44 protein-coding genes (1 of these 44 cut by a window edge) are annotated in these 46,407 nt (G+C 64.9%); 21 read left to right on the top strand and 23 right to left on the bottom strand.

Going from position 1 to position 46,407, the window contains the following annotated elements; genetic code table 11:
* Nucleotides 1-554 precede the first annotated feature (554 nt).
* Both JAO75_RS15535 and JAO75_RS15530 read left to right on the top strand, forming a co-directional pair.
* Entirely contained in the window at nt 555-818 is a 264-nt protein-coding gene (locus tag JAO75_RS15535; RefSeq protein WP_199050049.1) for a glycine zipper domain-containing protein, read from the top strand.
* A gap of 388 nt (nt 819-1,206) precedes the next feature.
* Nucleotides 1,207-1,686, top strand: a complete 480-nt coding sequence (locus JAO75_RS15530) for a PRC-barrel domain-containing protein (protein ID WP_199050048.1) — start codon at nt 1,207-1,209, stop codon at nt 1,684-1,686.
* Between the two features lie 125 nt (nt 1,687-1,811).
* On the opposite strand, the gene JAO75_RS15525 is transcribed toward JAO75_RS15530, so the two are convergent.
* The 7 genes from JAO75_RS15525 to JAO75_RS15500 form a co-directional block, all read right to left on the bottom strand.
* The gene (locus JAO75_RS15525; RefSeq protein ID WP_199050047.1) at nt 1,812-2,519 is read right to left on the bottom strand and encodes a hypothetical protein; all 708 of its coding nucleotides are present in this window, start codon (nt 2,517-2,519) and stop codon (nt 1,812-1,814) included.
* A gap of 169 nt (nt 2,520-2,688) precedes the next feature.
* Nucleotides 2,689-3,981: a PRC-barrel domain-containing protein gene (locus JAO75_RS15520; protein ID WP_199050046.1), complete on the bottom strand. Its 1,293-nt coding sequence runs from the start codon at nt 3,979-3,981 to the stop codon at nt 2,689-2,691.
* Nucleotides 3,982-4,190: 209 nt separating this feature from the next.
* Complete coding sequence (locus JAO75_RS15515) at nt 4,191-5,117, bottom strand: endonuclease/exonuclease/phosphatase family protein (protein WP_199050045.1); 927 nt, start codon at nt 5,115-5,117, stop codon at nt 4,191-4,193.
* 86 nt (nt 5,118-5,203) lie between these two features.
* Complete coding sequence (locus JAO75_RS15510; protein WP_199050044.1) at nt 5,204-6,778, bottom strand: phospholipase D-like domain-containing protein; 1,575 nt, start codon at nt 6,776-6,778, stop codon at nt 5,204-5,206.
* Nucleotides 6,779-6,790: 12 nt separating this feature from the next.
* Nucleotides 6,791-6,925, bottom strand: coding sequence for a small membrane protein YohP (locus JAO75_RS25215; RefSeq protein WP_281433519.1), 135 nt, complete (start codon nt 6,923-6,925; stop codon nt 6,791-6,793).
* Nucleotides 6,925-7,497, bottom strand: coding sequence for a hypothetical protein (locus JAO75_RS15505; RefSeq protein ID WP_199050043.1), 573 nt, complete (start codon nt 7,495-7,497; stop codon nt 6,925-6,927). Before JAO75_RS15505 ends, JAO75_RS25215 begins: the two co-directional genes overlap by 1 nt.
* Nucleotides 7,498-7,623: 126 nt before the next feature.
* A complete protein-coding gene (locus JAO75_RS15500) occupies nt 7,624-8,208 on the bottom strand; it encodes a hypothetical protein (protein ID WP_199050042.1) in 585 nt (194 codons plus the stop codon).
* 419 nt (nt 8,209-8,627) lie between these two features.
* On the opposite strand from JAO75_RS15500, the gene JAO75_RS15495 reads away from it, so the two are divergent.
* The gene (locus JAO75_RS15495) at nt 8,628-10,109 is read left to right on the top strand and encodes a PRC-barrel domain-containing protein (protein WP_199050041.1); all 1,482 of its coding nucleotides are present in this window, start codon (nt 8,628-8,630) and stop codon (nt 10,107-10,109) included.
* A 571-nt stretch (nt 10,110-10,680) separates the two neighbouring features.
* On the opposite strand, the gene JAO75_RS15490 is transcribed toward JAO75_RS15495, so the two are convergent.
* Both JAO75_RS15490 and JAO75_RS15485 read right to left on the bottom strand, forming a co-directional pair.
* Entirely contained in the window at nt 10,681-12,222 is a 1,542-nt protein-coding gene (locus JAO75_RS15490) for a DUF4142 domain-containing protein (protein WP_199050040.1), read from the bottom strand.
* A gap of 270 nt (nt 12,223-12,492) precedes the next feature.
* Nucleotides 12,493-13,251, bottom strand: coding sequence for a LapA family protein (locus JAO75_RS15485; RefSeq protein ID WP_199050039.1), 759 nt, complete (start codon nt 13,249-13,251; stop codon nt 12,493-12,495).
* 242 nt (nt 13,252-13,493) lie between these two features.
* Here JAO75_RS15485 and JAO75_RS15480 point away from each other — a divergent pair, with 242 nt between their 5' ends.
* Complete coding sequence (locus JAO75_RS15480; protein WP_199050038.1) at nt 13,494-14,219, top strand: BON domain-containing protein; 726 nt, start codon at nt 13,494-13,496, stop codon at nt 14,217-14,219.
* A gap of 78 nt (nt 14,220-14,297) precedes the next feature.
* Here JAO75_RS15480 and JAO75_RS15475 read toward each other — a convergent pair whose 3' ends face one another.
* The 6 genes from JAO75_RS15475 to JAO75_RS15450 all read right to left on the bottom strand — a co-directional run bounded on the left by JAO75_RS15475 (nt 14,298) and on the right by JAO75_RS15450 (nt 20,422).
* Nucleotides 14,298-16,061 (bottom strand): ABC transporter substrate-binding protein, encoded by a 1,764-nt coding sequence (locus JAO75_RS15475; RefSeq protein WP_199050037.1) that lies wholly within the window; start codon nt 16,059-16,061, stop codon nt 14,298-14,300.
* A gap of 94 nt (nt 16,062-16,155) precedes the next feature.
* Entirely contained in the window at nt 16,156-16,437 is a 282-nt protein-coding gene (locus JAO75_RS15470) for a DUF2160 domain-containing protein (RefSeq protein WP_199050036.1), read from the bottom strand.
* Between the two features lie 11 nt (nt 16,438-16,448).
* On the bottom strand, nt 16,449-17,273 hold the full coding sequence (locus JAO75_RS15465; protein ID WP_246742527.1) for a carbohydrate ABC transporter permease: 825 nt from the start codon (nt 17,271-17,273) through the stop codon (nt 16,449-16,451).
* 56 nt (nt 17,274-17,329) lie between these two features.
* Nucleotides 17,330-18,226 (bottom strand): carbohydrate ABC transporter permease, encoded by an 897-nt coding sequence (locus JAO75_RS15460; protein WP_199050034.1) that lies wholly within the window; start codon nt 18,224-18,226, stop codon nt 17,330-17,332.
* Complete coding sequence (locus JAO75_RS15455) at nt 18,223-19,323, bottom strand: ABC transporter ATP-binding protein (protein WP_199050033.1); 1,101 nt, start codon at nt 19,321-19,323, stop codon at nt 18,223-18,225. The genes JAO75_RS15460 and JAO75_RS15455 overlap by 4 nt, the downstream gene beginning before the upstream one ends.
* 10 nt (nt 19,324-19,333) lie before the next feature.
* Complete coding sequence (locus JAO75_RS15450) at nt 19,334-20,422, bottom strand: ABC transporter ATP-binding protein (RefSeq protein ID WP_199050032.1); 1,089 nt, start codon at nt 20,420-20,422, stop codon at nt 19,334-19,336.
* Nucleotides 20,423-21,049: 627 nt separating this feature from the next.
* On the opposite strand from JAO75_RS15450, the gene JAO75_RS15445 reads away from it, so the two are divergent.
* The gene (locus tag JAO75_RS15445) at nt 21,050-22,438 is read left to right on the top strand and encodes an FAD-binding oxidoreductase (protein ID WP_199050031.1); all 1,389 of its coding nucleotides are present in this window, start codon (nt 21,050-21,052) and stop codon (nt 22,436-22,438) included.
* On the opposite strand, the gene JAO75_RS15440 is transcribed toward JAO75_RS15445, so the two are convergent.
* Nucleotides 22,435-23,019 (bottom strand): peroxidase-related enzyme, encoded by a 585-nt coding sequence (locus JAO75_RS15440; RefSeq protein WP_199050030.1) that lies wholly within the window; start codon nt 23,017-23,019, stop codon nt 22,435-22,437. The two genes, JAO75_RS15445 and JAO75_RS15440, sit on opposite strands and share 4 nt — an antisense overlap.
* 125 nt (nt 23,020-23,144) lie before the next feature.
* Between JAO75_RS15440 and JAO75_RS15435 the strand changes: the two genes are divergently transcribed.
* On the top strand, nt 23,145-23,945 hold the full coding sequence (locus JAO75_RS15435; protein ID WP_199050029.1) for an enoyl-CoA hydratase: 801 nt from the start codon (nt 23,145-23,147) through the stop codon (nt 23,943-23,945).
* A gap of 3 nt (nt 23,946-23,948) precedes the next feature.
* On the opposite strand, the gene JAO75_RS15430 is transcribed toward JAO75_RS15435, so the two are convergent.
* The 3 genes from JAO75_RS15430 to JAO75_RS15420 all read right to left on the bottom strand — a co-directional run bounded on the left by JAO75_RS15430 (nt 23,949) and on the right by JAO75_RS15420 (nt 27,272).
* Nucleotides 23,949-25,589: an acyl-CoA synthetase gene (locus JAO75_RS15430; RefSeq protein WP_199050028.1), complete on the bottom strand. Its 1,641-nt coding sequence runs from the start codon at nt 25,587-25,589 to the stop codon at nt 23,949-23,951.
* A 76-nt stretch (nt 25,590-25,665) separates the two neighbouring features.
* Complete coding sequence (eda, locus tag JAO75_RS15425) at nt 25,666-26,331, bottom strand: bifunctional 4-hydroxy-2-oxoglutarate aldolase/2-dehydro-3-deoxy-phosphogluconate aldolase (protein WP_199050027.1); 666 nt, start codon at nt 26,329-26,331, stop codon at nt 25,666-25,668.
* Nucleotides 26,332-26,369: 38 nt separating this feature from the next.
* Nucleotides 26,370-27,272, bottom strand: a complete 903-nt coding sequence (locus tag JAO75_RS15420; RefSeq protein WP_199050026.1) for a sugar kinase — start codon at nt 27,270-27,272, stop codon at nt 26,370-26,372.
* A 361-nt stretch (nt 27,273-27,633) separates the two neighbouring features.
* Between JAO75_RS15420 and JAO75_RS25210 the strand changes: the two genes are divergently transcribed.
* The gene (locus JAO75_RS25210; protein ID WP_199050025.1) at nt 27,634-28,110 is read left to right on the top strand and encodes an HU family DNA-binding protein; all 477 of its coding nucleotides are present in this window, start codon (nt 27,634-27,636) and stop codon (nt 28,108-28,110) included.
* 200 nt (nt 28,111-28,310) lie between these two features.
* Complete coding sequence (locus JAO75_RS15410) at nt 28,311-29,060, top strand: extensin family protein (RefSeq protein ID WP_199050024.1); 750 nt, start codon at nt 28,311-28,313, stop codon at nt 29,058-29,060.
* 30 nt (nt 29,061-29,090) lie between these two features.
* Here the strand turns inward: JAO75_RS15410 and JAO75_RS15405 are convergent, their stop codons facing one another.
* Complete coding sequence (locus JAO75_RS15405; protein ID WP_183447719.1) at nt 29,091-29,330, bottom strand: hypothetical protein; 240 nt, start codon at nt 29,328-29,330, stop codon at nt 29,091-29,093.
* 289 nt (nt 29,331-29,619) lie between these two features.
* Here JAO75_RS15405 and JAO75_RS15400 point away from each other — a divergent pair, with 289 nt between their 5' ends.
* A complete protein-coding gene (locus JAO75_RS15400; protein WP_199050023.1) occupies nt 29,620-30,435 on the top strand; it encodes a DUF1194 domain-containing protein in 816 nt (271 codons plus the stop codon).
* Nucleotides 30,436-30,501: 66 nt separating this feature from the next.
* Here JAO75_RS15400 and JAO75_RS15395 read toward each other — a convergent pair whose 3' ends face one another.
* The 3 genes from JAO75_RS15395 to JAO75_RS15385 form a co-directional block, all read right to left on the bottom strand.
* Nucleotides 30,502-31,713: an extracellular catalytic domain type 1 short-chain-length polyhydroxyalkanoate depolymerase gene (locus JAO75_RS15395; protein ID WP_199050022.1), complete on the bottom strand. Its 1,212-nt coding sequence runs from the start codon at nt 31,711-31,713 to the stop codon at nt 30,502-30,504.
* Between the two features lie 231 nt (nt 31,714-31,944).
* Complete coding sequence (locus tag JAO75_RS15390; protein WP_199050021.1) at nt 31,945-33,867, bottom strand: DEAD/DEAH box helicase; 1,923 nt, start codon at nt 33,865-33,867, stop codon at nt 31,945-31,947.
* A 54-nt stretch (nt 33,868-33,921) separates the two neighbouring features.
* Nucleotides 33,922-34,239, bottom strand: a complete 318-nt coding sequence (locus tag JAO75_RS15385) for a hypothetical protein (RefSeq protein WP_199050020.1) — start codon at nt 34,237-34,239, stop codon at nt 33,922-33,924.
* A 162-nt stretch (nt 34,240-34,401) separates the two neighbouring features.
* Here JAO75_RS15385 and JAO75_RS15380 point away from each other — a divergent pair, with 162 nt between their 5' ends.
* The 12 genes from JAO75_RS15380 to JAO75_RS15325 form a co-directional block, all read left to right on the top strand.
* A complete protein-coding gene (locus JAO75_RS15380) occupies nt 34,402-35,277 on the top strand; it encodes a protein phosphatase 2C domain-containing protein (protein ID WP_199050019.1) in 876 nt (291 codons plus the stop codon).
* A 77-nt stretch (nt 35,278-35,354) separates the two neighbouring features.
* Nucleotides 35,355-36,602 (top strand): extracellular solute-binding protein, encoded by a 1,248-nt coding sequence (locus JAO75_RS15375; RefSeq protein ID WP_199050018.1) that lies wholly within the window; start codon nt 35,355-35,357, stop codon nt 36,600-36,602.
* A gap of 62 nt (nt 36,603-36,664) precedes the next feature.
* A complete protein-coding gene (locus tag JAO75_RS15370) occupies nt 36,665-37,597 on the top strand; it encodes a carbohydrate ABC transporter permease (protein ID WP_199050017.1) in 933 nt (310 codons plus the stop codon).
* Nucleotides 37,594-38,448 (top strand): carbohydrate ABC transporter permease, encoded by an 855-nt coding sequence (locus JAO75_RS15365; RefSeq protein WP_199050016.1) that lies wholly within the window; start codon nt 37,594-37,596, stop codon nt 38,446-38,448. Before JAO75_RS15370 ends, JAO75_RS15365 begins: the two co-directional genes overlap by 4 nt.
* Before the next feature lies 1 nt (nt 38,449).
* Nucleotides 38,450-39,142 (top strand): N-acetylmannosamine-6-phosphate 2-epimerase, encoded by a 693-nt coding sequence (locus JAO75_RS15360; RefSeq protein ID WP_199050015.1) that lies wholly within the window; start codon nt 38,450-38,452, stop codon nt 39,140-39,142.
* Nucleotides 39,143-39,213: 71 nt separating this feature from the next.
* Complete coding sequence (msrP, locus tag JAO75_RS15355; RefSeq protein ID WP_199050014.1) at nt 39,214-40,161, top strand: protein-methionine-sulfoxide reductase catalytic subunit MsrP; 948 nt, start codon at nt 39,214-39,216, stop codon at nt 40,159-40,161.
* The gene (gene msrQ, locus JAO75_RS15350) at nt 40,161-40,805 is read left to right on the top strand and encodes a protein-methionine-sulfoxide reductase heme-binding subunit MsrQ (RefSeq protein WP_199050013.1); all 645 of its coding nucleotides are present in this window, start codon (nt 40,161-40,163) and stop codon (nt 40,803-40,805) included. The genes msrP and msrQ overlap by 1 nt, the downstream gene beginning before the upstream one ends.
* Before the next feature lie 117 nt (nt 40,806-40,922).
* Entirely contained in the window at nt 40,923-41,678 is a 756-nt protein-coding gene (gene modA / locus JAO75_RS15345; RefSeq protein ID WP_246742523.1) for a molybdate ABC transporter substrate-binding protein, read from the top strand.
* The gene (gene modB / locus JAO75_RS15340; RefSeq protein ID WP_199050012.1) at nt 41,675-42,370 is read left to right on the top strand and encodes a molybdate ABC transporter permease subunit; all 696 of its coding nucleotides are present in this window, start codon (nt 41,675-41,677) and stop codon (nt 42,368-42,370) included. The genes modA and modB overlap by 4 nt, the downstream gene beginning before the upstream one ends.
* Complete coding sequence (gene modC / locus JAO75_RS15335) at nt 42,370-43,476, top strand: molybdenum ABC transporter ATP-binding protein (RefSeq protein WP_199050011.1); 1,107 nt, start codon at nt 42,370-42,372, stop codon at nt 43,474-43,476. The genes modB and modC overlap by 1 nt, the downstream gene beginning before the upstream one ends.
* 83 nt (nt 43,477-43,559) lie before the next feature.
* Nucleotides 43,560-44,825: an aminopeptidase gene (locus JAO75_RS15330; protein WP_199050010.1), complete on the top strand. Its 1,266-nt coding sequence runs from the start codon at nt 43,560-43,562 to the stop codon at nt 44,823-44,825.
* 168 nt (nt 44,826-44,993) lie between these two features.
* On the top strand, nt 44,994-46,407 hold the 5' portion of the coding sequence (locus tag JAO75_RS15325) for an ABC transporter ATP-binding protein (RefSeq protein WP_199050009.1). It continues 461 nt past the right edge of the window; the window shows 1,414 of its 1,875 coding nt (coding positions 1-1,414); its start codon is at nt 44,994-44,996; the stop codon falls past the right edge of the window.

Below are 46,407 nucleotides of genomic sequence, written 5' to 3'. Positions count from 1 at the left end.
CCTTTTGGCGGCGACGAAAACATGCCTCGTTGGGCGCACTTATGAGCGGCCGGCTCTAACCATTGAGCTACAGGCCCTTCGGGGAGAAGGGTTGCCTTCTGTCCAAGAGGAAGAAACTTCCTGCTTGGCCGGTGCCGGAGCCGTCCGGCTCCTTTCCATGTTCCTGTAATACATCGTGTCCCCCGTCAAGCCGGTTCTGCCACGGTCGTTCGGTTCCGGCTGCTGCGATGGGGGCGAGCGACACGGGATCAGCCTCTAAGGCCCTGACCGGCTACGGCTCGATCCTCCCCCTCGTGCTCCGCAAGCCTAAGGGGCGTGCGGTCAGAATCCGACGGCCAAGCTCCCGACGCTATAGGGTAAACCTCGGCCATAACCTTAAGCAGGCGCATGCCAAGAAGCGCGATGTTGCTGCACCGAGGATTTATGTACGCTGGCAGACCATGCGCCTGCCCTGAGAGAAACCTCCCAACGGGCTGCCACTTAACCGTGAGACCTCTCGCACGATGATTATCCTACCGAGAGGTCGAAACACATCTCTCGGATAGGAGCAGCATATGTATAAGATTGCTTTCGGTCTTCTCGCCTGCGCCGCTGTTGCGGCGTGCTCACCGACGACAACCGGCACGGTCGCCGGCGCGACTACGGGTGCGATTGTCGGCGGCCCTGTGGGAGCTGTTGTCGGCGGAGGCATCGGTGCCGTCGCAGGGGCGACCACGTCGCAGCAGGTCCAGGCCCGGCCCGGATGGTGCTACGTTTACGATCAGAAGAATCGCCGCCTGAATAATGTCTACGGCGATCCCCAGCTGCAGCGCTGCTGATCATGACCTGCCACAGAAAGCCCGTACCTGAGGACAGGCCTTCTGTGGCAACTCTCCTGCAATGATCGATCCGCGTTGAGTGGATCGGTCGCAAGCTCCTCGCTTGCCACCGCAGTCGCCTCCGCTCAGCTCTTGAGGTCATTGATGCTCAAGGACTGTGCCGCGTTGCGCTCTATGAATGCGGCCACCGAGGCGTCGGGCCATCGCCGGCCGTCAATGTTCTCCAGCGTACGGACAGCGCTCATGCGCGACGCAAGCTCGGGAACGCGCGCCCCCGGGACCCGTTGCCTGCCATAGAGGCTGTTGCCACGGACGGGGCTGGTACGCCACGTCAGCATCGGCAGCAATGCTTATCAAAAAAAGAGTAGACCCTTAGGAGTTGCATACGATGAAGGGATTTCTTCTGGTGGCGCTGCTGGGAGCGGCTATGCCGGGTCTCGGTACCGCAGCGGCCCAAACTGCTCCGTCGCAAGATGCAGGCCAAATGAGATCGCCGGCACCCGGTGCTCCTGCTCGCGTCCCGCTGCCTCCGGCCGATGCGCCGCTCCCTTATCAGCCCATGCGCGTCGGCGAACTCGAGAACCGCGAGATATATTCAACGCGCGGTGAGATGCTCGGGAGCGTGAAACGTGTGGTGCTCGATGTCACCGACGGAATCACGTTCATCGTGCTCGAGCGCGGCGGCTTCGTCGGCATCGGCGAGAAGGAATTCCCGCTTCCGGCCGACAGGCTCTACACCCAGGGCGGGCGCCTTGTCGTGCCTGGCCTGACCGATGCCGAGCTCGACAATGCGGCCGACTGGGATGTCCGCGATCAGAAATACCGCGAGATGGCGGATTCCGAGATCATCAATGTAGCCCGCCGGTAGGAGGCGGGAGGACTCCTTGTTCCATTGGATCGACAGCAGATCGCCGCGGCCCCTTTGAGAAGGAGCCGCGGCGATCTCGTGCAGGAGTGAACGGAGAGAAGCGGAGAGCCTGCTCCCGCGACGCGTCAATTGTTCTGCAGGCCCTGCATCTGGCCTGGCGTAAGCGGGCGCGGCTCAAGGATCATGCCGGTGCGCCCGTCCACCCGGACATTCATCTCCTGGCCGCGCCAATCCGCAGTCGCGGTATAGGTGTAGCCGTCCCGGCTCAGGTTCGAGATGTTGGAGAACCCGCGCGACTGAAGGTCCAGCCGGACCTGGCGGGGGTCGAGCAGGGGAGCCGAGTTGCGGTTTTGCCCGGTGGCATTGCTCGAGTCGGACTGCTGGCTCTGCCGGCCGACCGAGGCGGTCGCTTCAGGCGCGGACGCGGACTGCGGGTCAACCACCATGATCACGCTTCTGCCGTCCGGCGTGCGGGCCTGGACCAGGTAGGTGGCGTTCAGGATGCGGATGTTCTGGAAGCCTGCCTGGCGCAGCTGTTGGCGCAGCATGACGCGCTGGTTGAAGCGGCTCTGCGCATTGCTGGCCTGCCCCCGGGCGGACGAGTTCCCGGCCGCCGAGATGTCGCCTGCAGGCCATGCGCGGTTGTACTGCATCGAGTCGCCCTGACGCTGCGCAGAAGGCGACAGCGCGCCGGGGATCCAGTCGCGATTGATACTCGGCCGGTTGGAGCCGAAGGTCTGGTCTGCCTCCATCTGCGACTGGGCAAATGCGGCGCTCGAACCGCAGCCCACCAGCAAGGCGGCTGCGAACATGGCAACTGACTTCCTCTGCATTTCTTTCTCTCCTGTCATGCCCCCGGATCGAGATAAAAGCCGCCGGCCACCGTCGGATCCGCGCAAGGCTGCGGATCAGTACGGCACTGGACAAAGATTCCTGCGGGCCGGTTCGTGAGCCTTGCCGCCGGCGCGACCGCCGGCGGCAAGGCGTCGGGTTCAAGCGACCCTAGAACCAGCTGCGGTTGGCCAGTTCGCCGAATTCGTTCTCAGCGAGGGCATTGTCGGAATCCGCATCCCACACGTCGAACATGCCGGTGTCGAACTCGTTCCGGGCAAGGTCGCCGTCCCGGTCGGCATCCCAGCGGTCGTAGTAACCGATGCGGTCGAATCCTGTCCGGAACTCGTTCTGATCGAGGATGCCGTCACTGTTCGCGTCGAACATCCCGTAGGAGATCTGCTGGTCGCTGATGCCCCAGTTGCGCCAGCCCCGGTTGAACTCGTTCTGCGTGACGCGCCGGTCACGGTTCTCGTCGAACACGCCGTAGAGCCCGGTGTAGAACTCATTCCCGGTCAGACGGCTGTCGCGGTTGGCGTCCCAGCCGGTGTAGATGTTGCCGCTGATCCGGGAGAATTCGCGATCGGTCAGCTCGAGGTTGCCGTCGGAATCAATGTTCCTGAAGGTCCATTGGGTCGCAACCGCCCCGGTCACGTTGGCGCGCTCGCCCACGGCCTGAGCGGAAGCATTGGTCCTTGCCCGGTTGCTCACCATCGCCGTGCCGCGCATGCGGTCGTAGTCGAAGCGCTCCAGTTCCGCGACATCCGCCTGGCCGTAGCCGAGATAGAGATCGGACGTTCCCGGATTCCAGTTGGCGCCATAGCCGGTGAAAGGCATTGCGCGATAGCCGCCGCCCCAGGCGCTGCCGACATTCACGATCACAGCCCGCAGATTGCCGTCGGCCGAAAAGATCAGGTCGTTGACATAGCCATAGGCGCGCCGGTCGTTGAGATAGGCATAGTCGTCGATCACGTCCGTGGCCTTCCAGATCGTCGCGCCGGTCTCGAGGTCGTCGTCCACCACCTGGGTGCGGTTCGCGCCGAAGCGTGTCAGGACGTCGTTGGCGGCATAGGCGTAGTCGTCGGCGTTATCCTCCGTGATCGGCACGGCGACCCGTTCGAGGTTGGCGCTGACACGAACCTGATCCCAGGGCACGAACACATGGGTGTCGCCGATGTCCCAGAACCCGCCGACCTCGGCAACGATGCCGAGAATGCGGCCCTGCTGGCCGACGATGATGTTCTCGATGCTGCCGATCTCCTCGCCGTTGGCACCGATCACGTCGGCGTTGTCCATGAGCCGCTCGGCGCTCCAGCCGCCCCGATAAAGCTCGTTGTTACTCCAGGGAGCGGCGTCGCTTGCGAGGTATGGACGCTGGGCGATCTGGGCCGATGCGGGCACGGCAAGGCCGGCTCCAAGGGCCAGCGCCAGAAGGGATGGTCGAACGAAGCGCTTGGAAAGCATGTCGATCCTCCTAAGGAATTTTCGAAAGGTCTTTTGTTCACCCAGTGCGGCGCAAAACCGGATCCGGCTCAATCGGCACGCACTCTGCGGGTAACAGGGAGGCGCCCGATGCGTTCGGATGCGGGTGCAGGACTCGGTACGGCATGGAACACAGCCAGAAACCGGGTTCACGATCGCCATGACTGCTTGGATCGATCCGCGACTCCGGCCTAAGGGCCTTCGAGAACGAGATCGGCGATAATCGGCAAGTGGTCCGAGCCCACGAACGGTCCTGTCTCGACCCGGACGGTCGCGATGCCCCTCGACACCAGGATGTGGTCGAGCAGGACAATCGGGATCATCCGATGCCCCGGCCAGCTGGCCGAAAGGCTCTGCCCCCAGCGCAGATCCGCCCGCTCGGCCAGTTTGATGAGCTTCCACGAGAAGGGCGTCAGGTTGAAGTCGCCGCCGAGGATCAGCGGCACGCGCCTCGAGCGTGCAAACGCGATGAGGCGATCGATGTGCTCGGCCTGCTCGTGCCATTCGAACGGGTTTGCCGTGTGAACGCTCGCGACCTCGAACGTATGCCCATCCCGTTCGAAGCGGGCCCAGACCGCCAGCGGGCGGCCCTGGCCTGTGGGGATGCTCCCGCTGATCGTCCAGGGCTGCTTCGACAGCAGGGCCGGGCCCGACCGGGAGTTCCGGTCGAACAGGGCATGAGGGTAGGAAGAGGCGAGCTCGTCGAGGATGGCGGCGCGGTCGCCCCGGCCGATCTCCTGGAGCAGAAGCACGTCGGCATCGGCTTGCGCGATGAACTGCCTGATCCTGCTGGCTTGCCCCTTGGCGATCCAGGTGTTGAGAGTTGCCACTTTCAGGGTCGGCGCGGCGGCTGAATGCGCCGACGCCGTGTAGCGCAGGGCAGGGGCGATCATCAGGCCAAGGTTGGCGGCCAGAAGAGCCGCTGCGGTGGCGGCGAGCCGGCCGGCGTGCAGCCCCAGCGCCAATGCCAGCAGCAGGCCGGCGCCGAGGATGAGAAACGGCCGGAAATGATTGATCAGTTCAAGCGCAGGCCACCACGGAGCCAACAGCCCCGCGACCGTCGCGCCGGAGCCAAGGCTCAGGCCGACATCCACCGCACGCGAGAAGAGAATCCGCAAATCACGACACCCTGAATCATCCGGACACGGGAACGGCCCCGACGATCAGGAGCGGAACATGGGACAGCGCGGGTCGAGGAAACGCATTAACCCGCTCCCGTCTGCCTGCGGCCAAGGACAACCGCGGCAGCCATGCCGGTTGCCGCGGCAAGGCCTATGCCGAGCGCCTTTCCCAGACCCGGTCCGGCGAGCCCGCGCCGCAATGCTTCCGACATGTCCTCCGGACGGTCGGGATCCAGGGCACGGCTTTCCGCCACCGCCAGCTCCAGATCGCTGAACGGCGGCGCCTCGAACGGAGCGAGGCTTCGTCCATGCTCCCGCCGCAGGCGTTCGATGGCGCCGATCAGCGATCCGTTCTCGGCTTCCACTGTTTCCGCGAACTGTTCCTGCGGGACTCCCAGGTGTTCGGCCGCCAGCCGGTTACGCACGCTCGTGATGGTCCGACGCGTCGTCTCGCTGCTGTCCGTTGCGGGCGGGACCTCGACGGCAAGATCGCACTCCGTGTCGAGGCCCATGGAGCGGTTGTTGAGATTGGACGACCCGACCCGGAGGAGCCAGTCGTCGACGACCACGACCTTGGAGTGGACATAGATGTCCTGTCCCTTCTCCGTTACGGGCGTGTAGATCCGGAAGCGGCCATGCCTGTCGCATTCTCCGATATGTTTCAGGAGCACTGCCCTGGCGGGGCCCATGACCTCTTCCTCGAGCCATCCGACGGCGGATTTCGGATTGACGATGACCACCTCGGGCCCGTTCTCCTCCTGCAGGCGCTTGCCAAGAGCCATGGCAATCCGATGTGAGGCGAAATACTGCGTCTCGATGTAGATGGTGCGCCGGGCGGCCCTGATGGCGGCAAGGTACAAAGCCTCGATCTCACGCACCTCGGGCTGCGCCTCGCCATAGGCCGGCTCGGTTCGGGCAATCGCCACCTGAAGGTCGGTGAAGTCGGGGGACAGATGATCCGGCCAGCAAGGATCGCAGGGCGGAGAAGGCGGCACCTCCTCGCCCGTGGCCCGGTGCCAGCGCTCCCGCGCCAAGCTGCCGAGAACCCTGGCAGCTTCGCCCATGATGCACGTGGTCGTGTCGTGCCAGGGCGGGTAGTGCGCGCGCCCCGGATCGACCCGGCATGGATTGTCGTCGGTATGGGCGGGCGTGTCCCACCGGAAATCGGTCATATCGATGCCGCCGCAGAACGCGACGCTGTCATCGACGACTACGATCTTCTGGTGATGGCAGGCGCCGGTGGGGTGCTCGTGATCGAGGCGCAGTTCGAGACGCTTGCCTGCGAGCCAGTCGAGAAGCTTCAGAGGCAACGTGGCCCGGAACGGGAACTTGAGAAACGACAGGTCCCAGCGCAGGACGAAGATGCGCAGGTCCGGCCGGTTCTTGACCACATGGGTCAGGAACTCGCCCAGTTCGTCGGGCACGCCGGGCATGGGATCCGTCCGCTCGAGGCGGATGCGCAGATCGAAGTCCCAGCCGATCAGGAACACCGTGTGTCGAGCCTGCAGAATGGCGGCCTTGGCAGCCGCGAAATACGCTGCCGCATCGACGATCACGGCGATGCGGTCGGCGTGGGCTATCCGCCAGCAGGTCTCGCCCTCCCGGAGGACAGGCCGATGGGTGCCATCGCCCGGGCCTCCGGCGTCAACCGGACTCATGGCGCCGATAAATCACAGGATCAGGGCAAAGAGCCCGATCACAACCGCCAGGCCGATGAGGAAGATGATGCCGATTGTGCCACCGAGAAATTTCAGCATGTCGTAATCCTTGTCAAACGTTGGCCAATTCGAGCCGGTCGCAGGCATCAGCCTGCGGCGGGTTCGAAGGTGAGGTCCTTGAATTGCGTGCAGGCTCCGCCGGTATCGGCCAGCCGGAAGTTGCTCGCGCCTTCGGTTATGAAACGGCAATGCATGGGGAACTGAACCGTTCCGGTGTCGCCCGTCGCGTCGGAGAAGATGAGGACCCCGTTCTCATAGGCATAACGGCCCTCGACCTTGCGGCTGCTGCCGGTTTCACGCATGACGAAAGTCTTGTCCGGGTTGAGCTGGAGCGTCACAGGGCCGGCCGCATAGGTTCGGCCGTGGAACGGCTCGAGGCTGGTTGCTGCAACGGCTGCGGTCTGGGCGCTGCCGGGCGAGGGGGCTGGCGTGGTTGCTCCTGTCGTTTCGCTGGGCGCGACGACCGTGCCCGTTCCTGCGGTGGGAGCAGGGGCTTCAGCGACGGGAGCAGGTGCTGCAGGCGCTGGCGGCGGCGGGGCCTCTGCTGTTTCAGTGACTGGAGGCGCCGTGGGCGTTACGGGCGCCTGCGCTGTCTGGTCCTCGCCGCAGGCGGCAAGGGCCAGAATGGCCGTAAACGGAACAAGGATTCGTGCGCGCATAGGTCGGAGTCCTCTTGTCGCTGAGATGAGCTGGTTTGAATGAAAGGAAACGGGCGGGCTAACGAAAGGTGCCCGCCGCAGGAGGGCGGGCTGCCGCGCCGCCCTCCTGCGTCACGTGATGGGCCGTTACAGGCTTCCGGGTTGAGTGATCTCGCCGGTCACGGCGTTCACGCTGATGTCCACCTGCTCGCCCTGCCAATCGGCCACGGCGGTAAAGCGGTCGCCCTCGCGCTGCAGGCTCTGGATGTTCGTGAGACCCCGTTGCTGCAGCATCGAGCGGACCTGGCTTTCGGACATCATGCTCTGGCTGCTTCCGCTGCCCTGTCCTGACATGCCCTGGCCCTGGTTCATGCCGGAGCGCTGGCCCTGCTGGCCCGATTGACCGCCCTGCCGTTGCCCCGGCTGGACGGCGATCAGCCCGACGCTGCCGGGAGGGTCCACCATCATGAGAACGGTTCGCCCGTCCGGCGTGCTGGCCTGGACGAGGAAAGCCGTGTCCAGGATGCGGATGTTCTGGAAGCCGAGCTGGCGCAACTGCTGCCGCAACGCCGAACGGCCCTCGAAGCGGTTCGCATTGGAACTCTGGCCGAACTGCTGCTGGCCGCCGGAGCCCTGCCCCTGGCCGGATTGCTGGTTGCCTTGCGCAACAGCCACGCTCGCGCTGCCAATCACCAGGGCGGTTGCAAGTGTTGCAAGTGAAGTGTGCCGCATTGGGTCCTCTCCCATGATGCCTGTGGTGCCGACCTGGCCAGCCGGCGGGCTGCCGAACCGTCGGCGAAAGCGCAGGCACGACGCTTTGCCGACATCACGGCGAACCCTCGGCCAGTGGGATGGTTCAGCGGCAGATGGGGGTTCGGTCGGGGAGCGTACCAACATTGGAAAGTCTCGCCGCCCCGGCACTTCCGCTTCAGAATGTCAGCCCGAGCCCGAACGCATCTTCCCGCCACGGCAGCGGCGACGGATGCCCAGCCGGCTCCAATGATGCGGAAGCTCGCAGCGGCCGTTCGCTACCGTACCGAGTTCCGAACGGGACAGGGGCGATCACCGACCTTGGGCGCGTTGATAGCATCATGACCATTGCCGCCGTCGAGCGGCATTGAGCCGCCATCCAACTGGAGAGGGAGACGACGATGAGATTGATCACGTTGGCCGTACTGGCCTCCACCGCCCTGGTGCCTGCTGCCGCGATGGCGCAGGGAGCCGGCGGCCAGAACCAGCCCAATCAGGCGGGCCAGGCCAGTCAGGGTCGCCAGATCGCAGCGTCCGATCTGGAAGGCCGCGAGGTGTACACGCCTCAAGGCCAGACGATCGGTCAGATCGACAGCGTTGTGCTGGGCCAGAACAACCAGACCTTCGCCGTCGTCAGCTTCGACGAGTTTCTCGGTCTGGGAGGCGAGGCGCGCCTCGTGCCTCTCTCACGCATGATGCTGCAGGGCGACCGCGCGATCGTCTCGAACATGAGCGAGGCGGATTACAGGTCGCTGCGGAGCTACCGCCCGAACATGGCGGGCTTCAGAGAGGCCGGTGAGGATCAGCTGATCGCTCTCGGCGGCGACGGCCGGAATATGCAGCAGGCTGGGTCGCGGATTCTGGTTCAGCAGGCGGCACCGACGGTGCGGGTGGACCCGGCGGATCCGCGGGTGATCGTGCGCCAGCAGCAGCCGCAGGTGACGGTGAACCAGGCGCAGCCGGAGATCCTCGTGCGCCAGCCGCAGCCGACGGTGCGGGTGGACATTCCGCAGCCGGAGATCATCGTGCGCATGCCGCAGCCGGACGTGAACGTGGCGCTGGCGCAGCCGCAGGTGCAGGTGCGCCAGCCGCAGCCGCAGGTGCAGGTGACGCAGCCGCAGCAGCCTCAGGTACAGGTGGAGCGGAGCCAGCCGCAGGTGATGGTGCAGCGTCAGGCGGGCTCCGAGGCTCAGGTGCAGGTGCAGCGGGCGGAGGGTCAGCCGACGGTGCGGTATGAGCGGGCCGAGCCGCGGGTTGTGGTGAACCAAGCGGAGGGTCAGCCCAACGTGCGCATCGAGCGGCAGGGCGAGGGCCAGCAGGCCAGTGCGCAGACGCAGGAGCCGACGGAGCAGCAGACCGCTTCCAATCAGGCCGCCGATACGGCCCGGATCAGCGATCCGGCTGCTCTTGGTGGAACCGTGGCACCGCCTCCGCCCAGCCCGGAAGCGCAGTCGCGTCAGGCCGCCGCCGGATCGGTCTATTCCGAGGATCAGCGCCGGATCGTTCGCGAGCGCGTCAATGAAGGGGATGTGCAGAGCACCGGTTCCATCACTGCCGATGCCGAGATGCGCCCGCTGGCGGTATCCCAGCTTGAGGACATGGACGTGTACAATGCCCGTGGCAACGAACTGGGTGAGGTGGAGCGGGTCATCGTGACGCCGCAGGGTCGTCGGTTCGTAGTGGTCGAGGCCGGCGGGTTCCTCGGTATCGGCAGCGACCGGGTCGCGTTCCCGCTGGAGCGGTTCTGGATGCGCGGCGACCGTCTCGTGATCCGCGGCGTCACCGAGGAGGACATCGAGGCCATGGACGACTATCGCGACACCGTCGATAACTTCGAGCGCGTCGGCCGCACCGAACAGGCCGAGCTGCGGGTCTGGGAGTAAACGTCCGCAGTGCTTACCGTGCGGGCCGGTGGACAACTCCACCGGCCCGTTTTCTTTGTGCTCTTGTGAGCCTGCCTTGCCGTCACGGATCGTGCTGACCGACCGCCACTTTCTCTAAACCATGGAAAGACCATAGACGCGGTTCCCGCAGCCCGGCCTTGATCTTCTGGATCCGCGCCGTTCATCGTCGATCCTCATTCAGAGAATTCGTCAGCGCCGGAAGCGCAGGTTGGAAATCGAACCACCTCGTTTTATCGGCGAGCCCAGGGCTCGGCCTTTGGCCGTCCGGCCTGGACCTCTCCTCGCGGAGTTCGTTGCAGATCCTTCGACATCGATGCAATCCCGAAGCTCGCGGGCTCACCCGGAGCACATAGACCTCGCAATCCCAAGGCCGTCATCCTGCTCGACTTTCAATTGGACCGGCCGGATGCGCTTGAACATCTGCTCCCAAACGAAGAAACCGGGCGTTCAGGGTTTCCTGAACGCCCGGTTTCTCTGGTTTATGCGCCCCTTACATCAAGGCTGCTCGGGGAGGCAGCATGGTGGAGCCTTTACGGCTCGGCAGCATGCCTTATTCCCAGATCCTCAGCTCCGCCTGAGCGGTGCGGTCGACACGCTGATAGCTGTCGAGACGGTCCCGGTAATCGTCCATGGCCTCGATGTCCTGCTCGGTGACGCCGCGGATCACGAGACGGTCGTTCCGCATGCCGAAGCGCTCCAGCGGGAAGGCAACCGTATCACGGCCGATGCCCAGGAACCCGCCGGCTCCGACCACTACGAAGTGACGGCCCTGCGGTGTGACGATCACACGATCTACCTGGCCGATCTCGTCACCACGGGCGTTGTAGACATCCGTGTCCTCGAGATCGCTAACGGCGACCGGGCGCATCTCGAAGTTCTGGTTGACCGCGGCTGTGGTCTCGACATCGTCGCCCGCTCTCAACCGCTCGCTCACCATGCGGCGCTGCTCTTCGGTGAACTCGGGCCGCTGCTGCGTTTGGGCGCTGGCCTGCTGGCCCTCGCCCTGCCGCTCGATGCGCACGTTGGGCTGGCCCTCCGCTTGGTTCACCACAACCCGCGGCTCGGCCCGCTCATACCGCACCGTCGGCTGACCCTCCGCCCGCTGCACCTGCACCTGAGCCTCGGAGCCCGCCTGACGCTGCACCATCACCTGCGGCTGGCTCCGCTCCACCTGTACCTGAGGCTGCTGCGGCTGCGTCACCTGCACCTGCGGCTGCGGCTGGCGCACCTGCACCTGCGGCTGCGCCAGCGCCACGTTCACGTCCGGCTGCGGCATGCGCACGATGATCTCCGGCTGCGGAATGTCCACCCGCACCGTCGGCTGCGGCTGGCGCACGAGGATCTCCGGCTGCGCCTGGTTCACCGTCACCTGCGGCTGCTGCTGGCGCACGATCACCCGCGGATCCGCCGGGTCCACCCGCACCGTCGGTGCCGCCTGCTGAACCAGAATCCGCGACCCAGCCTGCTGGTTCTGCGCGGTCTGCTGCCCCTGCATCTGCTGCCCGTCCGGTGCCTGACCCACCTGGGCCGGAGGAAGCTGCGTCTGGATCTGCTGAGCCTGCTGGAGATGCTCGCGCAGGGTCGGCAGCGTCTGCTGCGCAAACTGCTTCAGCTGCTGGTTATCGCCGTTCTGCGCGTATTGATCGTAGAGAGCGACGGCGTCGCGATGCGCACCGATCTGCAGCTGAACGTAGTTTCTGTCGAAGCCCGGACCCGAGGCATTCTGCAGGGTCTGAAGCATCTGCTGGTGCCGCTGATCGAGGCTGGACGGCATCGTCACGCCCTGCATGCCCTGCACCATCGACTGAAGCCGATCGCCGGCAGCGGTATGATCCTGGATCATCCTCTGGGCGAACTGGCGCACGCGCTCGTTCTGGCCTTTCTGCTGGGCGAGCTGGCTCGACTGTATTTCGAACTGATTGCCCATAGCGGCACGGTTGACGAAATCGGAAGCCGAGACCTGCTGTGCCTGGTTCTGCTGGGCGGCGGCGCCCTGCGGCGTGCCGGGCTGCGTCTGATTCTGAGCGTAAGCGGATGCCGGCACCAGTGCTGTCGATCCCAACACTGTTGCTAAGAGAAGTCGCTTCATCATAGTTCTGTCTCCTTGAGAAATTGATTGGAAGAGGCCCGGTGCGGACCGGGCTCTTCGCGATTACGCACCGCTAGAGGTCGACGGCGTCGGCACGGAAGAAAAGTTCAGGTGCCGCAAGGATTGGCCGTGCGCTTGTGACGGCAACAGGCAGGACCTTGTGCCGTTCCTGGGGACCGCTCGCTTTACCGACAAACACTGTACGCTTGCGAACGTTTGCCACTACGCGATCCGCCAAGGCGGATCGCGTGCGCATCGGCATTCGTTTCGCTGTTACCGTCCTGCGCTGCAGGTCCAGCCGGTCCCATCCTCGCTGCAGCGATAGGTCTGCTGCGATCCTGCAGGAGCGATGCGAGATGCGCCCCGGGTGCTGGCCGTGGAGTCGCGATCGGCAGGCGTATATCCCCGGTTCGAGCCGGCTCGAACCGCCGGAGCCCGCTGCTCGATCCCGCTGAGTTCCTGGCGTCGTGCATCAAGCTGGCTGGTGAGCTCGGTGAGCTGCTGCTGCAGGGAGCTGGACCGTTCGTTCGCCTGCCGCACCTCGTCCATCAGCCTGTCGCGCGTTGCGGCAAGCTCGCCGGTTGCCCGGGCAATCTCGGTGCGCTGCTGTTCGAACCCGGCGATGTTCGACTGAATCGCGGAAAGGTCCTGATTGGCCTGAGCCTGGGCCTCACGAGCCTCCCGGAGGCGCTGTTCTGCCTCCTGCACGGCGGTGCGGGTCTGCGCGAGCGTCTGGACGAGCTGCTCCTGCTGCTGCCTGAGATGCTCGAGATCCGCGCGGGCGGTCGTGATCTGCTCCCGGAGGTTCTCGAGGGTTCCGACGTTCTGCCGCAATTCGGCGAGCTGGCTGGTCGTGGCGCGGTATTCCGCTTCGAGCCGTTCGATCCGCTCGCTGAGCTGTGCCGTCTCACGGGAACTCGACGCGATGGACCAGATCGCAATGATCCAGCCGAGGGCGGCCACGACTGCAAGAGCAATGAAGGCAGGTTGTTTGGCGGTGGTCTTGGTGGTGTCGGAGAGTTCAGCCGGCATGGGGCACCTGAAGCATTGGGTTGGAGGAAGAAAGCAAGGCGCCCACCCGGCGTTCCTGAGCCTTTCCGGCTTCGGTACGGCAGCGTCCCGAGTTCTGCGCTCCGTCATGCCGCTTCGCCGGTGCTGCGGCTGGAGAGCCGTTCGGTCACCTCCCGAGCAGGATCGCCCGTGGGAATGGAACCGGTGCCGGGCAGCGATATTCACCCTGGAGCAGTGGTCTTCAGATCGAGAGGAACAGCGGCATGGCCAACAGGAATCGTTTCACCGGCGGATCGGACAATCTCGACGAGTATCTCCACAACGAGTACCGGGCGGAGGAGGGAGCCTACCTGGAGCAACGCCCCGATTATGCCCGTTACGGCAGCGACGACCGCGACCTGCGGAATTGGCAGCCCCGCGTGCCGTCCGCATATTATGCGGAGGAAAGCTTCGCCGGAGCCGGAGCGGCGCTTCCCCACGACGAGCCGCTCTACAGGCACGATGAACCGCTCTACAGGGATGAAAGCGGGTTCGAGCGCGGCCGGCGCGACGCGCGGTTCGATGCAGACGCACGCCGTGACAGGGATCCCGGTTTCCGGAGATATGACCGGCATCGCTCCGGCAGGAGTTCCTGGGAGCAGGACAAGCGTGCCGGACGAGAGCTCGTCCAAGCGGCCGAGAATTTCTACGAGGATTTCGCCGGAGCCGTCGGGCTGGAGACGGAACACCATCGGGAGCGGGGATATCGCGGCCGCGGCCCTCGCAACTACCGGCGCTCCGACGAGCGCATCCTCGACGAGGTCGCGCATCGGCTCACCGATGACCCCCATGTGGATGCATCCGACATCGAGATCGGCGTCAAGGACCGGGAGGTGATGCTCTCCGGCAGGGTGACGACCCGGTTCGAAAAGCGGCGCGCCGAAGACATCGCCGAAGCCGTCTCGGGCGTGACTCACGTGCAGAACAACCTGCGCGTCAGGCCTGCCTGAGGAGCTGGCCTGTCGACCGGGCGTCTCGCGCCCGGCGCAAGAAAAAGGCTCCACCCTTTCGGATGGAGCCTGTTTCGATCAGCTGCGCTTGGGGGGATTGGCCGGCCAGCTCTTGATGAGCGTGTCGTAATCCACCGTCTCGCCCTTCGGCTTCTCGTTCGCCAGCTTGCGCTGAGGCGCGATGGTGCCGGCGGCTTCGGCCTTCTTGAACCACTCCTCGGCCGTGGTCTTGGGGTTCATCTTCGGCCCGCACTCGCCCTGCACGTTGGCGCGCTCGAGGCGGCTCAGCACGTCGTCCTGTGCCGCAGCCAGCGAGTTCATCGCCTCCTGCGGAGTCTTGGCCCCGGAGGCCGCGTCGCCGATGTTCTGCCACCAGAGCTGCGCGAGCTTCGGGTAGTCCGGGATGTTGTTGCCCGTGGGCGTCCACTGCACGCGGGCAGGCGAGCGGTAGAACTCCACCAGGCCGCCGAGCTGCGGCGCGCGCTCCGTCATGGACGGGTGCCAGATGTCACTCTCGCGGATGAAGGTGAGACCCACATGGCTCTTCTTCAGCGAGACCGTCTTCGAGGTCACGAACTGCGCGTAGAGCCAGGCGGCCTTGCGGCGATCGACGGGCGTGGACTTCAGCAGCGTCCATGAGCCGGCATCCTGGTAGCCGAGCTTCATGCCGTCCTTCCAGTAGGCGCCCTTCGGCGAAGGAGCCATGCGCCATTTCGGCGTGTTGTCGGCATTCACCACCGGAAGGCCGGGCTTCACCATGTCGGCCGTGAAAGCGGTGTACCAGAACATCTGCTGGGCGATGTTACCCTGTGCGGGGACAGGTCCGGACTCGGAGAAGGTCATGCCGGCTGCCTGCGGCGGCGAATACTTCTTCAGCCACTCGAGGTATTTGCTGATGGCGTAGACGGAGGCAGGTCCGTTGGTGTCGCCGCCGCGCTCGACGGAGGAGCCGACCGGGCGGCAGCCCTCCATGCGGATGCCCCATTCATCGACCGGAAGGCCGTTCGGAATGCCCTTGTCGCCATTGCCGGCCATGGACAGCCAGGCATCGGTGAAGCGCCAGCCGAGGGACGGGTCCTTCTTGCCGTAATCCATGTGGCCATAGACCTTGACGCCGTCGATCTCCTTCACGTCGTTGGTGAAGAACTCGGCGATGTCCTCATAGGCCGACCAGTTCACCGGCACGCCGAGATCGTAGCCGTACTTGGCCTTGAACTTCTCCCTGATGTCCGGGCGCTGGAACCAGTCGTAGCGGAACCAGTACACGTTCGCGAACTGCTGGTCCGGCAGCTGGTACATTTTGCCGTCGGGCGCCGTGGTGAAGGACTTACCGATGAAGTCGTTGATGTCCAGCGTCGGCGAGGTAACGTCCTTGCCTTCGCCTGCCATCCAATCGTCGAGCGCCACCGCCTGCTTGTAGCGGAAGTGGGTGCCGATGAGGTCGGAATCGTTGACCCAGGCGTCGTAGATGTTGCGGCCCGACTGCATCTGCGTCTGGATCTTCTCCACCACGTCGCCTTCCTGGATCAGGTCGTGGGTGAGCTTGATGCCGGTGATCTCCGAGAATGCCTTGGCGAGCGTGCGGGCCTCGTATTCATGGGTCGTAATGGTCTCGGAGACCACGTTGATCTCCATGCCGGCGAAGGGCTTCGCCGCATTCACGAACCATTCCATCTCCTTCAGCTGCTCTTCCTTGGAGAGCGTCGAGGGCTGGAACTCGCTGTCGATCCAGCGGCGGGCTTCTTCCATGCCCGCAAGAGCTGCGCTGCTGCCCAGCGCCATGGCCAGCACGCTTGCCGAGACGAAGAGTCTCAGGCGTCGGTGAGTTTGGGTGAGTTTCATCGTGTTCCTCCCAAGTGATGCCCTGCCGGCTGATGCACCGGTCTTGGTCCCTGCGGTCCGGGCGAACCGCAGGGCGTTTGATTTTTCCCTCTCCTCACACGTAGCGGAACACCGCCGCCGCATAGAGGAGCGAAAGGGCAGAGGCCCACCACAGGTCCGGGCCGACGAGCCCGAGCCAAGCGAGGTGGATGAAGGCGGAGCCGAGGAGCGAAATGAAGAGCCGGTCGCCGCGCGTTGTCGGAATGCGCAGGACGCCGACCCGCTCCGTCTCGGGACGATAGATCGCCAGCAGGGTCATGACCAGGAGCAGGCTGGCGATGGCTGCGAAGAAGAGGCCGGTCTGCCAGGTCCAGGCCATCCATGCGAGATCGGACATGGTGCTCTCCTTCAGACCCGTCCGAGGGCGAAGCCCTTGGCGATGTAGTTGCGGACGAACCAGATCACGAGCGCTCCCGGCACGATGGTCAGCACGCCCGCTGCCGCCAAGAGGCCCCAATCCATGCCGGCGGCCGAGACGGTGCGCGTCATGGTGGCGGCGATGGGCTTGGCGTTGACCGAGGTGAGCGTGCGCGCGAGCAGCAGCTCGACCCAGGAGAACATGAAACAGAAGAAGGCGGCGACGCCGATGCCGGAGGCGATCAGCGGCATGAAGATCTTCACGAAGAATCGCGGGAAGGAATAGCCGTCGATGGCCGCCGTCTCGTCGATCTCCCGCGGCACGCCCGACATGAAGCCTTCGAGGATCCACACCGCGAGGGGCACGTTGAACAGGCAATGGGCAAGGGCGACGGCCCAGGGCGTATCGAAGAGACCGACGGCCGAGTAGAGGTTGAAGAAGGGCAGGGCGAAGACCGCCGGCGGCGCCATGCGGTTGGTGAGCAGCCAGAAGAACAGGTGCTTGTCGCCCAGGAAGCGGTAGCGCGAGAACGCATAGGCCGCAGGCAGCGCGAACGAGATCGACAGCACCGTGTTGATCAGGACGTATGTCAGCGAGTTGATGTAGCCGGAATACCAGCTCTCATCGGTGAAGATCGTGCGGTAGTTGTCGAAGGTGAGGTCCTGCGGCCACAGGGTGAGGCCCGACGTGATCTCCGCATTGGTCTTCAGGCTCATGTTCACGAGCCAATAGATCGGCAGCATCAGGAACAGCAGATAGAGGCCCATCACGATCGCCCGACCGTTCACGCGGGGGCGGGGCACGGCCTTGTTCATGGCAAGCGGCGTAGCACGGGCCTTGGTATCGGTCGGGCCGATGGCAACGGAACCGGTCATGCCTCGACCCTCCCGCGTTGCGCATCCACGTTCGTCATGATCGTGTAGAAGACCCAGCAGATAGCGAGAATGATGAGGTTGTAGACCAGCGACATGGCGGCGGCCTTGCCGAGATCGAACTGCCCCAGCGCCAGCTTCACCAGGTCGATGGACAGGAAGGTGGTGGCGTTGCCCGGCCCGCCGCCGGTGAGAACGAAGGGTTCGGTGTAGATCATGAAGGAATCCATGAAACGCAGGAGCACCGCGATCAGCAGCACGCGCCGCATCTTCGGCAGCTGGATGGTGCGGAACACGGCCCAGCGCGAGGCGCCGTCGATGCGCGCGGCTTGGTAATAGGCGTCGGGAATGGATTTGAGGCCGGCATAGCAGAGAAGGGCGACGAGGCTCGTCCAGTGCCACACGTCCATGACGATGATCGTTATCCAGGCGTCGAGCGGGTCCCCGGTGTAGTTGTAGTCGATGCCGAGACGGTTCACGACCCAGCCGAGGAGGCCGATGTCGCCGCGGGCGAAGACCTGCCAGATGGTGCCGACCACGTTCCACGGAATGAGCAGCGGCAGCGCCATGAGCACCAGGCAAAGCGCCACCGTCCAGCCCTCGCGCGGCATGGCAAGCGCCACGGCGATGCCGAGCGGCACCTCGATCATCAGAATGATGGCGGAGAATAGAAGCGTCCGCCAAAGCGAGTCGAAGAAGCGCTCGCCAAGCTGGCTCGACGGATCGAGCAGATCCTGGAACCAGCCGATGCCGTTCCAGAAGAACTGGTTGTTGCCGAAGGTGTCCTGAACCGAGTAGTTCACCACGGTCATCAGCGGCAGGATGGCCGAGAACGCCACGATGGCGAAGACGGGCAGGACGAAGAACCACGCCCTGTTGTTGACGGTCTTCGTCATGCGGCCTGCCCTCCGGCGGCTTCGCCTGCGACCAGATGCCCGTTGGCATAGATGTGCACGTGGTTCGGATCGAGCACGAGCGAGGCCTCATTCCCTTCGATGGAGATGCCGTCCGGAACACTCGCGGCAAGAGGGCGGCCGCCCATTTCCACACGGGCGATGCGGGCGCGTCCGATGTCGTCGATGCGCCGCACCTGAACGGGCAGGCCCTCGCCCTTAGGCTGGAGCCGCACGAACTCGGGCCGGATGCCGAGCTCGATGCGCTCGCCGCCGGAGAGAGTGCGATAGGCGCGCTGGAGAGAGATCGCGCTGCTGTCGATGAAGGCGGTGGCGCCTTCGACCCGGCAGGGCAGAATGTTCATGCCGGGCGACCCGATGAAGTGGCCCACGAAGGTGTGGGCGGGGCGCTCGAACAGCTCCTCGGGAGTCCCGGTCTGCACCACGGCGCCGTCATGCATGACCACCACCTTGTCAGCGAAGGTGAGGGCCTCGGTCTGGTCGTGGGTCACGTAGATCATCGTGATGTCCAGCGCCCGGTGGATCTCCTTCAGGGTGGAGCGCAGCTGCCACTTCAGATGCGGATCGATCACGGTCAGCGGCTCGTCGAACAGGATTGCCGCCACGTCCGGGCGCACGAGGCCGCGGCCGAGAGAGATCTTCTGCTTCATGTCGGCGGTGAGATTGCTCGCCTTGCGGTCGAGCACGCGGGTGAGATCGAGGAGGCCCGCGATCTCCTCCACCCGCCGGGCCGTCCTGTCGCGGGGCACATTCCGGTTCTTCAGCGGGAAGGCGAGGTTTTCGCGCACGGTCATCGTGTCGTAGACCACGGGGAACTGGAACACCTGCGCGATGTTGCGGGCTTCCGTCGACAGGTCCGTCACGTCGACATCGTCGAAAAGCACGCGCCCCCGCGTCGGGTGCACGAGGCCGGAGATGATGTTGAGCAGGGTCGTCTTTCCGCAGCCCGACGGCCCCAGCAGGGCATAGGCGCCGCCCTGGCTCCAGACGTGGTTGATCTCCTTGAGGGCATAATCCTCCGCCGAGCGGGGATCGGGCCTGTAGGCATGGGCGAGGTGATCGAGCGTGATGCGGGCCATCGGTCTTTCCTCACGCTGCTTTCTGAGACGGGTCTGCAGAAGCAAGCCGGCCGTCCTCGTCGAAGAGGAAGAGGCGGCGCGGGTCGAGATAGGCGGTCACCGGAGATCTCGGCTCCAGACGCCTCACGCCGGGCACCAGGGCTACGAAGCGGTGGTCGCCCGCATCGAGGTGCACGTAGCTCTCTGAGCCTGTGATCTCCGCGACCGACACGGTTGCGGGAATGGTGATCTCATGGGTGCCGGTGGGCTCAAGATTCAGATGATGGGCTCGGAACCCGACGGTGTATTCGCCGTCGGGAACGCCGGCGAGAGGCCCGGACGCCGGAACCTGTCCGCCGGTGCTCAAGGTGGCGGCGCCATCGCTCTTGCGGACTTTCAGGGTGTTGAGCGGCGGATCGGAAAAGACCCGGGCCGTGACCAGATCGTGCGGCTGGCGGTAGGTCTGCGGGGTCGGCCCGAACTGCGTGACCCGGCCCTGGAACAGGGTGGCCGTGTTGCCGCCGAGCAGCAGGGCCTCCGACGGTTCGGTCGTGGCATAGACGAAGATGGCGCCCGAGGCCGCGAACACCCGCGGCAACTCCTCGCGCAGTTCCTCTCGCAGCTTGTAATCGAGATTGGCCAGCGGCTCGTCGAGCAAAACGAGATCGGCCCGCTTCACCAGCGCCCTGGCGATGGCGGTGCGCTGCTGCTGGCCGCCGGAGAGATTGAGCGGCTTGCGGTCGAGATAGGGTTCGAGCTTCAGAAGCCTCGCGGCATCGCGCACGCGCTCATCGATCTCGCTCCGGGCGACGCCGGAGACGCGCAGGGGCGAGGCGATGTTCTCGTAGACGGTGAGCGAGGGATAATTGATGAATTGCTGGTAGACCATCGCAACGCTGCGCCGCTGCACGGGCCAGCCCGTCACATCCTGCCCGTCGACCAGAACGCGACCGCTCGTCGGTGCGTCGAGCCCGGCCATGAGCCGCATGAGGGAGGTCTTGCCCGACAGGGTGGCGCCGAGCAGCACGTTGAGCGAGCCGCGCTCCAGGGTGAGATGGACATCGTCGACGTGAACGGAGGCTCCGACCTTCTTCGAGATGCCATCAAGAACGAGAGTCATCGGCACTTCCCCGGAGGTCGAGCGGCAGTAGATTGTTCAGTGACGATGCGGGCGATGCGAATTCGCTCCGGCTTCGCTCGGAGCATGCGGTCCTTCGCATTCGTGCGATTGCGCTACCGCTCTGCTTTAGAGCGTGGGGCTTCGAACGCGTTGCGTATCCGGCAAAGTTCTTCCATGCGGCGCGTGTCACCGCGTCTCGGGCTCCGTCGTGCCCGTATGCGCCATCCCTCACCGCGACGCACAGCGTCGCCGTTTCTTGCGGTACCAAGAGCGCTTCTCCCGACTGCCGACCCTCCGGGCCTGTTCTGTCGTTATTGTTATGGTGAAGGTATCTTGCCCGAAAGACGAAAGCAACCGGGTGGTATTCGGTCCGCGCCGATTGCCGATTGGACTTTGTTTTTACGATGCAGACTCACGCCTGCCGAAGCGTAGCAAGTGATTGAACTCTCTTCCCCTTCAGGAGTTCAAGCCCCGTACGCCGGGTGCATTCCTTCTCAGCATTGGCCAGTGGAGTTCCGTCACATTCCTTGAGAAGCCCACCATGCCGGATACGATTGACGACTGCGCCTCGATCAGTCAGGAGCGGTGGCGAGTTCCATGTGCTGGACCGGCCACGAGGGGTTTGTGATGACGATTCCGACCGATCTGCTGCAGCGCCTGACAAGCCTTGTCGGACCGGCGGGCCTGATCACGGCAGGGTCGGATCTCGACCCTTATGCGGTGGACTGGCGCAAGCTCTTCCCGGGCAGGCCAGCCTGCGTGGTGCGTCCGTCCTCGACCGAGCAGGTAGCCGGGATCGTGCAGATCTGCCGCGAGGCGGGAGTCGCCATCGTCCCGCAGGGCGGCAATACGGGATTGGCCGGCGGGGCAGTGCCGGATCCTTCAGGCACCCAGGTCGTCCTGTCCCTGAACCGTATGGCGGCGATCCGCAACCTCGATCCCGTCGGCCTCACCATTGAGGCAGAGGCCGGGTGCATTCTCAAGGTAGCCCAGGACGCCGCCGCCGCGGCCGGCCGCCTGCTGCCGATCAGCCTGGCGGCCGAGGGCTCGGCCACCATCGGCGGGGTGGTGGCGGCGAACGCGGGCGGCGTGAACGTGCTGCGCTACGGCATGACCCGCAGCCTCGTGCTCGGCCTCGAGGTTGTGCTGCCGGACGGCACCGTCGCCAACGGCCTGCGCCGCCTGCGCAAGGACAATGCGGGCTACGACTGGAAGCAGCTCTTCATCGGCAGCGAGGGCACGCTGGGAATCGTCACGGCGGCTGTCCTGAGGCTCCTGCCGCGGCCCAAGCATACCGTCACGGCGCTGCTCTCGGTCGCCGATCCCGCCGCCGCCCTGCGGCTTCTGGAACTGGCCCAGGACGAACTGGGCGACCAGATCTCCGCCTTCGAGCTGATCTCCGCCACCTCCATGGGGCTCGTCGCCAAGCACGCGGGTCTTAAGGCTCCCATTGCCGAGGGCGAGTGGTTCTTGCTGATCGAGGCGGCCTCCAGCCTCGCAGGCCTGCGCGAGGCGGCCGAGACGATGCTCGGAACAGCCTTCGAGCAGGAGATCGCGCTGGACGGCGTGATCGCCGAGTCGGGCGCACAGGCGGCCCAGCTCTGGGCCTTGCGCGAGCATGTGACGGAGTCGGAGGCCCGCGAGGGCAAGAGCGTGAAGCACGACGTGTCGGTGCCGCTCACCGACGTGCCCCGCTTCCTGGTCGAGGCCGGGGAGGCGCTGGCCGCCGGGGCGCCGGGAACGCGCGTGAACGCCTTCGGGCATCTGGGCGACGGCAACATTCACTACAACGTGCTTGTCGGATCGGACCACGATGCGGCCGTGGTGAACCGCATCGTGCACGACGTGGTGGCGGCCTTCGGGGGCAGCATCTCGGCGGAACATGGCATCGGGCAGTATCGGGTCGGCGAACTCGCCCGCTATCGCGCCTCGACTGAGATGGAGTTGGCCCGCACGATCAAGCGGGCGCTCGATCCCGACAACCGGCTCAATCCGGGTAAGGTTCTTCTTCCTTAAGCCTGCTTCTCGACCCGGCCCAGCATGTAGAACTCGTCGTTGGGCCGCATGCTGCTGACATTCGCGAGGCGGTTTGACATGGCGAAGAAGGCGGCGATCGCCGCGATGTCCCACACATCCTCCTCGCTGAAGCCGTGGGCGCTCAGGGCCGCAATGTCTGCATCGCCGACGGCATGGGCTTCGAGCGCCACCTTCATGGCAAAGTCGAGCATGGCCCTCTGCCGGGGCGTGATGTCGGCCTTGCGGTAGTTGATGGCCACCTGATCGGCGATCAGCGGGTTCTTGGCCCGGATGCGCAGGATGGCCCCATGGGCGACGACGCAGTACTGGCACTGGTTGGCGTTGCTGGTCGCCACCACGATCATCTCGCGCTCGGCCTTGGTGAGGTTGCCGGGCTTGTCCATCAGCGCGTCATGATAGGCGAAGAAGGCCCGGAACTCGTCGGGCCGGCGGGCGAGGACCAGAAAGACGTTGGGTACGAAGCCGGATTTCTCCTGAACGGCCAGGATGCGCGAGCGGATATCCTCCGGCAGGTCGGCGATCTCGGGAACGGGAAAACGGCTGATCGGCGGCTTGCTCACAGGGGCACCTCTTTCATCCTTGGCCTCATGCGGAGGTGGCGTTCCCTCCAAGGGCTTCTTGCCAGATCGAGCTTATTCGGGTTGGATTCCCCAAACAATGGTTCCGATGCATGAGGAGAGCAGCCATGAGCGCCCAGCAGGCCTTGTCCGATGAGAGCATTCTGCTGCGCGAGGAGCAGGGCGGGGTCGTCACGCTCACCCTCAATCGTCCGGCCCAGTTCAATGCCCTGTCCGAGGAGATGCTGGCGGCGCTGCAAGAGGCGCTCGACGACTTGGCGCAGGACGACACGGTTCGCTGCGTGGTCATCGCAGCAATGGGCAAGGCCTTCTGTGCCGGTCACGACCTCAAGCAGATGCGCGCCAATCCGCGCCAGGACTACTACGAGACACTGTTCGCCAGATGCAGTCAGGTGATGCGGAGTATCGTCGATCTGCCGGTTCCGGTGATCGCCCGCGTGCATGGCATGGCTACCGCCGCCGGCTGCCAGCTCGTAGCCTCCTGCGACCTGGCCGTCGCCGCCGAGAGCGCGACCTTTGCGGTGTCCGGCATTAATGTGGGCCTGTTCTGCTCCACGCCGGCGGTGGCGCTGTCGCGCAACGTCTCGCCCAAGCACGCCTTCGACATGCTGGTGACGGGCCGCTTCATCTCGTCCGCCGAAGCCCTGGCTTTCGGGCTCGTCAGCCGGGTGGCGCCGGATGCTGAACTGGATGAAGCACTCACCGACTTGACGGCGAGCATCTGTGCCAAGAGTCCGGTGGCGATCCGCACCGGCAAGGCCATGTTCGGCCGCCAGCGCTCCATGGGCCTGGAGGAGGCCTATTCCTTTGCAGGCAACGTCATGGCTTGCAACATGATGGCCGAGGATGCGGCGGAGGGCATCGACGCCTTCATCGAGAAGCGCAAGCCGGTCTGGAAGGGACGCTAAACCTCACCTCGCCGCCTTGTAGGCCCGCGCCATCTCGCGCAGCTGGAACTTCTGGATCTTGCCCGTCGAGGTTTTGGGCAGCTCCGTGAAGATCACCGTGCGCGGGCATTTGTAGGACGCGAGGTTCTGGCGGCACCAGGCGATGATGTCCTCGGCCGAGACGGATTGCTCAGGCTTCACTTCCACGAAGGCGCAGGGGGTTTCGCCCCACTTGTCGTCGGGCATCGCCACAACGGCCGCGGCCTGGATGGCTGGGTGCTTGTAGAGCGCATCCTCCACCTCGATGGAGGAGATGTTCTCGCCGCCCGAGATGATGATGTCCTTCGACCGGTCCTTCAGCTGCACATAGCCGTCCGGGTACTTCACGCCGAGGTCGCCGGAATGGAACCAGCCGCCCTCGAAGGCCTTGGCGGTGCCGCTCGGGTTCTTGAGATAACCCTTCATCACCACATTGCCGCGGAACATGACTTCGCCGAGCGTCTGACCGTCCGCCGGAACGGGCTGCATGGTCTCGGGATCGAGCACGTCGAGCGCCTCCAGCACCGGATAGCGCACGCCCTGGCGCGCCTTCTTTGCCGCATATTCGCCCGGGCCAAGATCGTCCCATTCCTGGTGCCACTCGTTGACCACGGCGGGGCCGTAGACCTCCGTCAGGCCGTAGAGGTGGGTCACGTCGAAACCTGCGGCCTTCATCGCTGCGAGCACGGCCTCCGGAGGAGGAGCCGCAGCCGTCATGAACTTGACCGTATGCGGGACGGGCCGCCTCTCGGCCTCGGGCGCATTGAGCAGCGTCGACATGACGATGGGCGCGCCGCACAGATGCGTCACCTTGTGGTCGGCCAGCGCATCGTACATGGGTTTCGCCCGCACGGCGCGCAGGCACACATGGGTGCCGGCCACGATGGAGAGCGACCAGGGAAAGCACCAGCCGTTGCAGTGGAACATGGGCAGGGTCCACAGATAGACCGGGTGCTGGCCCATGCCGCTCGTCATGATGTTTCCCATGGCGAGCAGATAGGCGCCGCGATGGTGATAGACGACGCCTTTCGGATCGCCGGTGGTGCCCGAGGTGTAGTTGAGGGTGATCGCGTCCCATTCGTCCTGCGGTGGGCTCCAGGCGAAGTCGGGATTCCCCTCGCTCACCAGATCTTCGTATTCCATGGTGCCGAGGCGCTCGCCAGAGCCGGTGAACTCCGGATCGTCGTAGTCGATGACGAGAGGCTTGTTTGCGCTCAACGCGAGAGCGGCCTTGACGGTGGCGGAGAACTCGCGGTCCGTGATCAGAACCTTGGCCTCGCTGTGCTCCAGGGAGAAGGCGATGATCTTTGCATCGAGGCGGGTGTTGAGGGTGTTGAGCACCGCGCCGGCCATCGGCACGCCGTAGTGGCATTCGAGCATGGCCGGTGTGTTGGGCAGCATCACCGACACCGTGTCGCCACGCCCGATGCCGCGCTGCGCCAGGGCCGAGGCGAGGCGCCGCGCCCGCGCATAGAGGTCACGGTAGGTGCGCTGCAAGGGGCCGTGAATGACGGCGATCCGATCCGGATGCACGCCGGCCGCCCGCTCCAGGAAACTGAGGGGTGTCAGCGGCTGGTAGTTCGCCGGGTTCTTGTCGAGATGGGTGTCGTAGATGCTCGGAGCCATGGCTGCGCCTCCCCCTTGGCGTGAGTATTGCCACGGGGAAGGGGCCTGACAATCCTACCAAATGTGAGGAAGGTTCTCATGCCTTCACTGAAGCGACTGCCCTCTGCGCTTTCGCCGTGATCTCGCCCCAGGCCTGCGCCCGGATGTCGGATGACGGACAGATCCACGAGCCGCCGATGGCCACCACATTGGGGAGTGCGAGCCAGTCCCCGGCGTTCTTCTCGTCGATGCCGCCGGTGGGGCAGAAGCGCGCCTGCGGGAAAGGGCCTGCGAGAGCCTTGAGGGCGGGAATGCCGCCTGATGCAACGGCGGGGAAGAACTTGACGGTCTGGAATCCGTGGGCGAGGGCCATCATCAGTTCGGACGCGGTGGCGATGCCGGGAATGAACGGCATTTCGCTCCGCGATGCGGCCTTGAGCAGGTCCGGCGTGGCGCCGGGGCTCAGCGCATAGCGGGCACCGAGCGCCTGGGCGCGTTCCAGGTCCTTCGGCGTCAGCACCGTGCCGATGCCCACGATGGCGTCCGGCACGTCCCGGATGATGGCCGCTGCCGCATCGGCCGCCGCCGGCGTGCGCAGGGTGATCTCGAGAAGCCGCAGACCGCCTGCCACGAGGGCGCGTGCGAGAGGAACCGCATCCTCCACGCGCTCCAGCGTGATGACCGGAACGACGGGACCGGAGCGGAGCAGATCGGCAAGCTGCCGGTCGCGGGATTCAGCGAGAGCTGACAGATCTTGGGTCATCCGAGGAACTCCTTGAGCGATGTATTCATGCGGGCGGCTTAGGGCTGGGGCATCGCATCGCGAGGAATGATCGCGCCGCGATATCGCACCACCTGTCCCGCGAGACGATGGCCTGCCCGGGCCGCGGCCTCAGGGTCCTTGCCCAGTAGGCGCGTGTGCAGATAGGCCGCCGCGAAGCTGTCGCCGGCCGCGGTGGTGTCGACCACATCCTTCGCAGGCGTGCCCGGAACGACGAACTCCTTGCCGTCCAGCATAACCCGGCACGTCAGGTCCGGATATTTCAGGACGATCTCCACCCGGTCCGCGAAGGTCAGCACTTCATCGGTCCCAGCGCTTTCGAACAGCAGTTCGAGATCCTCCGTCGACGCGAGAACGATATCGGCGCACGTGAAGGCTTGCCTGAAGGCCTTTTTTGCGATCTCCCGATCAGGCCAGCCCCGCAGGCGGAAATTGGTGTCGAAGGCCACGCGCCTGCCGGCCGAGCGCGCCTCGCGCAGGGCTTCGAACAGGCGCTCGCGCCCCTCGTCGCCGTAAAGGGAGAGCGAGATGCCCGAGAAGTAGATCAGGTCGTCGCCGGCGAGGGAGGCGATAATCGCGCGGGTTTCCGGAACCTGGAAGAGCCGGCGGGCGGCGGACGTCTCGCGCCAGTAGGAGAACCGGCGTTCGCCCTTGGAATCCGTCTGGATGATGTAGAGGCCGGGCAGGCGGCCAGCCAAGCGCAGCACGCGGCCTGTGCCCACGCCCTCCGCTTCCCAGGCTGCGACCAGCTCGTCGCTCCAGCTGTCGTCTCCCAGGGCTGTGACGTAATCGACCTGTGAGCCGAGGCGGGCGAGATAGACGGCGGTGTTGAGGGTGTCTCCGCCGAAGCTGCGGGAGAGCTTGCCATCGGCCTCCTCCCGAAGCTCGATCATGCATTCCCCAATGCAGGCGACCCGTGTCATGCTCTCACCGTGGCGTGTTCTGTCCCGCTAGGGAATATGATGGGACGAGGCTCTTTGTCGATCCGTATATTGCAGTCCTTGCTTGGTTGTGCGGGGAATCGGAGCCGACAAGCCCTTCATCGTTGCTCCATGCGTGTCGACGCTGATTCTCTTTCTTGCGCCGATCCACCGGAGACAGGCCGGTGCAACGATGCGACCTCCATGAATGCAGGGCAACATTCAGGCGGCTCTTGACGAGATATGGGCAAGTATCCCTCGACTATTGTGCGTAAAACGGTCTTTGCCACTTTAATTCCTGGCTGAACGCGCTAATGAGGAACTGCTGTCTTATGCATTCACCGTCGAAAACAAGGAGTTCCTGATGGCCAAGACTGCAACCAAGGTTTCCAAGAAGGCCCCGGCCAAGAAGGCTGCGGCGCCGAAGGCTGCAGCAAAGGCAACGTCGAAGACCGCAAAGGCGCCTGCCAAGGCTGCCGGCAAGGCGGCTGCGACGAAGGCTGCGAGCAAGACCTCGAAGGCAACCGTGAAGAAGACCGCGAAGGCTTCGGCCGCGTCGGCTTCCCCGATCCTGACGCTGCGCAACATTGCCGACCGTCTCTCCGAGATGCACGAGGTTCCCAAGCGCCAGGCCAACGAGATGCTGAATCAGATGGTCGAGATGATCGCCAAGAGCCTGAAGAAGGGCGACAAGATCCGCCTGAGCGGCCTCGGCATCCTGCAGGTCCGCAAGCGCGCCGCCCGCATGGGCCGCAACCCCCAGACCGGCGAACCCGTGAAGATCAAGGCTTCGAAGAAGATCGCCTTCCGCGCCGCCAAGGACCTCAAGGACTCGATCTGAGCAATCCCCGCAGGTCGAAGGACAATCGCTTCGACTGCGGACAATCTCAGGCTTCAGCGAAAGCAAGGCAGGAAACTGCCTTGCTTTTTTGTTGCCTGGCGCTGCGGCGCACATGACCGACCTACGGCGATTCAAAGCTGCCGGATGCTTCACACGGGTGTTCAGGTGGATCATGTCTCGGTCAGCCCTAGAACAGGAGGGTGCATGACGATCACCCTCAACAGCCGCGCCGCTCCAGCATCGTGCGGATCATCCTTGTCCGGCTGACCCTTGCTCTCGTTCTCGGGCTTGCCGTCGTGTCGGGATTGGTCTGGGGCGGCTTCCTCGACATCCCGAACAGATTCAATCCGTTCACGCCCTTGAGGATCGCGGATGACGTCAACTGGCTCACCCGATGGAAGCTCTCCCGTCTCGAGCGCCGGGAAGAGCAGTGCTTGGCCGTTCTGGACGGGGCGCCGCTGTCCCACACAGCCGTGCCGGATCGTGACTCGGGGGACGGGTGCGGCTTGTCCAATGCCGTGGAGGTGTCGCGATCTTCCGTCGGGTTCAACAGGAGCTTCACGGCCACCTGTCCGCTGACAGTGGCCTGGGCCCTGTTCGAGCGGCATGCCCTGCTTCCGGCCGCGCGGGAACATCTTGGGCAGGAGGTCGTAAGGGTCACGCATTTCGGCACCTATGCCTGCCGCAACATCAACCATCGGGCTGGCGGGCGCCGCAGCGAGCATGCCACTGCCAACGCCATCGACATCGCCGGCTTCGTCCTTGCCGACGGACAGCAGGTCACGGTGAAAGGGGATTGGTCCGGAGGCGATGGGCGCCGGGAGGCTTTCCTGCGCGCCCTGAGAGATGGGGCCTGCCGCTTCTTCGATGTGGTGCTCAGCCCCGACTACAACGAGGCTCACCACGATCATTTCCACTTCGACATGGGATCTTACCGGGCGTGCCGATAACAGGTCCCGAATTTCATCGAAGCAGGGGGATCAGTTCATCGCGTAGCTGGGGGCCTCGCCCATCTGGGCCGCCTTGGCCGCCAGAAGGAGCGCTTCGCCGAGTTCGCGGGCATGCTCGGGGGTCATGGCCACCGGCATCTGCCGCCGGATGCCCTGCTCGTATTCCTCAGGCGTGGTGGCAAGCTCGATCACCATCATCGCGTCCCGGCCGTCGAGCGTGCCGACGGAGAAGCTGGTGAGAGCGCCGATCAGGTCCATATCCGGTTTCATTTTTTTGCCCCTTGCGTAGCGTAACTGAAACTTACCGAACTGCCCGATCCTTGTCTGCTCTGCGTGTAGAGAGTGGATTTTGTTACGTTTGGCTTTTCTAGAATACTGCCTTATTTTTGTTGTGCTTTTTTGCCGCTTGCGGGAGCTAAAAATAGCACGCATCTGCTTCCTCCGATGAACCGGCTACAGAATATGTGACACCTTGCGCGTATCGAATACCCGGCTCGTGCGTTGACAATCGCAACCTTGGCAACGGTCCATGGATCGGGCGCCGGGAGCGGAGGCGGTCATGGCGAACAGGCTCCTGAGTACCCTCGCGTTCTTCCTTCTGGCCGGTGGAGTCGTGACGGCCGGCCCCGTCACTCCCGAAGCGGAACTCGATGTTGCGCTCGTCATTGCGGTCGATGTCTCGTCTTCCATGGAGGGCGACGAGCAGGGCCTGCAGCGCGAGGGTTTCGTGAAGGCCTTCCGATCCTCTCTCGTGCATGAGGCCATCGCCAACGGCCTGCATGGCCGCATTGCGGTCACCTATGTGGAATGGTCGGGCGTGAAGGATCAGCGCGTTCTCGTGCCATGGACCATCATCGACAGTCCCGAGAAGGCGATCTCCTTCGCCCATCATCTCTCCTACCAGCCCGCTCGCCAGGCCGGCATGACGTCGATCTCCGGCATCATCGACCAGAGCCGCAAGCTGTTCGAGCAACTGGGCGGGGCCCCGATCCGCCGTGTTGTCGATGTGTCCGGGGACGGTCCCAACAACGATGGCCGCCACGTCACTTATGCAAGGGATGAGGCTGTTGCGGACGGCATCGTCATCAATGGGCTGCCGATCATGTTCAGGCGAGCATCCGGCAGCACGGCCCTGCAGGATCTGGATCTTTACTTCAAGGAATGCGTGATCGGCGGCGTCGGCTCGTTCGTTCTGCCCCTGCACGACCCCGAGCAGTTCGCCATGGTCATCCGCACGAAGATCATGCGTGAGGTCTCCGGGAACGACGCCGCCCCTCGCATCATGCCGGCGCAAGACACCACGCCGAGCATGAATTGCGTGACGGGCGAGAAGCGCAAGCAGGAAGGCCTGCTGAGCCAGGAGAGAAAGCCTTAGAACAACTGAAAAGAGCCGGGCACCCCTAGATGCCCGGCCCTCGCTCGCGCGCGCTTGCGAACCGGCTTACTTCATCAGACCTGCCGCCCTGAGAGCCTTCGTGATCACCGAGCCCACATCCATGTGCGGCATGCCTGGGCTCCGGCTGTCCTGCCGCGGCTTGCGTGTGGCGCCCCGTGCCGCCCACTCATCTGCCGCAGGCCGCTTGCCGGCGACCATCGCGGGTGGATCGTGCCGAACGGGTTCAGGGCTGAGGCGGACCCGCGAGGTCTCATCTGCCTGTTCGGTCAGCCCCCAGAACTTTGCGATCCGGTAGCTCGATGAAATGCCCACGTCGAGCAGGAACGGGCCAGCGGCACCATAGCTGTTCTCATCGTTGCCGGTGTCGAGCGGCGTACCATGGGCCATGCCGGTGATGACATATTCCTCGATGACGTCCTCGCCGGAGGGGGCGGTCCAGACACGGCGCGGATAACCATCGACCGTCTCGCTCGAGGTGGGGCTCGACGTGAGGCCGTGGACATTCGTCCACTGCTTGATGATCTCGCCTGCGTTCATCGGCTTCACGGTGGCGTCGGCGCTGCCGTGCCACACCGAGACCTTGGGCCAGGGTCCCCGATGGGAGGAAGCGTTGCGCACGAGATCGCCCCATTCCTGCGCCGACCGGGTCTGTCCCTGGAACATGCACTCGAAGGCTTCCGGAACGCTCGTTGCGCAGCGATAGGGGAGGCCCGCGATGATGGCTCCGCTGGCGAACACCTCCGGGTAAGTGGCGAGCATGGTCGCGGTCATGGCTCCGCCGGCCGAAAGTCCGGTGACGAAGACGCGGCTGCGGTCGACGTTGTGCTGCTTGATCGCAAACTCCACCATCTGCCGGATGGAACAAGCTTCACCCTTGTCACGCTCGATATCTCCAAGCTGAAACCAGTTGAAGCAGCGCTTCGGATTGTTGGCCTCTCGCTGCTCGGCATAGAGCAGGATGAAGCCATAACGATCGGCAAGCGCCGACCAGCCGGAGCCATGATCGTAGCCGGCAGCCGTCTGCGTGCAGCCGTGCAGAACGACCACGAGAGCCGGCGAAGCGGAAACCGCCTCCGGCACGTAGGTCAGCATGCGCAGATTGCCCGGATTGGCGCCGAAACCCGAGACCTCGGTCAGCCGGTTCGGCATCGTCGGGCTTTCAAATGAACCCGCCGCTGCCCCTGAGGCTTTCATGGTGGTTTCCCACTGGCGCCGGTAACGCGCGATTTGCTGAATCATCTGACCTAAGCGTTGCATTATCGTCGGGCCCTTCCGGGTAAGATAAGATCTGAAGCTAACGCTAGATATGGTGGATATGTTGCGATGCACAATATGTATGCTGCAATGCAATAATCCTGTTGAGCGGAATTCCGTGTCGTCTGTGTCCGCAGGCCAGGGTGCTCGTGGAAGCTTTGAGACGTGAGAGTTCCTCCGAGGCTTAAAAGAACTCAGGCCGGGACATGTTCATGTCCCGGCCTGTTGCTTCGATCAGGGGCGCTTGTCGGATGAGCGCTTCTTGTCCTTCGACTTCTTGAAATCCTTCGGACCCTTGAAGTCTTGCGGACCCTTGTCGGCTGGTGGTCCCTTGCGGGCGGGGTGGGCGCTCCGCTCCTTGGGGCCATGGCTCTTGGGGCCGTGGCTTTTGGGCCCGTTGCCCTTCGGCCCATCACCCTTGGGTCCGCTCCAGGGCTTCGCATCGCGTGGCTTGCCGGGGCCTGCCTTGCCGGATCCTGACTTGCCGAAGCTTGGCTTGCCGGGCCCTGCATCGGCAGGCTCGATCTGAATGTCCTCGTCGTTGGTCTTGCGCACGGCGGAGGCGAATTTCGAGGCCTGCGACTTCACGATCTCGAACTTCGTCTCCCGGTCGAAGATCTTGATCGAGCCGATCTCCTTCTTCGTCACGTGGCCGAGGCGGCAGATGATCGGCAGCAGCCAGCGGGGATCCGCGTTGTTGCGGCGCCCGACGCTCATGCGGAACCACACCATGTCCTCGGACGACCGCTCGAAGCCGCCCTCCGATGCGCCACGATCCTTGAAGCCGCGGGTGCGCTCCTCGGTCCGCTCGCGCTTATCCTTGCGCTGGCGCGGCTCGCGGTCCGAGCCCGCATCGACGATCTCTTCCGGAGCCGGCAGGCGGGCCCGGTGGAACTTCACCAGGGCATTGGCGATCTCCTCGGCCGAGCGCTCGGCCAGGAGGGCCTTGGCCATGCCCATGTCCTCGTCCGTCGCCTCTTCGGCGAAGATCGGGTCCTGCATCAGCCGCTCGCGATCTTTCAGGCGGATCTCGTCGGCCGAGGGGGCGCCGGCCCAGGTCACGTCAACGCGGGCCATGTCGATGAGCCGCTCGGCCTTGCGGCGGCGGGTATAGGGCACAAGCATCACGCAGACGCCCTTGCGGCCCGCGCGGCCCGTGCGGCCGCTGCGGTGCAGGAGGGTCTCGTGGTCGTTCGGCAGGTCGAAGTGGATCACGAGGCCGAGATCCGGCAGGTCGATGCCGCGGGCCGCCACGTCGGTGGCGACGCACACGCGTGCCCGCCCGTCCCGCAGGGACTGCAGGGCGTTGCTGCGCTCGTTCTGGGTCAGCTCGCCCGAGATCGAGACGGCCGCGAAGCCGCGCTCGATCAGGCTGGCATGGAGGTGCCGCACGGCCTCGCGGGTATGGCAGAACACCATGGCGCCGCGGCTCTCGTAGAAGCGCAGCACGTTGACGACCGCATGCTCGACCTCGTTGGGCGCGATCCTGAGGGCGCGGTACTCGATGTCCCCATGGGGCTCGTTCTCGACCAGGGTGTCGATGCGGTGGGCATCGCTCTGGTAACGCCGCGCCAAGGCGACGATGTTCTTCGGCAGGGTGGCCGAGAACAGGAGCGTGCGGCGCTCCTCCGGCGTGGCGTCGAGGATGAATTCCAGATCCTCGCGGAAGCCGAGATCCAGCATCTCGTCGGCCTCGTCGAGCACCACGACGCGCATCTTGGAGGTGTCGAGGCGGCCGCGCTCCAGGTGGTCGCGCAGGCGGCCCGGGGTGCCGACCACGATATGGCAGCCATCAGCGAGCGCCCGCTGCTCGCGGCGCACATCCATGCCGCCGACGCAGGAGGCGACGCGGGCACCGGCCGGGCCATAGAGCCAGATCAGCTCCCGGTTGACCTGGAGGGCGAGCTCGCGGGTGGGAGCGATGATCAGGGCCAGCGGCTCGCGCGGGGCCTCGAAGCGCTCGGCGTCGCCGAGCAGGGTGGAGGCCATGGCGAGCCCGTAGGCGACCGTCTTGCCGGAGCCGGTCTGGGCGGAGACGAGGAGATCCCGGTCGACCGCCTCCGGCTGCAGCACGGCGGCCTGGACGGGGGTCGGATCGTTGTAGCCTTTGTCGGCCAGAGCACGGTCGAGGCTGGGATTGGACTTGGGGAAAGGCATGAGAATGGGCTGAACCGTTTCAAGAGGAGCCCTCGAGGGCTCCGGTAAGGATGATCAGCCGGAGGCAGCGGCGTCGTCTATTTCGTCGATGGACACCAGGAACACGACATCGATATCGAGGTCGCCATCAGAGTCTTCGTCGTTTTCTTCGACATCGTCCTCTTCGTCCAGGGCCTCATAGAAGGCATCGATCTCGTCTTCCGATGCGGGCCGTGTCGTTAAGGCAGCTGAGCCGTCCCAGAGGGAGCGGCCCTCGCTCTTAAACGACTTCAGGTCATCTTTAAAGCTCTCGCTGAGAAAGAGTTCGCGGGCCTGCTCCTCATTGGCGTTCGTCACGGCAACCGCCTTGCCGCCTATCTCCAGGGTGACCATGGTTCATCCTTCGCCGCTGCAGTGGGGTCCAAGTCACTAACGCTCAAGCCCCGGATTCGATCAAACCAATCCTCCGTAAGCCTTTTGGGGCCTCGTGAAGGGTGTGAACAGCCCTTGAGACCAGTATAGACAGGAGGCGACCAATATGAGACCAGTTACGTCGTGAACGTGACTGGCTCCACTGTCTGCTTCCGGTCCCTCGACCGGCTTTCCCTGACCGGCTCCCGCGTCAACGAGGACGGGGCCGGCCTGCACGGCCGTTTCGCCTGGGTCATCGATGGAGCCACTGGTCTTTCCGACGAGCAGCTGACCTCCGGGGGCAGCGATGCCGCCTGGCTGGCCGCACTGATCGAGGAACGGCTGGCGGCCCTGTCCTCACTGGAGGCCGCAGATACGCTGTTGCACAGCCTGGAGGCCGACATCGTGGCGGCGTTCGTGGAAGAGACCGCGCATGTGCCGGACGTCAGCGACCACCATGCTCCCTCCGCATGTCTCGGCCTGATCGAGGTGGCGGCCGGGGAGGCGGGCCTCCTTGATCTTCAGGGGCGCCTCCTGGGCGATGTGGCCGTTCTCGTGCCGTCGGAGCACGGGATCGCCCGCTGGAGCGACGAGCGTGCCAAGCCTTTCGAGCGCAAGACGCTGGCGGCCCTTGGTGCGCAGGGCCATGAGCCGGGGCAGATCCCGGAAGCCGTGAGGCGCCAGATTCTGGAGAACCGCACCCGGCTCAACCAGCAGGACGGCTATTGGGTCGTGAGCCCGCGTCGGCCCTGGGCCGGCAGGGAGCTGCGATTCGAGGCCCAGGTGAGGCCGGGCGCGCCCATCGTGCTCGCCACCGACGGCTTCATGCGGCTCGTCGATGTGTTCGAGGCCTACACGGACGCCGAGCTCTACGACCGGCTCGCTGCGGGGCAGGGACGGGACCTGATGGAGGAATTGCGGGACAGGGAGCGGGGCGACCTCATGGCAGGCGCCTATCCTCGTGTTAAGACTCACGACGACGCGACCTTTCTCGTCATTGCAGCCGAGCGATCGGGCTGAACGAGTTCCGCCGGGACTGTTCGAACGACAGGCCCTGCGGTGGGAGGACAAGGACTTCGACAATGAGGGAAACAACAATGAAACTGACCAGACGCATTCTGATGGCCGCTGCCGCCGGCAGCTTCCTGTTCTCAGGCACCGCCGCCATGGCCCAGACCGAACTGAGCTTCTGGAGCTGGCGCCAGGAGGACAAGGCCTTCTACCAGGACATGATCAAGCAGTTCCAGGAGAAGAACCCCGGCATCACGGTGAAGTTCGAGACCTTCGCGCCCGAGAACTACCAGACCATTCTCTCCACGGCGCTCGCCGCCGGCCGCGGCCCGGACGTGATCCAGGTGCGCGCCTACGGCAACCTGGAGACCATCGCGACGCCGGGCTACCTGCTGCCCCTCGACAAGCAGAACGTGCCGGAGCTGGCGAACTTCCCCGAATCCGCCCTCGCGGCCGAGACGCTGCGTTCGGACGGCAAGGTCTATGCGGTGCCCTTCGCCACCCAGGCCCAGCTCGTGGTCTACAACAAGAAGATCTTCCAGGACGCCGGCCTGACCCCGCCGAAGACCTGGGACGAGCTGATGAAGGCGGCCGAGACCCTGAAGGCGAAGAACATCACGCCTTTCGCCAACGGCACGGCCACCGCCTGGCAGAACGAGACCATCGTCGGCGGCCTCTTGTCCTCCATGCTCGGCAAGGACTTCGAAGCCGATATCGTGTCCGGCAAGGCGAACTTCACCGACCCGCGCTTCGTCAACGCGCTGGCCAAGCTGAAGGACGTCAGCCAGTACTTCTCGCCGAACTTCACCGGCGTCGACTATCCGTCCTCGCAGCAGCTCTTCGCGGCGGGCCGCGCGGCCATGTTCGCGGGCGGCTCCTATGAGATCGCCAACTTCAAGAAGCAGAATCCCTCGCTCGATCTCGGCGTGTTCCCGGCTCCGGTGCTGAAGGCCGGAGACCAGGCGCTGGTGGCCACCTACTATGACGGCGGCTACGCGGTGAACGCAAAGAGCGACAACAAGGACGCTGCGCTCAAGTTCGTGCGCTTCCTCGCCACGCCCGAATACGGCACGGCTTTCACCAACACCCTGAAGAACCTCTCGCCGATCAAGGGCATCAAGATCGAGGATCCGATCACCCAGGAGGTGGCGAAGCTCGCCGACAACTCCATGTCGTACCTGATGCTCGTGCGCTTCCGCTATCAGGAGCCGAGCGGCTCGGTGCTGCTGCAGTCCAACGTGCAGAAGATGCTCGCCGGCCAGCAGACCCCGGAGCAGGCCGCGGCCGAGATCAACAAGGGCATCGCAACCTACTACAAGCCGTTCCAGAAGTAAGCTTGTGATACAGAGGCGGCGGGCTCTCGGGCCCGCCGCCTTTTCCGAAAGCTGTCGATTTCATGCTCGTCTCGCATAAACAGGCCCCGTCGCTGAAGCGGCAATTGTGGGTGGCGTTCCTCGTCGTTCCGCCCATCGCGTTCATGTCGCTGTTCGTGGTCTATCCGATCCTCTCGGCCTTCGCCTATGCCTTCTACGACTGGCAGGGGCTGGCGCGCGGCGAGTTCGTGGGGCTGAAGAATTTCCGGGAAGTGCTGTTCGGCGCCACCATGGCGCCCGTGGTGTGGAATGCCTTCCTGCACAACGTCTATGCGCTGATCGCCCTGATGGTGATCCAGAACGGCGGGGGATTCGTCCTCGCCTGGCTGCTCTACAAGGAGCCCTTCGGCTTCCGCTTCCACCGCATCGCCGTGTTCGTCCCGGTGGTGCTGTCGACGATCATCGTGGGCTTCCTCTGGAAGCTCTTCCTCAATCCGAATTTCGGCATCGTGAACCAGGCGCTCTATGCGCTCGGCCTCGATTCCTGGGCCAAGCCCTGGCTCGGCGACTCCTCGACCGCCTTGGGCGCTCTCATTCTTGCCAATGCCTGGCACTTCATCGGCTTCCCGACCCTGGTCTATCTCGCCGGCATGCAGCGCATCCCCCCTGAGATCATCGAGGCGGCCCGGCTCGACGGCACCAACGAATGGCAGCTGTTGAAGAACATCGTGTGGCCCCTGGTGGCGCCGAGCACGACCATTCTCTTCACGCTGCTCTTCATCGGCGCATTCAACTGGTTCGAGATCCCGTACGTGATGGTGGGCCTCGACGGGTCGCCCTTCGGCTCCACCGACGTGCTGGGCCTCGTCTTCTACCGCACGGCTTTCGGCAACCAGAGCGCCAGCATCCAGAACTTCGGCTTAGGGTCCGCCCTCGCCACGCTCCTGTTCCTCTTCATCGTCGTCTTCGCGTCCATGCTGACCCTGTGGTTGCGCCGTCGGGAGATCCAGTTTTGACCGCCCTCGCGTCCGACACCCGCGCCTCGCGCCAGCCGATCTCCTTCGCGCTGCTGGCTCAGGTCATCCTGATCGCCAACTCCTTCATCATGCTCTACCCGGTCGTGGTGATGGTGCTCTCCGCCTTCAAAACCACGGGCGAGATCTTCGATCATCCCTTCGCGCTGCCCGACTTCACGCAGGTCGGCAACTTCACCAAGGTGCTCGGCGAGACCGAGATGCCGACCTACTTCATGAACTCGATCCTGGTGACGGGCACGTCGGTGATCCTGATCCTCGTGCTCGGCACCATGGCGGGTTATGCGGTGGCCCGCTACGAGTCGCGCACCAACACCTTCATCCTGCTGTTCTTCCTGGCAGGCCTCATGCTGCCCCTGAAGCTTGCGGTCATCCCGCTCTTCATCCTGCTGCGCGACCTCGGCCTTCTCGACAGCCGCTGGAGCCTCATCGTCACCTACACGGCCATCGGGCTGCCCTCGGCCGTCTTCATCATGGCGGGCTTCCTGCGCACGCTGCCGTTGGAGCTGGAGGACGCGGCACGCATCGACGGTGCGTCGGAGCCCCGCATCATGTGGTCGGTGATGCTGCCGCTGGCGCGTCCGCCCATGGCCATCGCGGCGATCCAGAACGCGGTGCCGATCTGGAACGACTTCTTCTTCCCGCTCGTCTTCATCCAGACCGATGAACGCAAGACCCTGCCGCAGGGGCTGACCACCTTCATGGGCGAGTACACCACCGATTGGGGCATGCTGTTCGCCGGCCTCACCATCGCGGCGGCGCCCATCACGCTTCTCTACATCGTCCTCTCGCGCCAGTTCATCCAGGGCATGACGGCAGGCGCGGTGAAGTAGCATGCTGATCCCGAAGGGTGCGCTCGTCGTCTCCTGCCAGGCTCGCGCCGACAACCCGCTCCATGGGCCAGTCTATATGGCCGCCATGGCGCGCGCAGCCGAGCAGGGCGGCGCCCGGGGCATCCGCGCCAACGGGGCGGACGACATCGCGGCAATCCGGGCCGTGACGAAGCTCCCCATCATCGGCATCGCGAAGGTGTGGGACGACCGCTTTCCGGTCTACATCACGCCGGGCTTCGCTCAGGCCGAGCAGATTGCGGGAGCCGGCGCCGACATCATCGGGCTCGACGCCACGCGGCGCCCACGCGTCGGTGAGTCTGTGGAGCGCCTGATCGGGCGCATCCGCAACGAGCTCAGCCGGGAGGTCTTTGCCGACATCGCCACCCTGGAGGAGGGACGGGCAGCTTGCGCCGCCGGCGCCACCTACGTAGCAACGACGCTTTCCGGCTATACGGAAGAGACGGCGTCGCGCAAAGCCGAGGGGCCGGATCTGGAGCTTCTGTCAGCCCTCGTGGCAGAGGTTTCGGCTCCCATCGTCGCCGAGGGGCGCTTCGACACGCCCGAACTGGTAGAAGAGGCTTTCAGGCGTGGCGCCCACGCGGTCGTGGTGGGCACGGCGATCACCAATCCGCGCGAGATCACGAGAAAGTTTGTGCGGGCGCTGCCTAAAGGCCCGGTCGAGGATAGTTTGTAACGGAAACGTGAGAGCACCTCTGGCGTTCTCGGGTGTACCCATCCACATTGGGTTCCAAACGAGGTGATGCCGTGCTGATCCGCCGTCCTTCCGATATCCTGCCCTCCGAGATCACGCCTCGGGAGGTCTATCTCAACCGCCGCCAGTGGATGACCGGCGCGGCCGGGCTCGCCCTGGCGACGGCCCTGCCGGGGGTGTTGGAAGCTGCGCCGCTGCAGGCGGCCAAGAGTCCTCTCTCGACGACGGATGAGAAGCTGACGAGCCGAGAGGACGTCACGAGCTACAACAACTTCTACGAGTTCGGCACCGGCAAGGACGATCCGGCCGCCAAGGCCAAGTCGCTCAAGACTTCCCCCTGGACGGTCAAGGTCGACGGCATGGTGGGTAAGCCCGCCGAGTTCGCCATCGAAGATCTCATCAAGTCGTCGGCCCTGGAGGAGCGCATCTATCGCATGCGCTGCGTCGAGGGCTGGTCCATGGTCATTCCCTGGGTCGGGTTCCCGCTGGCGGATCTCATCAAGCGCGTCGAACCCCTGGGCAGCGCGAAATACGTGGCCTTCGAGACGGCCTATCGTCCGGAAGAGATGCCCGGGATGGACACGCTCTTCCCCGTGCTCGAATGGCCCTATGTGGAGGGCCTGCGCCTCGACGAGGCCATGAACCCGCTCACCATCCTGGCGGTCGGCCTCTATGGCGAGACGCTGCCGAACCAGAACGGCGCACCGATCCGCCTCGTGGTGCCGTGGAAATACGGATTCAAGGGCATCAAATCGATCACCCGCATCAGCTTCGTCGAGAAGCAGCCGCCGACCTCCTGGAACAAGCAGGCGCCGAACGAATACGGCTTCTACGCCAACGTGAACCCGAGCGTCGACCATCCGCGCTGGAGTCAGGCCACCGAGCGGCGCATCGGCGAGGGCGGGTTGTTCGTGAAGCGCCGCCCGACGCTGATGTTCAACGGCTATGCCGACCAGGTGGCGAGCCTCTACACCGGCATGGACCTGCGGAAGTTCTATTGATGGCGGGAAGAACCTCTGCGGCCGGCGCGGCCAAGGGCTTCGCCCTGCCGCAAGTGCCGAAGATCCTCGTCTACATCGTCGGGTTCGTTCCGGCCGTGTGGCTGTTCTATGCCGGCATCACCGACCAGCTCGGCGCCGATCCCATGCGCTATCTGGAGCAGGCGCTCGGTCTCTGGGCCTTGCGCTTCCTCGTCGCGACGCTGGCGATCACGCCGCTGCGGCAGCTCTTCGGCATCAACCTGCTGCGCTACCGCCGGGCCATCGGGCTGCTGGCGTTCTACTATGCCGCCCTGCACCTCGTGACCTATCTCGTGCTCGACCAAGGCTTAGATGTAGCGGCTATCGTCGCCGACATCGTCAAGCGCCCCTACATCACCATCGGCATGGCGACCTTCGTGATCCTCGTGCCCCTGGCCCTCACCTCCAACAATGCCGCGATCCGGCGCATGGGCGGGCAGGCCTGGGCCAGGCTGCACAAGCTCGTCTATGTGGCGGCCGTCGGCGCGGTGCTCCACTACATCCTCGTGGTGAAGTCCTGGCCGCCCGAGCCTCTGGTCTATGCGGCCATCGTGGCGGTGCTGCTCGGCTATCGGCTGGTCCGTTCCTTGGTGAAGAAGCCCTCGGCCCGCCGTCGCGCCGCTTGAAGAGCCGGCCTACTCGGCTAGGATGCGCCGGATAAGGGCAGGGCTTCTTCTTTGAGCGGCAGGATCATCCATCGAGCAGGCTTCGTCGGCGCATTCACCCGGGTGCTCCTGGTTGCGCTGGCATGGACGAGTCTCGCGGTGCCCGGTGGAGCCTCGGCCCAGAACCGCGACGTGGTTGTCTTCGCCGCAGCCAGCCTGAAGAACGCGCTCGACGAGGCCGCCGCCGCCTGGATGCGCGACAGCGGCAAGCGAGCCGTAATGTCCTATGCCGCCAGCAATGCGCTTGCCCGGCAGATCGAAGCGGGAGCCCCGGCCGACATCTTCTTCTCCGCCGATCTCGACTGGATGGATTATGCCGCCTCCAAGGGGCTGATCCAGCCGGAAAGCCGCGTCAGCCTCCTCGGCAACTCCCTCGTGCTCATTGCGCCGAAGGGTTCCGAGACGCAGATCGAGCTCAAGCCGAGCCTCGATCTCGCGGCGATCCTCGGCAGCAACCGCCTGGCCATGGGGCATGTGAATGCGGTGCCGGCCGGCAAATACGGCAAGGCCGCCCTCGAACATCTCGGCGCATGGGCGGGCGTGAAGGACAGGGTCGCGCAGACCGAAAACGTGCGCGCGGCGCTGCTCCTCGTCTCCCGCGGCGAGGCGCCGCTGGGGATCGTCTACAAGACCGATGCCGTATCGGACCCGAACGTCACAATCGTCGGAACCTTTCCGGAAGGCAGTCATCCGGCCATCGTCTACCCGGCCGCACTCACGAAGGATTCGACCAATCCCGATGCCGCGCAGTTCCTGGCTTTTCTTCGCTCGGACAAGGCCAGGCCCTTCTTCGAGAAGCAGGGCTTTACCCTGTTGAACAAAGCGGGCTCATGATGGAGGGGCTTTCTCCGGAAGAATGGGCGGCCGTTCGCCTGAGCCTGAAGGTCGCCTTCGTGGCCATGGCGGCAAGCCTCATTCCGGGCATCGCCATCGCGTTCCTGCTGGAACGCGGCCGCTTCTGGGGGCGGCAGGCACTCGACGTGCTCGTGCATCTTCCGCTGGTTCTGCCGCCTGTGGTGGTCGGCTGGTTCCTGCTCGTCGGCTTCGGGCGCCGCGGTCCTATCGGGGCCTTTCTCGCGGAGCATTTCGGAATCGTGTTCTCGTTTCGCTGGACGGGGGCCGCGCTCGCCTGCGCCATCATGGGCTTTCCCCTGCTGGTGCGCGCCATCCGGCTGTCCATCGCAGCCGTCGACCGCAAGCTCGAGGATGCGGCGGGCACGCTCGGAGCGCATCCTGCATGGGTGTTCGGCGTGGTGACGCTGCCGCTGATCCTGCCCGGCATCATCGCCGGCATGGTGCTCTCCTTCGCGAAAGCGATGGGCGAGTTCGGCGCCACGATCACCTTCGTGTCCAGCATCCCCGGCGAGACGCAGACCATCCCGAGCGCGATCTATGCCTACACCCAGGTGCCGGGAGGCGAGGGCGGCGCGATGCGGCTGACGCTCGTGTCCATCGTCATCTCCATCGCGGCGCTCTGGCTGTCCGAATGGCTGGCGCGGCGCGTGCGTCGCAGGGTCCACGCCTGATGGTCCTCGATGTCGGCATCAAGCATGAGCAGGGCGCCTTCGCGCTGCAAGCAAGCTTCCAGTCCGATGGCAAGCTCACGGCCCTGTTCGGTCCGTCAGGCTCCGGCAAGACCACCATCGTGAACGCCATCGGCGGGCTCGTGCGGCCGGATCATGGACGCATCGTGGTGCAGGGCCGGGTGCTTGTGGATACGAAGAAAAACATCCTCGTTCCGAAGCACAGGCGGCGCATCGGCACTGTGTTTCAGGAGGGACGGCTGTTCCCGCATCTCAACGTGCGGCACAACCTGCTCTTCGGCCGCTGGTTCACGCCGAGTAGCGAGCGGAAGGCGAGCTTCGATCATGTGGTGGATCTGCTCGGCATATCCCATCTGCTCGACCGCCGCCCATCGACGCTATCCGGCGGCGAGAAGCAGCGCGTGGCCATCGGCCGGGCGCTGCTCGCCGATCCGCAGCTGCTGTTGATGGACGAGCCGCTTGCTTCCCTCGACGAAGCGCGCAAGGCCGAGATCTACCCTTATATCGAACGCCTGCGCGACGAGAGCGGCGTTCCCATCGTGCTCGTCAGCCATTCCGTGGCCGAGATCGCGCGGCTGGCGACCTCTGTGGTGGTTCTCTCCGAGGGGAAGGTCGTCGCCTCCGGTCCGGCGGCGGAAGTCCTGCGGCATACGCATTACTTCGCGCAGAGCGGCCTCACAGAGGCCGGCGCGCTGATCGAGGCACAGGTGTCGGGTCACGATGCGGCTTACGACCTGACCGTGCTGCAGGCGAGAGCCGGTACTTTAAGCGTCCCGCGCCTCCCGCATCCCATCGGCACGAGCCTGCGCGTGCGTCTGCGGGCCCGCGACATCATCCTGTCGCTGAAGGCCCCCGAGGGCTTGAGCGCCCTGAACGTTCTGCCGGGATTCATTTCCTCCATCGACGAGGCCGAGGGAGCGAGCGTTGATGTGCAACTCGATTGCGGCGGGGATCCTGTTGTGGCCCGCGTGACCCGCAAATCCGTGGAGGAGCTTGGCCTGAAGCCTGGCCTTGCCGTTCACGCGATCATCAAGAGCATCGCCTTCGACCCGGAGGCCCTTGGGGTCGCCGGACGCGAGAATATGTGAGACCTGACGCCAGTGAGGTTGCATGAGCGGCAGGGCCGTGTAGCCTCTCCGGTCATCCTTTCCAGCGTCGAGAGACCACGATCATGAACGAACAAGTCCGGAATTTGCCCGATGCGGCCTCCCACGCCCAGCTTCTCGACCGTTTGGCGGAGGTCGCCGTTTGGGTCGGGCTCGGGCTGAAGCCGGGGCAGGAACTGGTTCTGACCGCGCCGCTCGACGCTGTGGCCCTCGTTCGGCGCATCACGGAGCACGCCTACAAGGCCGGCGCCTCCCTCGTCACCACGATCTTCTCCGACGAAGAGAGCACGCTGACACGCTTCCGCCATGGGCGGGACGAGAGCTTCGACACGGCTCCGGCCTGGCTCTACGAGGGCATGGCCGAGGCCTACAAGAAGGGCGCCGCCCGTCTCGCCATCGTGGGCGAGGATCCGTCGCTCCTCGCCAAGGAGGACCCGGAGAAGGTCTCCCGCGCCAACCGGGCCCGGTCGAAGGCCTATATGCCGGCCCTCAACATGATCGCCGGTTTCGACATCAACTGGACCATCGTGTCCGCCGCGACCCCGGCCTGGGCCAAGACCGTGTTCCCGGACGATCCGGACGAGGTGGCGCTGGCCAAGCTGTGGCAGGCCATCTTCTCGGCGTCCCGCGTCGACACGCCGGATCCCATCGCCGCCTGGGAGAAGCACAACGCCGCCCTGCAGACCCGCACGCGGATGCTGAACGAGAAGAACTATGCTGCGCTCCACTTCCGCGGCCCCGGCACGGACCTGCGCGTCGGCCTGGCGGATGGCCACGAGTGGAACGGCGGCTCGACCAAGGCCAAGAACGGCCTCGTCTGCAACGCCAACATTCCCACAGAGGAGGTCTTCACCACGCCGCACAAGGATCGCGTGGATGGCACGGTGACGAGCACCAAGCCGCTCTCCTACAACGGCACCCTGATCCAGGACATTCAGGTGCGGTTCGAGGGCGGACGCATCGTCGAGAGCAGGGCGCGCACGGGCGAGGCCGTGCTGAACAAGGTGCTGGACACGGACGAGGGCGCGCGCCGTCTCGGCGAGGTGGCCCTGGTGCCCTATTCCTCGCCGATCTCGCAGAGCGGGCTTCTCTTCTTCAACACCCTGTTCGACGAGAACGCCTCCAGCCACATTGCCCTCGGCCAAGCCTACAGCAAATGCATCCGCGGCGGTGGCGCCATGAGCGAGGAGGAGCTGGCCTCCCGCGGCTCCAACAAGAGCCTGATCCATATCGACTGGATGATCGGCTCCGACCGGGTGGACGTGGATGGTATCACACAGGACGGCACGGCCGAGCCGCTGATGCGTGGCGGCGAATGGGTGACAAAATAACAAAGGACTCGCGCTTTGCGCCGTGCTGGATCTATGATCCAGGCGATTGCCTGATCTGACGCAAACGGTGCTTGACGTAGCGGCATCGTGACTGTGATGGATACAGGTATCAAAGAGGTGCTGGCTTGATCGGTGTTCAGGCCGGTGCTGTCTCAAGAGCGTGGATGGATGTCGGATACAGCCAATCGTCAATCTGAAGCCCTCCTGTCGGTCCGCTCCCTGTCGGTGGAGTTCGGCGCGGGGGAGGGAGCCTTCAAGGCCGTCAAGGACGTCAGCTTCGACGTAAAGCCGGGCAAGACCCTGGCGGTCGTCGGCGAGTCGGGGTCCGGCAAGTCGGTGACTTCGCTCGCGATCATGCGCCTGACGGACTACACGGGCGGGCGGATCACCAGCGGACAGGTGCTGTTTCGCCCCGAGGGGGCCGAGGCCATCGACCTCGTCCAGGCCTCCGACTCCAAGCTCCGGGAGATTCGCGGCAACGATATCGCGATGATCTTCCAGGAGCCGATGACGTCGCTCAATCCGGTCTTCACCATCGGCAACCAGATCGCGGAGACGCTGATCCTGCACCAGGGCCTGAACGGGCGCGAGGCGCGGCTGCGGGCGAGGGACCTTCTGCAGAAGGTGCGCCTGCCGGATGCGGACAGGCTGCTCGACCGCTACCCGCACCAGCTTTCCGGCGGCATGCGCCAGCGCGTGATGATCGCCATGGCGCTCGCCTGCAATCCGAAGCTCCTCATCGCCGACGAGCCCACGACGGCCCTCGACGTGACGATCCAGGCGCAGATCCTCAACATCATCCGCGACCTGCAAGCCGAGATGGGCACCGCCGTCATCTTCATCACGCACGACATGGGCGTGGTGGCCGAGATGGCCGACGATGTGGTGGTGATGTGGAAGGGCGAGAAGGTGGAGCAGGCGCCGGTGCGCGATGTCTTCGCGTCGCCGCAGCACCCCTATACCAAAGCACTGCTCTCCGCCGTGCCGCGCTTAGGCTCTCTCACGGGCCAGCCGCTGCCGAAGCGCACGCCCGTGATGATCATGGACGGGGGCGTCGCCAAGCCCGTCGGCGGCACACACGAGCAGAACACGGCCGACTACACGAAACCCATTCTGCAGGTGGACAAGCTGACCACGCGCTTCGACGTGGGCAAGACCTTCTTCGGCCGCGTGACTCATCGCGTTCATGCGGTTGAGGAGGTGAGCTTCGACATCTATCCCGGCGAGACGCTGGCGCTGGTGGGTGAATCCGGCAGCGGCAAGTCCACCATCGGGCGCACGCTACAGCAGCTCGTGGAGCCCACGGGTGGCACGGTGCGCTTCGACGGGCGCGACATGGCGGCCATGAGCCACGCCGAGCGCCGCCGCCTGCGCCAAGAGATCCAGTACATCTTCCAGGATCCCTTCGCATCCCTCGATCCGCGCCACACGGTGGGCTACAGCATCGCCGAGCCGATCATCGTTCATGGCCTGATCAACGACCGCAAGGCGCGCGAGCGGCGGGTGCATGAGCTGCTCGATCAGGTCGGACTGCAGCCGCAGCATGCCAAGCGCTATCCGCACGAGTTCTCCGGCGGCCAGC

The sequence above is a fragment of the Microvirga splendida genome, assembly GCF_016427565.1.
Taxonomy (GTDB): Bacteria; Pseudomonadota; Alphaproteobacteria; order Rhizobiales; family Beijerinckiaceae; genus Microvirga; species Microvirga splendida.
The sequence above is the reverse complement of the archived record's forward strand: the minus strand, read 5'-3'. Positions and strand labels throughout refer to the sequence as shown.

What these genes read in the sequence shown, in the direction of transcription:
- JAO75_RS15535 (WP_199050049.1), top strand. Translation starts at nt 555, where the DNA reads ATGTATAAGATTGCTTTCGGTCTTCTCGCCTGCGCCGCTGTTGCGGCG.
- JAO75_RS15530 (WP_199050048.1), top strand. Translation starts at nt 1,207, where the DNA reads ATGAAGGGATTTCTTCTGGTGGCGCTGCTGGGAGCGGCTATGCCGGGT.
- JAO75_RS15525 (WP_199050047.1), bottom strand. Translation starts at nt 2,519, where the DNA reads ATGCAGAGGAAGTCAGTTGCCATGTTCGCAGCCGCCTTGCTGGTGGGC.
- JAO75_RS15520 (WP_199050046.1), bottom strand. Translation starts at nt 3,981, where the DNA reads ATGCTTTCCAAGCGCTTCGTTCGACCATCCCTTCTGGCGCTGGCCCTT.
- JAO75_RS15510 (WP_199050044.1), bottom strand. Translation starts at nt 6,778, where the DNA reads ATGAGTCCGGTTGACGCCGGAGGCCCGGGCGATGGCACCCATCGGCCT.
- JAO75_RS25215 (WP_281433519.1), bottom strand. Translation starts at nt 6,925, where the DNA reads ATGCCTGCGACCGGCTCGAATTGGCCAACGTTTGACAAGGATTACGAC.
- JAO75_RS15505 (WP_199050043.1), bottom strand. Translation starts at nt 7,497, where the DNA reads ATGCGCGCACGAATCCTTGTTCCGTTTACGGCCATTCTGGCCCTTGCC.
- JAO75_RS15500 (WP_199050042.1), bottom strand. Translation starts at nt 8,208, where the DNA reads ATGCGGCACACTTCACTTGCAACACTTGCAACCGCCCTGGTGATTGGC.
- JAO75_RS15495 (WP_199050041.1), top strand. Translation starts at nt 8,628, where the DNA reads ATGAGATTGATCACGTTGGCCGTACTGGCCTCCACCGCCCTGGTGCCT.
- JAO75_RS15490 (WP_199050040.1), bottom strand. Translation starts at nt 12,222, where the DNA reads ATGATGAAGCGACTTCTCTTAGCAACAGTGTTGGGATCGACAGCACTG.
- JAO75_RS15485 (WP_199050039.1), bottom strand. Translation starts at nt 13,251, where the DNA reads ATGCCGGCTGAACTCTCCGACACCACCAAGACCACCGCCAAACAACCT.
- JAO75_RS15480 (WP_199050038.1), top strand. Translation starts at nt 13,494, where the DNA reads ATGGCCAACAGGAATCGTTTCACCGGCGGATCGGACAATCTCGACGAG.
- JAO75_RS15475 (WP_199050037.1), bottom strand. Translation starts at nt 16,061, where the DNA reads ATGAAACTCACCCAAACTCACCGACGCCTGAGACTCTTCGTCTCGGCA.
- JAO75_RS15470 (WP_199050036.1), bottom strand. Translation starts at nt 16,437, where the DNA reads ATGTCCGATCTCGCATGGATGGCCTGGACCTGGCAGACCGGCCTCTTC.
- JAO75_RS15465 (WP_246742527.1), bottom strand. Translation starts at nt 17,273, where the DNA reads ATGAACAAGGCCGTGCCCCGCCCCCGCGTGAACGGTCGGGCGATCGTG.
- JAO75_RS15460 (WP_199050034.1), bottom strand. Translation starts at nt 18,226, where the DNA reads ATGACGAAGACCGTCAACAACAGGGCGTGGTTCTTCGTCCTGCCCGTC.
- JAO75_RS15455 (WP_199050033.1), bottom strand. Translation starts at nt 19,323, where the DNA reads ATGGCCCGCATCACGCTCGATCACCTCGCCCATGCCTACAGGCCCGAT.
- JAO75_RS15450 (WP_199050032.1), bottom strand. Translation starts at nt 20,422, where the DNA reads ATGACTCTCGTTCTTGATGGCATCTCGAAGAAGGTCGGAGCCTCCGTT.
- JAO75_RS15445 (WP_199050031.1), top strand. Translation starts at nt 21,050, where the DNA reads ATGACGATTCCGACCGATCTGCTGCAGCGCCTGACAAGCCTTGTCGGA.
- JAO75_RS15435 (WP_199050029.1), top strand. Translation starts at nt 23,145, where the DNA reads ATGAGCGCCCAGCAGGCCTTGTCCGATGAGAGCATTCTGCTGCGCGAG.
- JAO75_RS15430 (WP_199050028.1), bottom strand. Translation starts at nt 25,589, where the DNA reads ATGGCTCCGAGCATCTACGACACCCATCTCGACAAGAACCCGGCGAAC.
- eda (WP_199050027.1), bottom strand. Translation starts at nt 26,331, where the DNA reads ATGACCCAAGATCTGTCAGCTCTCGCTGAATCCCGCGACCGGCAGCTT.
- JAO75_RS15420 (WP_199050026.1), bottom strand. Translation starts at nt 27,272, where the DNA reads ATGACACGGGTCGCCTGCATTGGGGAATGCATGATCGAGCTTCGGGAG.
- JAO75_RS25210 (WP_199050025.1), top strand. Translation starts at nt 27,634, where the DNA reads ATGGCCAAGACTGCAACCAAGGTTTCCAAGAAGGCCCCGGCCAAGAAG.
- JAO75_RS15405 (WP_183447719.1), bottom strand. Translation starts at nt 29,330, where the DNA reads ATGAAACCGGATATGGACCTGATCGGCGCTCTCACCAGCTTCTCCGTC.
- JAO75_RS15400 (WP_199050023.1), top strand. Translation starts at nt 29,620, where the DNA reads ATGGCGAACAGGCTCCTGAGTACCCTCGCGTTCTTCCTTCTGGCCGGT.
- JAO75_RS15395 (WP_199050022.1), bottom strand. Translation starts at nt 31,713, where the DNA reads ATGCAACGCTTAGGTCAGATGATTCAGCAAATCGCGCGTTACCGGCGC.
- JAO75_RS15390 (WP_199050021.1), bottom strand. Translation starts at nt 33,867, where the DNA reads ATGCCTTTCCCCAAGTCCAATCCCAGCCTCGACCGTGCTCTGGCCGAC.
- JAO75_RS15385 (WP_199050020.1), bottom strand. Translation starts at nt 34,239, where the DNA reads ATGGTCACCCTGGAGATAGGCGGCAAGGCGGTTGCCGTGACGAACGCC.
- JAO75_RS15375 (WP_199050018.1), top strand. Translation starts at nt 35,355, where the DNA reads ATGAAACTGACCAGACGCATTCTGATGGCCGCTGCCGCCGGCAGCTTC.
- JAO75_RS15370 (WP_199050017.1), top strand. Translation starts at nt 36,665, where the DNA reads ATGCTCGTCTCGCATAAACAGGCCCCGTCGCTGAAGCGGCAATTGTGG.
- JAO75_RS15360 (WP_199050015.1), top strand. Translation starts at nt 38,450, where the DNA reads ATGCTGATCCCGAAGGGTGCGCTCGTCGTCTCCTGCCAGGCTCGCGCC.
- msrQ (WP_199050013.1), top strand. Translation starts at nt 40,161, where the DNA reads ATGGCGGGAAGAACCTCTGCGGCCGGCGCGGCCAAGGGCTTCGCCCTG.
- modB (WP_199050012.1), top strand. Translation starts at nt 41,675, where the DNA reads ATGATGGAGGGGCTTTCTCCGGAAGAATGGGCGGCCGTTCGCCTGAGC.
- modC (WP_199050011.1), top strand. Translation starts at nt 42,370, where the DNA reads ATGGTCCTCGATGTCGGCATCAAGCATGAGCAGGGCGCCTTCGCGCTG.
- JAO75_RS15330 (WP_199050010.1), top strand. Translation starts at nt 43,560, where the DNA reads ATGAACGAACAAGTCCGGAATTTGCCCGATGCGGCCTCCCACGCCCAG.